Source organism: Streptomyces sp. NPDC020192 (assembly GCF_044388685.1).
Classification (GTDB): Bacteria; Actinomycetota; Actinomycetes; order Streptomycetales; family Streptomycetaceae; genus Streptomyces.
The window spans coordinates 1-54,744 of the sequence record NZ_JBIRXG010000001.1 but is presented as its reverse complement, the minus strand read 5'-3'; the positions used below and the strand labels follow the sequence as shown (position 1 = coordinate 54,744).

Sequence of the window (54,744 nt, the reverse complement as noted above, 5' to 3'; positions counted from 1 at the left end):
CCTGCACACCGTGGCACGAGCCCCGCACGGCGCGATGTGGAACGCCGACCCGCAGGAGTACCAGGAGCGCCTACGCCGCTTCATGACCCCCCTGGTGTGAAACACCCCCTGACCCCCGACCCGAGGGGCCACCACCACAAGCCCACCCCGGCCCCCGGCGACCCTGACATCTGGGCAACCCCCCCCGCCCCCGGAGCGGCAGCCACCGATCCCCCCGGCCTCCGGCCACCCTCATCCCGGCCACCCCTGGCCTCTGGCCATCCCCGCCCCCGGCGACCCCTGACCGTCTGGCCACCCCCGGCCCCCGGAGCGGTAGCCACCGATCTCCCCGGCCTCCGGCCACCCTCACCCTCTGGTCGCCCCCTCCCGGTCCTCGGTCGCCCCGGGTCCTCGGCCGCCCCTGGCCCCCGGCCATCCCCGGCCCCCGATCACCCCGTCCTCCGGCCACCCCCGGCACCCAGCCCCCCGAGCCCCGGCGTGGCAGGGCCACCCCCGGCCCCAGCTACCCCCGCCTCCACCATGGCGCCCGACCCATCACCCCGGTCCCAGTCATTCCGTTTAAGGCCGTACGACTGGCCTGATCGGTACTCCTCGCCCCGTGCCTGACCCCGTGTGTTGGCCAGCCCCGTCGCCCGCCGTGACATTCCGTTTGGGTTTTCGGACCGTCAACCGGAAGACTGCACCCGTGACGTCCCGTATCCCGCGCGACTCCAGGCTTCGACTCGTCCGACCGCGACCCCTGGCCGCCGCCCCCAGAGCTGTGAACCAGCGGCGCCCGCAGCGCCCCTCACCCCGGCCGCCGGAGGGCACCCCCGCCCCGGCCGAACTGGCCAGAATGGCGCGCACCGGCCTCGCGGGCGCGGTCCGCGTCGCCCGCTGGGCCGACGCCGTCCTCGGCCCCGGCAGCGCCGGCGCCACCGCCGACGGCAAGGCCACCCTCTCCGACCCGACCGCCGAACGCGCCGCCGCCGACCTCGGCCTGAGCGCCGCTCAGGTCCGCGCCGACTGGGACACCGCCCGCCTCGCCGGACTCGTCGAGGTGCACGGCGACAGCGCGCGCCCCGGCTGGCGGCTGCGCGCCTGGGACCGCGACGACAGCGCCGTACTGCGCGGCTGGGTCGCCCTCTTCGACGCCTGGTCGCTCGCCTCCCCCGAACCGGAGGAGCACGAGGCGGCCGCGGTCGCCGAGGTCGTCTCGGCCATGCCCCAGGTGCTCTCCTTCCTCCAGCTGTCCGCCGGGCCCGTCCCCGTCGAGCAGCTCCTCGACCTGCTCCAGCAGCGGGTCACCGAACTGCGCACCGAGCGCTGCGAGATCTCCTACGAGCCCGGCACCGAGCTAGCCGCCGGCGCCCCGGGAGATCCCGCCCCGGCCGGAGACACCCCGCTCGAACCCCTCCTCGACTGGGCGCTGCGGGCCCTCGCCGCCGTCGGCGCCCTGACCTACGGCGACGCTCAGGCCACCCTCACCCCGCTGGGCAGCTGGGCGGTGTGGGTCAAGCTGGAGCAGATCTGTGTGGCCGCGCAGAGCCCCGCCGGCAACATCGAGCAGTCCGCCGAGGACATGCTCCGCGGCTGCGCCCAGCTCCGCCCCAACGCGGCCCGCGCCGAGTACCGCGCCTGGCTCGCCGCCCGGCCCGTCGGCGTCGCCGTCACCCGGCTGATCGACGCCGCCCGGGGCGAGGACGCCCTGCTGCGCGGCCTGGCCTTCGAGGCGCTGCGCGTCGTCGGTGCCCCCGCCGAGCCCGACGTACGGGCCGTCGCGGACGAGTCGGCGCTACGGCCGTACGCCCTGCTGTGGCTCGCCGAGCACGACGGAGTCGACCCGGAGGACGCCCACGAGGTCCTCACCCGTCAGGAGGCGACCTGGCTCTGGGTGGACACCGCCGCCGCCGTCGCCGACCACGGCGAGGCGCCGATGCTGGTCCGGCATCTGGAATCCGCGGTGCAGCCCACCGTCCCCCAGCTGCTCGACGAGGTCCGCGCCGTCGGCCACCCGCGCACCGTGCAGGTCCTGGTCGCGCTCGCCGCCGCACACCCCGACCCGGCCCTCGCCAAGGCCGTGCGCCGGGCCGCCTTCCAGGTGCACACCGGCGGCTGACGGCTGCCCGCCGGCAGCCGAGCGGCGCGTGGCGGGCTCAGATGCCGGTCTCGCCGATCTCGGGGGCGTACGTCCCGAAGCTCCAGATGTTGCCCTCGAGGTCCCGGGCCATGTAGTCCCGCCCGCCGTAGTCCTGGTCCGTCGGGGGCATCAGGATCTCCACGCCGTGCTCCAGGGCCCGCTCGTGGTGGGCGTCCACGTCGTCCACGACGACGTACACCCCGGCGGGTCCGGCGTCCTTCATCGCCGCGTCGAAACGGCCGCCGCGGCCCTTGGAGCCGATCATCACCGCGCCGTGGCCCTGGACCAGCTCGGCGTGCATCACCGTGCCGTCCTCCGTCTCGTACAGCGACAGCTCCGTGAAGCCGAGGGCCTCCGTCAGCTGTCTGATCGCCGCCTGCGCGTCCGCGTACAGCAGCGAGGGATAGATGCTCGGCCGTCCACCACCCATGCCTGCCATGCCGATCACTCCTTCGTACGCCGGTTCTGTGACGCCTTGCCCAGTCTGGCAGCCACCACTGACAACGCCCCGGACAACGCCTCGGTGGCGGGTCCGAACGCGCGGGCGTGGGACGGATGTGACATAGGACGGATGTAGTACGGACGCAGGAAAACCGCTTGCACGGTCCCGTTAGACTTCTTCCATGGCCATTCTCCTCGCGCATTAGACGGCGGGAACGCCCTCAGCCGACCACCCGCCCCTTCCTGTACGTCCTGGAGTCTGTCCGTGATCTCCGCCTCCGGTATCGAGCTGCGCGCCGGTGCGCGCGTCCTCATCGAGAACGCCACCTTCCGTGTCGCCAAGGGTGACCGCATCGGCCTGGTCGGCCGTAACGGCGCCGGCAAGACCACCCTCACCAAGTGCCTGGCCGGCGAGGGCATCCCGGCCGCCGGCCAGATCGCCCGCTCCGGCGAGGTCGGCTACCTCCCGCAGGACCCCCGTACCGGCGACCTCGACGTCCTCGCCCGCGACCGGATCCTGTCCGCGCGCGGCCTCGACGTCCTGATCCGCAAGATGCGCGAGAACGAGCAGCGCATCGCCACCGGCCAGGGCGGCACCCGCGAGAAGGCCCTCAAGCAGTACGAGCGCCAGGAGACCGAGTTCCTCACCAAGGGCGGGTACGCCGCCGAGGCCGAGGCCGCCACCATCGCCGCCGCGCTCAACCTGCCCGACCGCGTCCTCGGCCAGCCGCTGCACACCCTCTCCGGTGGTCAGCGCCGCCGTATCGAGCTGGCCCGGATCCTGTTCTCCGACGCGGACACGCTGCTCCTCGACGAGCCGACCAACCACCTCGACGCGGACTCGATCGTCTGGCTGCGCGACTACCTGAAGACCTACCGCGGCGGCTTCATCGTCATCAGCCACGACGTCGACCTGGTCGAGACGGTCGTCAACAAGGTCTTCTACCTGGACGCGAACCGCTCCCAGATCGACGTCTACAACATGGGCTGGAAGCTCTACCAGCAGCAGCGCGAGGCCGACGAGAAGCGCCGCAAGCGCGAGCGCGCCAACGCCGAGAAGAAGGCCGCCGCCCTCAACGCCCAGGCCGACAAGATGCGCGCCAAGGCCACCAAGACGGTCGCCGCGCAGAACATGGCCCGCCGGGCCGACAAGCTCCTCTCCGGTCTCGAGGCCGTCCGCCAGTCCGACAAGGTCGCCAAGCTCCGCTTCCCCGAGCCCGCGCCCTGTGGCAGGACCCCGCTGACGGCCGAGGGCCTGTCGAAGTCGTACGGCTCGCTGGAGATCTTCACCGACGTCGACCTCGCCATCGACAAGGGCTCCCGGGTCGTCATCCTCGGCCTCAACGGCGCCGGCAAGACGACTCTGCTGCGCCTCCTCGGCGGCGTCGAGAAGCCCGACACCGGCGAGGTCGTCCCGGGCCACGGCCTCAAGCTCGGCTACTACGCCCAGGAGCACGAGACCCTGGACCCCGACCGCACGGTCCTGGAGAACATGCGCTCGGCCGCCCCCGACATGGACCTCGTCGAGGTCCGCAAGGTGCTCGGCTCGTTCCTGTTCTCCGGCGACGACGTCGACAAGCCCGCCGGCGTCCTCTCCGGCGGCGAGAAGACCCGTCTCGCCCTGGCGACCCTGGTGGTCTCCTCGGCGAACGTGCTCCTGCTCGACGAGCCGACCAACAACCTCGACCCCGCGAGCCGCGAGGAGATCCTCGGCGCGCTGCGCACCTACAAGGGCGCGGTCGTCCTCGTCACGCACGACGAGGGAGCCGTCGAGGCGCTCCAGCCGGAGCGGATCATCCTGCTGCCGGACGGCGTCGAGGACCTCTGGGGCTCCGACTACGCGGACCTCGTCGCCCTGGCGTGATCCACTGCGTATGGATCATTCGGCCGATCCGTGATCCATCATCTGTGTGAGATCTCCTCGTATCGACGTGTGTCGTACACCGATTTCGCGGCCGATCCCTTCGCTGCCAAGGGATCGGCCGTCTCGTGTCTCTGACCTGGCACTTCGCGAATCCACCCGTTCGGCCCCATGGACACCGCCCGGTGGAATACCGAATTCCGCTTGTGGGGGTGCGCTCCTGTCGTCACAACGATGTCTCACCGACCTTGCCGAATGGGTGGCCATCACGCCCGAGAGGGGTGATCATGAGGAGACCAGAGCGCACTTCCCATGAGGAGGCACGGGTGGCCGAGACTCTGAAGAAGGGCAGCCGGGTGACCGGCGCCGCGCGCGACAAGCTCGCGGCAGACCTGAAGAAGAAGTACGACTCCGGTGCGAGCATCCGGGCGCTGGCCGAGGAGACCGGCCGCTCGTATGGCTTCGTACACCGGATGCTCAGCGAGTCGGGCGTCACGCTTCGTGGGCGTGGCGGAGCGACCCGGGGCAAGAAGGCCGCATCGTCCTGACCCCGGGCGGCCCATCGGCTTCGATGGTGGCCACCCGGTCGGCGGACTGATCGGCCGGGTGGTTACTGTGCAGTCACTTAAGCGTGCCCAGCATGCCTGACTGACCGCACACATCGGAGGCGCCCCATGGCTTCGCCCGACCAGGACCTCGCTCCTGTTCTCGACAAGGACGGCGTACGGCTCACCGTCGACGACGCGCTCGCCACGGTGACGCTGGCCAACCCGGCCAAGCGCAACGCGCAGAGCCCCGCTCTGTGGCGGGCGCTCACCGAGGCCGGCCGGCTGCTGCCGGGCTCCGTCCGTGTCGTCGTGCTGCGCGGCGAGGGCAGGTCCTTCTCCGCGGGGCTGGACCGGCAGATGTTCACCCCGGAGGGGATCCCGGGCGAGCCGACCTTCATCGATCTCGCGCGCCGGGACGACGCAGGGCTCGACGCGAGCATCGCCGAGTTCCAGGAGGCGTTCACCTGGTGGCGGCGCAATGACATCGTGTCCATCGCCGCCGTCCAGGGGCATGCCATCGGGGCCGGCTTCCAGCTCGCGCTCGCGTGCGACCTGCGAGTCGTCGCGGACGACGTGCAGTTCGCCATGCGCGAGACCAGCCTCGGCCTCGTCCCCGACCTGACCGGCACGCACCCGCTGGTCGGTCTCGTCGGGTACGCCCGCGCGCTGGAGATCTGCGCCACCGGACGGTTCGTCGGCGCGCAGGAGGCGGTGGCGTCCGGGCTGGCCAACCTCGCCGTGCCCGGCGACCAACTGGACGAGGCGGCACGGGACTTGGCCGCGGCGCTGGTGGCTGCGCCGCGGGATGCGGTGGTGGAGACGAAGGCGTTGCTGCGCGGTGCGGTGGATCGTACGTACGACGAGCAGCGGGCCGCCGAGCGTGCTGCGCAGACTCGGCGACTTCGGGACCTGGCCGGCGTGGGCGAATGAGCCGTTAGCCGGCCACAGCGACGAGAACGTCAACCGACCGCCGTCACCAGCACCGCCACCGTCGGCCTGTCCTCCAGCGCCTCTCGTACGGTCGTGCGGACCCGCCGGGCCACCTCGACGGTCCGGTGGTCCGCGCTGGTCGTCAGCTCCACGCGCGCGTGCCGGTGCGGCAGTGCCGTCGTACCGGCCGTGCGCTCCTCCAGGCGTACCCCGCGCCCGAGGGAGGCGGTCAGCCCCGTCACCCCCGGCACGGACAGCGCGGCCTCGGCGGCCCGCGTCTCGTCCGGGTCCGTGGGGTCCTGAGCCGGTGCCGGTCGTGGCGTACGTACCTCTCGGGGCGGTTCCGCCGTGTCCAGCAGGTCGGTCACCCGGAGGTCCACCTCCGTGACCGCGAGGCCGAGTTGGCGCGTCGCGGCCGTGGCCAGCGCGTGCCGCAGGCGGGACGCCACGGTCGGCAGGGGTTCGGCGGCCGTCGCCGCGAAGTCGGCCGTCAGACGGAGCGCGCCCGCAGGGAGGGCGCCCGGCGGGGGCGGTACGACGGGCTCGTGCACGTCCTCCGGGTCGGCGAGCCCGATCCGCAGCGCGCCCAGCCGCACCCCGGGCACCCCGTCCGCCGCCGCGCGCTCCAGTACGGCCGCGGCCGCCTCCTCCGTGATCCACGCGCCGTCGCGCGGGCCGCCGAGCGGCAGCAGCCGGCCGAGCCCCAGTTGATGCCGCACGGCCCACCCGTCGCCCACCACCGCCCTATGCGAAGGCGCTGCGCGCCGCCCCCTTTTCCCAGTCCACCGGTCCGCCGTCATTCCACCAGCCTGCCGTATCCCCGGTGTGCGGGCGGGGAACCATGCGTACGGTGGTCGGGAGACGACGACCGAAAGGGACGTACGGCGATGACCGACATGACGACGACCCCAGAGGGCGAGCACGAGCCGCAGGTGGCGACCCGCAAGGCCACCCGGCGTGGCGGCGGCGACCCGGCGGCCCGCGGGCGGACGACCATCGCCGACGGTGTCGTGGAGAAGATCGCCGGACTCGCGGCCCGGGACGTGGTCGGCGTGCACACCATGGGCAGCGGGCTGGCCCGTACCTTCGGCGCCGTGCGCGACCGGGTGCCGGGCGGCTCCAAGTCGGTGACGCGGGGCGTCAAGGCCGAGGTCGGCGAGGTGCAGACCGCGCTCGACCTGGAGATCGTCGTGGACTACGGCGTCTCGATCGCCGACGTCGCCCGCGCCGTGCGCGAGAACGTGATCGCCGCCGTGGAACGCATGACCAGCCTCGAGGTCGTGGAGGTCAACATCGCGGTGAGCGACGTCAAGCTGCCCGACGAAGAGGACGAGGAGCCCGAGCCCCGCATCCAGTGATCCGCACGCTGAGGAGTTGAGGAGCGTCGCATGAGCATGGCCGTGGTCGGCATGATCGCCGGGATGGCGCTGGGCTTCGCCGGGTACTTCGGCGGGTTCGGCGCGTTCCTGCTGGTGGCGGCGCTGGGGGCGATCGGGTTCGTCGTCGGCCGCCTCGCGGAGGGCGACCTGGAACTGGGGGACTTCTTCCACACCCGCGACGACCGGCGAGACCGGCGGAGGTGACCGGCGGTGAGCGCCGAGCCCGGCGTGGTGCGCCCGCGCCCACTCCTCGCGCCGCCCGGTGAGCGCGGCGCCCTGCGGATCGCCGACCGGGTCGTGGCGAAGATCGCCGCACAGGCCGCCCGCGAGGCGCTGCCGCCCCTGCCCGCCGACGCGGCCGCCCCCCACGCCACGGTCGTCGTCCTCTCCCACTCTCGGCTTCGCTCGAGCGGGGGGACCCCCGCTGAAGCAGCCCGCATCCGTGTGTACCTCGAACTCGGCTACCCCTGCGACATCGGCGCCCACAGCGCGGCCGTGCGTCGTCAAGTCGCCGAGCGGGTAAGCGCGTTGGTGGACATGGCGGTGCCCGAGGTCGCCGTACAGATCGAACGGCTGCATCCGGCATCCGCACCGGCACCCGGCACGGTCCACGGGAGAGCGTGATGAGCGAGCCGCCGACGACCACCCCGACCCTCGACAAGCCCCCGCCCGCCGCCCCGGCCGCACCCAGGGGCAGCCGCCGCTTCTGGTCGCCGCGCCGCGTCCCGGCCGCCGTCGTCGCCGTCCTGCTCGTGGCCGGCGCCGGCCTGCTGCTGTACGACATCGCCGCCGTCCGCGCCCACCGCCCGGCGATGCACTGGCGCCGCGCGCTGGCCCGGCAACTGGCCGAACGGCAGCTGGACGACACCTGGGTGCTGGCCGGCGCGGCTGTCGCCGTCGCCCTCGGCCTGTGGCTGATCGTCCTCGCGGTCACCCCCGGCCAGCGGGCTCTGCTGCCCATGCGGCGCCCGCACCCCGACGTCCGGGCCGCGCTGCGGCGCGAGGCGGCGGCACTGCTGCTGCGCGACCGGGCCCTGGACGTGTCCGGGGTCCGCTCGGTACGGGTGCGGATGCGCCGGACGAAGGCCGACGTCCGCGCCGTCTCGCACTTCCGTGACCTGGACGACGTACGCGCCGATCTGGCCCTCACGCTGAACGACGCGATCCGGGGCCTCGGCCTGGACCGGCCGCCCACGCTGTCGCTGCGGGTCGCGCGGCCCGGACGGAAGGGGTGAGGGCGATGCGCGCGGGCCGTCTCAACCGTGTCCTGCTGGCCCTCGTCGGCCTGCTCCTGCTCGTGCTCGGCGGTGCGGTGCTGGCCGTCGGCCTGGGCGCGCCGGTGCCCTCCTGGTGGCCCCACACGAGCCCGCACGACGCCCTGCTCAGCCGGGCCGAGCGCACTCGCTGGCGGCACGCCGACTGGTGGTGGCCGGCCGTCCTGGCCACCTTGGCGGTCGTCGTCCTGGTGGCGCTGTGGTGGCTGACGGCGGACCTGCGCCGCCGCCGGCTCGGCGAGATCCTCGTCGACACCGGCGACGGCGGGTCCGCCCTCCTGCGCGGCAGGGCCCTGGAACTGGCGCTGGCCCAGGACGCCGTCCAGCAGGAGGGCGTGGCTCACACCGAGGTCCTCCTCCGCGGCCGCCGCACAGCACCCACGGCGAGGATCTGGCTCCAACTGGAGCCCCACGTGGACCCGGCGCGGGCCCTGGACGACTTCACCGCCCAGGCGCTGACCCGGGCACGCGAGTCGGCGAGGCTGGAGTCCCTTCCGGCGGAGGTACGCCTACGGGCGGTCAAGCACCATGCGGAAAGGGTCACTTGACGACCGTCAGAACCCGTGCCGCATCCCGCCGTCCACCGGCACCATGATCCCCGTCAGATAGGAAGCCGCCGGGGACAGCAGGAACGCCGCGACCCGACCGAACTCCTCCGGCGACCCGTACCTCCGCAACGGAATCCGGGACTCGTTCGCAGCCCGGGTGGCCTCAGGATCGGCGGACAGCCCGTCCAGCTCGCGCACGCGATCCGTGTCGATACGCGACGGCAGCAGCCCGAGCACCCGGATCCCCCGCGGCCCCAGCTCGTCGGCGAGCGACTTGGCGAACCCGGCCAGCCCCGGCCGCAGCCCGTTGGAAACGGTCAGCCCGGGGATCGGCTCGTGCACCGACGCCGACAGCACGAACCCGATGACGCCGCCCGGCTCCAGCTCCGCCGCTGCCGCCCGCGCGAGCCGCACCGCGCCGAGGAACACCGACTCGAACGCGTTCCGCCACTGCTCGTCGGTGTTGTCCGCGACGAACCCGGGCGGCGGCCCGCCCACGCTCACCAGCACGCCGTGGAAGCCGCCGAAGTGCTCACGAGCGGCCGCGATCAGCCGCTCGGGAGCCCCGGCGTCGGAGTTGTCCACGGCCACGCCCAGCGCGTTCGGGCCCAGTTCGGCCGCGGCGTCGGCGACCCGCTTCTCGTCCCGGCCGCTGATCACGACCTTCGCCCCGTCCGCGACGAGCTCCCGCGCGGCGGCGTTGCCCAGCCCGCGCGTCGCCCCGGTGACGACGTACACCCGGTCCTTCAGTGCAAGATCCATGCCCCCTATCCTGCCCGGTCGCTCCCGAAGAGCGTGAGGGCGGTGTTCACCAGGGCGATATGGCTGAAGGCCTGCGGGTAGTTCCCCACCTGGCGGCCCAGCCCGGGGTCGTACTCCTCCGCCAGCAGCCCCACGTCGTTGACCAGACCCACCAGCCGCTCGAACAGCTCCCGGGCCGCCTTCTCCCGGCCCGTCAGATGCAGGGCGTCCGCGAGCCAGAACGAGCAGGCGAGGAAGGTGCCCTCGCCGCCCGGCATGCCGTCGACGCCGACCGCGTCGGTGTCGTAACGGCGTACGAAGCCGCCGTGGCCCAGGTCCTCGCGGATCGCGTCGACCGTGCCGATGACGCGCGGGTCGTCGGGCGGCAGGAAGCCGACCCGGGGGATCAGCAGCAGGGCGGCGTCCAGTTCGCGCGAGCCGTAGTACTGGGTGAAGGTCCTGCGCCGGGGGTCGTAGCCCTGCTCGCACACCTCCTGGTGCACCTCGTCGCGCATCGCCCGCCAGGCGTCCTCGTCGCCCTCCAGCTCAGGGTGCTCCTCCAGCGTCCGTACGGCGCGGTCGGCGGCCACCCACACCATCACCTTCGAGTGCACGAACTGGCGCCGGCCGCCGCGCACCTCCCACAGGCCCTCGTCGGGCTGCCGCCAGGACGACTGCAGGAACGTCATCAGCGAGCGCTGGATGGCCCACATGTGCGGCTTGGTGGGCAGGCCCGCGCCGCGCGCGACGTACAGCGAGTCCAGGACCTCGCCGTACACGTCCAGCTGGAGCTGGCCGACGGCGCCGTTGCCGATGCGTACGGGCGCGGAGTCCGCGTAGCCGGGCAGCCAGGGCAGCTCCCACTCCGGCAGCCGGCGCTCACCGGCCAGGCCGTACATGATCTGCAGGTCCGCCGGATCGCCGGCGACCGCGCGCAGCAGCCAGTCGCGCCAGGCCTCGGCCTCCTTGTGGTAGCCGGCGTGCAGCAGGGCGCCGAGGGTGAGGGTGGAGTCGCGCAGCCAGCAGTAGCGGTAGTCCCAGTTGCGCACCCCGCCCAGCTCCTCGGGCAGCGAGGTGGTGGCCGCGGCGACGATCCCGCCCGTCGGGGCGTAGGTGAGGGCCTTGAGCGTGATCAGGGAGCGTACGACGGTGTCCCGGTACGGCCCGTCGTAGCGGCAGCGGGAGGCCCAGCGCCGCCAGTCCCGGACGCTGGTGCTCAGCGCCTCGTAGGGGTCGACGAGAGGGGGGCGCGGCTCGTGCGAGGGGTGCCAGGTCAGCACGAACGCGACCCGCTGGCCCTCGGTGACGGTGAACTCGGAGTGGGTGCCGAGGTCCTTGCCCCACATGTCCACGTGCGGCTCGGTGCGCAGCCACACCGAGTCGGGTCCGGCGACGGCGACCCGGTGGCCGTCGGAGCGGCGCATCCAGGGAACGATCGAGCCGTAGTCGAAGCGCAGCCGCAGGGTGCTGCGGACGGTGACGCGCCCGCTGACGCCCTCCACGATGCGTACGACGTCGGGGGCGCGGTCGCGCTGCGGCATCAGGTCGGTGACGCGCAGCGTGCCCTCGTCGGTCTCCCACTCGGTGTCGAGGACGAGGGTGCCGGGCCGGTAGGCGCGACGGGTGCACCCACCGGCCCCCTTCGGCCCGATCCGCCAGTAGCCGTGGTCCTCGTCGCCCAGCAGCTTCGCGAAGCAGGCGCCGGAGTCGAAGCGGGGCAGGCACAGCCAGTCGATCGAGCCGTCGCGGCCGACCAGGGCCGCCGTCTGTTCGTCCCCGATGAGGGCGTAGTCCTCGATGCGCGCGTTCACGGGATGCGGCTTCCCGGCGGGCCGGGGGGCCAATCAGGTGGTGCGCCGGGGGAGTGACGTGCCCCTCCCGCACGCCCCGGATCACACGGTGGCCGGTTCCGTCTCCTCGGGCTTCTCCGGCGTCTCCGGGCTGTCCGGCTTCTCCGGCGTCGCCGTTGCGGCCTCGGCCGCCGCGGCCTCCTCGCGGTCGCGGATCTCGCGCCGGACCAGGAACCACCAGCCGACCGGGACGGCCGCGGCGAACAGCCACCACTGGATCATGTACGCGTAGTTCAGCGGGGCGTCCTCGCTGCCCGGGTCGGAGATCTGCTCCGGGGAGTCGGTCTGGGGCCCCGTCTGCTCGATGTAACCGCCGAGCACCCGGGCGCCGAGCCGGTGCGCCTCCTCCGTGCTGTTGATCAGCATGATCTGCCGGTCGGGGAGGCCCTTGACGTTCTTGATGCCGCTCGCCGCGGTCGTCTCGTCGGTCATCAGGCGCCCGGTGACGGTGGTCCGGCCGGACGGCGGGGCGGGGATCTTCGGGAAGGCGGTCTGGACGCCGTTCGCGGGGATCCAGCCGCGGTTGACCAGCAGCACCCTGCCGTCGCTGAGGACGAACGGGGTGAGCACGTGGAAGCCGACCTCGCCGTCGGAGTTGGTCCGGCGCCGGACCACGACCTCCCTGGCGGTGTCGAAGGTGCCGGTCGCGGTGACCGTGCGGTACCTCTCCGTGCGGGTCACCGCGTGGCCGGGGGAGGACAGCCGCTCGACCGGGACCGGCTTGGCGTGCAGCGCGGAGGAGACCAGGTTGTTGCGCGCGGTGCGCTCGTCGTACCGGTGCTGCTGCCAGAAGCCGAGCCGGATCATCGTCGGGATCATCGCGATCGCGACGAGCGTGAGGATCACCCACTGGACGGACAAAAGGAAGCGGTAGCGGCGCACCCCACGACGGTACCTCCGCGTCGTGGGGTGCGTTCAGGCGGGTACGGGTACCGGGTCACACCCGGTCGACGATGCCCACCTTCCCCGCTTCGCGGGCGCAGTGGGCGCCACAGTAGAACTTGCCGTCGGCCTCCGCGCCCTGGCCGATGATCGAGACCTTGCAGTGCTCGCAGACCGGTGCCATGCGGTGGATCGCACAGGAGAAGCAGTCGAAGACGTGCACCGCACCCTGGGCGTGGACCTCGAAGGTCATTCCGTAGTCATTGCCGCAAACTTCGCATTTCGCCATGCGCCACAGGGTGAGCCGTCGCCCGGGTGCGGGCGAGCGGCCGCCGGGTGAGTCGTACGGCAATCACCCGTTCGTACGGCCGCGCGTCCCCCTCCGCCCGTACGGTCACTCGTCGGCGGGCTCGACATCGCGCAGCAACTGCCCGAACGCGGCCTCGTCGACCACCGGGGTGCCGAACTGGCGCGCCTTGGCCACCTTGGACGTGCCCGAGTCGGGGTCGTTGGTCACCAGCAGGCTGGTCAGCCGGGAGATGCTGGACGCCACGTGCAGCCCGGCCTCGGTCGCCCGGTCCTCCAGCAGCTCACGGTCGGTGGAGGTGTCCCCGGAGAACGCCACCCGCATGCCCTGTTTGAGGCGTTTGCCGTCTTCGTAGCGGCCGGGGTTGGGATGGGGGCAGGCGGGCCGCTTCCGGGACGGACGCCAACTGCTCGGCCGGTAACCGCCGTACCCACCGGAGGGCTGCCGGGGCACGGGCCGGTCCGACCACTCCGTCAGCGGCCGGCACTCCAGCAGCGGCAGCCGTACGCCGCCGGCCGCCGCGGCCCGCAGGCTCGGCCGGAACGCCTCCGCCAGCACGCGCGCGTCGTCCAGCGCGTGGTGCGCCCGCTGCTGTACCACGCCGTAGTGCGCCGCCAGCGACTCCAGCTTGAAGTTGGGCAGCGGCAGGCCCAGCTCCTTCGACAGCGCGATGGTGCACAGCCGCTGACGCACCGGCGCCTCGCGCTGCGCGCGCGCGTACTCCCGCGCGATCATCTGCCAGTCGAAGACGGCGTTGTGCGCGACGAGCACCCGGCCGTCGAGCCGGGCCGCGAACTCCTCGGCGATGTCGGCGAACAGGGGCGCCCCTTCGAGCACCTCGCTCGTCAGACCGTGTATCCACACGGGTCCCGGATCCCGCTCGGGGTTGACCAGCGTGTACCAGTGGTCCTCGACCTCGCCGCGCTCGTCCAGCCGGTACACGGCCGCCGAGATGATCCGGTCGTCCCGGGCCAGGCCGGTGGTCTCCACGTCAACGACCGCGTATCCCTTCGGATACGCGGTCGGCCACTGGGTGGGGGAGGACACTGCGGTCGCACGGTCTTCGAGCATGGTCACTGAGGATACGGGCCACGACTGACACCACACCCCATCGCCCACCGGTCCACCCGCCCCGGTCGGCCGAGAGGCGAGGGTGCGCGAGGCGCGCAGCGGCGACTGTCACGCACGCGCGCGTGCGTACTTGCCCGGTGCTCCTCGGCCGATCGAGTGGCGGCGGGACGCGCCGGTTGACCCGTGCCGTGAAAGCTGGTGTCCGAGCACCCCGAACGGCACTGCGCGGTCACCCTGTTGGAGGAGGCGTCGCCGTGGGTGTGGTGATGTCGGGGTGGCGGCCCCGGGGGTGCGATCCTCCCTGCTGTGACGGAACCAACCCACGACGAGGCCCACGGGGGCGCGCTCGGCTTGCGGCTGAACTGGCTGCGGGCCGCCGTGCTCGGCGCGAACGACGGCATCGTCTCCACCGCGGGCATCGTCGTCGGCGTGGCCGGTGCGACCCAGAGCCGGTCCACCCTGCTCACCGCCGGGCTGGCCGGCCTGCTCGCCGGGTCGATGTCCATGGCGGCCGGCGAGTACGTCTCCGTCTCCACCCAGCGCGACTCCGAGAAGGCCGCGCTGGCCGTGGAGAAACGGGAACTGCGGGAGCAGCCTGAGGCCGAACTGCGGGAGCTGGCCGGTCTGTTGGAGGAGCGCGGGCTGTCCCCCGAGGTGGCCCGGGAGGCCGCCGGACAGCTCACCGCGCGGGACGCGCTGCGGGCGCACGCGCGCGTGGAGCTCGGGATCAACCCGGACGAACTGACCAACCCATGGCACGCGGCCTGGGCCAGCTTCGTGGCCTTCACCGTGGGCGCGCTGCTGCCGCTGCTGGCCATCGTGCTGCCCCCGGCCGCGTGGCGGCTCCCCGTCACCGTCGTCTCCGTCCTCGCCGCCCTCGTCCTCACCGGCTGGACCAGCGCCCGCCTCGGCGCGGCGGACCCCAAGCGCGCGGTTCTGCGCAACGTGGTGGGCGGGGCCCTGGCGATGGCGGTCACCTACGCGGCCGGCCGACTGCTGGGCGCGGCGGGGGCGTGAGGGCGGTCGATCCAGGCGGTCGTCACGTCCAGCGGATCGGCAGCGGCAGCGCCGTGAGCAGGCCCGAGACCGCCACGGCCGCGCCCAGGGCGATCACCTCGGCCCGCGCGGGCACGGCCGCGGTCAGCGGGTCCGGTGCGCGCCGCAGCCGGATCCGGGCCCACAGGGCGAGCAGGGCGACGACGGCGACCAGGACGACCTTGGCCAGCAGGGTGCGTCCGTACGCCGTCGTCGTCAGCTGGTTTAGGATCGTGGCCGCCGGCATCCGCCGCAGCGCACTGCACACGCCCGTCGCGGTGACGGCCGCGAGCAGGACGAGCGCCACGCGCGCGTAACGGCCGAGCAGCGCGGCCCCCGCCGGGTCGCCGCGCCACAGCCGGAGCGTGCGCAGGGCGTACGGCAGACCGCCGGTCCACAGCGCCGCGCACGTCAGGTGCACCAGGGTCAGCGCCGAGCCGGTCAGCGGGCCGTGCTCGGTCGTGGGGTGCGCGCGCAGCGCCTCCGCGACCACCACCGCGGCCAGTGGCCACCCTTGCGCCGCCGGGCGCCGCGAGAGCGCGCACAGGCCCGCCAGCAGAAAGGCGTTGACCTCCAGCAGGGCCAACCTGCCGTCGCGGGAGCCGTACAGGCCGCCGACGTCGATCTGGCCCAGGCTGTGCGGGACCAGATCGCCGGCGGACACCACCGAGGCGAGCGCCAGGGCGGCGACGAAACCGGCCGGGGCGGCGAACGGCGCCCAGCTGCGGGGCCGTTCGGGTGGGGCGCCGGGCAGCCGCCGGGCGAGCCGCCGTACGAACAGCTCGCCCAGCGGCACGCTCAGCGCGGCGAACAGCACCGCGCGCAGCAGCCCGATGCCGCCCACCCCCGGCGCGGCGGCCTCCCCGGTGCCATGCAGTGCCGCCGACGGCCCGAGGAGCGGGATCAGGGCGCCCAGTGCCGTCAGGACGAGGAGGGCAGCGGTCCGGCCGGTGCCGGGCCGGCGGCCGGTGCCGTCCTCGTCGGTCGTCTCGGCGGCCGGTCGTGTCGCGCTCACCCCGCGATCTTCGCCAGTCACCGCAGAACCGGGCAAGTCCTGGAAAACAACTAGCTGTTCGGCATTCCCCGCATACGTACGTTTCCGGCCGCCCGCGCGCTCACCGCCAGCGGGCCGGTGACGACCCCCAGGGCACCGGAGGCGCCGCCCAGCCCTCGGGGCCGCCCGCGAAGGCCACCGGTGGCAGGGCGTGCCGCAGCCGGCCGAGCGGGCCGTCGGTCTCGGCCAGCCAGGCGTCCGGGCCCTCGTACGGCGTGCCGTCGGCCGGAGTCGGCCGGATCCCGTCCGTCAGCCAGTGCGCGGTCCTTGCCAGCGCCAGCCGCACCGACCGGCCGCCACCGTCGTACGACCGCTCGGTCAGCGCCCGCAGGACGGCCGCCGCCAGCAGAAAGCCGGTGCCGTGGTCCAGGGCCTGCGCGGGCAGCGCGCCGGGCTCCTCGGTCGAGCCCTCGGTCACCGCGATGCCGGTCGCGACCTGCACCAGGCTGTCGAAGCCGCGCCGCGCGCCCCAGGGCCCGTACGCGCCCCACGCCGAGACCTGCGCCACGACCAGCCCGGGCCGGCGCGCGATCAGGGCCTCGGGGGAGAGCCCGAACCGGTCCAGGGCGCCCGGCCGGTACCCGGTGACGACGACGTCCGCCGACGCCAGCAGCTCCTCGAAGGTGTCGCGATCGCCGGTGAGGTCGAGCGTCGTCGACCGCTTGCCGAAGCCCGTGTCGGCGTGCTGGTCGGGGAGTTCGGGGAGCCAGGGGGCGTCCACGCGCAGGACGTCCGCGCCCAGCAGGGCGAGGGTGCGGGTGGCCACGGGGCCGGCGAGGACTCTCGTCAGGTCCAGCACGCGCAGCCCGGCGGCGGGCAGCAGGGGGGCGGCGCCGGGGGCGAGCGGGGGGAGCACGCGCGTGTGCGAGGCGTCCAGGCGCTCGCGCTCGACCAGTGGGCGTGCGGTCACCTCGGCGGCCTGCTCGGTGGCCGCCCACTCCTTCGGGGTGCGCAGGGCCACGGCGAGGCCGCCGGCGCCGTAGACCGCCTCCTCGACCGCCAGTGCGGGCCGTTCGGCGAGCAGCGCGGCCGCCTTCGCCGCCGACGCGTCCTGCGGCAGGTCGAGTGCGCCGAGCAACCGGGCGCGGTGGTGCGGGTAGTTGGCGTGGGTGCGCACCCAGCCGTCGGCCGTCCGCCACCACCGCGACAGCGGTGCGAAGACGACCGGGGCCCGCCCGTCGACCAACAGCTGCCGCTCGCTCTGGAAAGCGGCCGCCACGGCGCCGTCGTCGACCCGGACGGCGGGCACCTCGGCGAGCCCGGCCCGGCGGGCCGCCAGCTCGGCGGCGGCCAGCGCGCAGGCGCCGACGCACGCGCGCGCCAGCTGCCGTACGGGAAGGCGTGCCGGAAGCGCGCCCGGCCGCTCGTCCGTCGTCATCCGGGAGAGGAGGGCGGGATCGCCGCCCAGTGTGGTCCACGCGGACGCGATGTCTGTCATGACTACACTATGCATTATTGATTGATCAATATTGATTGAATCAACCTGCGTGGGCAGCCGGGTGGGGCCAGTAGAGGCTCACCTCCTTGCGGACGTCGGACGGCCGCAGCTGCCAGCCCTGCGCCTGCGCCCGCTCGGCGACGTACCGGGCCCCCGCGCCCCGGTAGTCGCGCAGCGGTACCGTCCACTCGCGCGGTACCTCCGGCTTCGGCTTCGCGACCTGCTCGGTCCGGCGGGTGACGGCCTTGTCGACCAGCTGCCGGTAGTAGGCGACGTCTCCCTCATGCCGGACCTCCCGCCAGCCGACGCACCAGCGGGGCAGCGCTGCCCGGGCCGTCAGCCGGTCGAGGAATCGGCCGGCGGCGTTCTCGGCCCGCGTGCTGAACGTCGTGACGATCTCCGCCAGCGACGCGAAGCCCAGAACGAAGCCCCAGATGAACAGGGCCAGCAGCCAGTGCACCGGTCGGTAGGCGACGCTCACCGCGAAGCGCACGACCAGCCATCCGCGGTGCCGCGCCGGCACGGGCTCCCAGGCCGCCGGATCTTCGTACATGTTCATGACCGGATCATGCCGTACGGGTGGGCCCTACCGGGTCACCGCGGCCAGCGCGTCCGCCGTGCCGAAGCCGTAGAAACCGTTGTAGTTCCTCGGCCCCTCGCACACCGCGTCGACCTTGCCGTCACCGTTGATGTCGTACGGGTCCGTGCACGGCGTGGCGTCGGCCTCCGCGTACAGCAGCGCCTTCACCAGGCTTGCCGGAGCATGCGGATGGGTTGACTTGATCAATGCGGCAACGCCCGCGACATGCGGGGTCGCCATCGACGTCCCGGCCATGTAGCCCCACTTGCCGCCCGGCAGCGGACCCAGGATGAGACCGCTCGTCGCCGGGGGCTCCGGCTTCTGGTAGGCGGTCGAGTCGCCGCCCGGCGCGGCGAGGTCGATCACACCGAGGCCGTAGTTGGAGAACGACGACTTCAGGCCCTTCGCACCGGTCGCCGCGACCGTGACGACACCCGGCAACTGGGTCGGTATGTCGTAGCACTTGTGCGGGTCGATCACGCGGCGCGACGGGGTGCCGTCGTCCGGGGAGGACGGGTCGGTGATCGAGCCGGATGCGAGGTCGTAGTGCTCGTTGCCCGCCGCCGCGACGTTGACCGTGCCCTTCTTCTCCGCGTACCGCGAGGCCCGGGTGATGGCGTCCACCAGCGCCTTCTGGTCCGGGTCGTCGGTGCAGTTGAAGTACCACGGGTCGGTGTAATAGCTGTTGTTCGTCACGTCGACGTGGTGCTCGGCCGCCCACACGAAGCCGCAGACCACGGCCTCGGTGTAGAAGAACCCCTGCGGGCCGTAGGCGGCCTTGATGCCGGCCACCTTGACGCCGGGTGCCACGCCCGTGACGCCGACCCCGTTCTTCGCGGCCGCGATCTCGCCCGCCACGTGCGTGCCGTGCGGGCTCTCCGACGCACTCGGCCGCCAGGCGCCGTCCGTCGTGTCGGGCTTGCCGGACACGCAGCTGACGGAGTCCGCGCGGTTGAAGTTGGGCGCGATGTCCGGGTGGGTGTCGTCCACGCCGGTGTCGATGACCGCGACCGTGACGTCCGGGCTGCCCAGTGTCTTCTCGTGCGCCTTGTCCGCCTTGATGGCCGGCAGGTCCCACTGCAGCGGCTCCAGCGGGTCCTGCCCGGCCGTCGCCTTCGCCTCGGCCGCGGCGATCTCCTCGGCGCCGAGCGCCTTCGGGGCGCCCTCGTCGGTGGTGGACCGGGCGGGCAGCGGCGCGTTGCGGGTGGCGCCGGCCGAGTCCACGCCGGGCACCTCGCGGATCTCCTTGGCGAAGTCCGGGTCGGCGGAGTGGACGACGATCACGCCGATCCGGTCGTACGCGATCACCACCGAGCCGCCGGCCTCGGCGATCGCCTGCCGCACATGCGCCGAAACGCCGTGTCCCGGGCGGACGTTGACGACATAGCTCAGGTCGGGGCCGTCGGAGGCCGCGGCCGCCGGCGTACTCTCCACCGCGGACGCGGTGACGTTCGGCAGGAACGCGAGTGCCGTGGCCAGGGCCATCCCGGCCGGGATCGCGAGGGCGCGGCGCAGGCGCGGCTTGGGCGCTGTCATGGGTCGGTTCTCTCCAGTTCGTTCGCGGTACGAGCGTGCCGTGCGGGAAGACCGGGAAGAGGAAAACGCCTGCTCGGGCGCCTACTCCACGGCACGCAGCGCGTTGACGACGCCGAATCCGTAGAAACCGTTGACGCGCTGGCCGCCGACGCAGGTCGCGTCCACGACCCCGTCGCCGTTCCCGTCGTAGGGCTCGCTCGGGCAGCCCGGGTTGTCCGCCTGGGCCTTGAGGAGGGCCATCAGCTGCGCCGGAGTGGCGTGCGGATGCGCCGACTTCAGCAGCGCGGCCACGGCGGCCACGTGCGGCGAGGCCATCGACGTGCCCTGGAGGAAGCCGTACTGGTCGTTCGGCAGGGTGGACAGGATGCGGCCGTTCTTCGACGGGGTGTCCGGGATCTGGTACTTGTCGCCGCCCGGCCCCGCCACGTCGATCACGCCCAGGCCGTAGCTGGAGTAGTACGACTTGGCGCCCTTCACGCCCACCGCGCTCACGGTGACCACACCGGGCAACTGGGTCGGCACGTCGAAGCACTCGTGTGGGTCGACCGTGCGGGTCGTGGCCGTCGAGTCGTCGGGGCTGGAGGTGTCCGTGAGCGCGTCCGCGTCGAGATCGTGGTTGGAGTTGCCCGCCGAGGCCACGTTGAGCGTGCCCTTGCGCTGTGCATACAACTGGGCCCTGTTGACCGCGTCGACGATGGCACGTTGATCGGGATCGTCCATGCAGTTGTACATCCATGGATCAACGTAGTAGCTGTTGTTGGTGATCTGGATGCCGTGGTCCGCGGCGAACACGAACGCGCACACCACGCTCTCCGGGTAGAACAGCGACTTCGCGTCCGGCTGCGCCACCGTGATGCTCGCGACCTTCACCCCCGGCGCCACCCCGGCCACGCCGACGCCGTTGCGGGCCGCGGCTATCTCACCGGCCACATGCGTACCGTGGTAGTGGTCGGCGTCCACCGGGCGCCACGCGCCGTACGTCGTGTCCGCCTTGCCGCTCACGCAGTTCGCCGACTGGGAGGCCGAGAAGTTGGGCGCGATGTCCGGGTGGGTGTCGTCCACGCCCGTGTCGATGACGCCGACGGTCACGTCCGGGCTGCCCGGGTCGATCCGCGCGGCCTTGTCGGCGCCGATCGCCCGCAGGTCCCACTGGTCCGCCTCCAGCGGCTCCTCGCCCGGCGCCGCGCTCTTCGCGAGCCGCGCGGCCTCCGCCTTCGACAGGACCTGCACCGCGCCCTCGTCCGTCGTCCCCGCGGCACTCAGCGGCGCGGTCCGCGTGGCGCCCGCCGAGTCCACCCCGCGCACCGCACGCATCAGCGCACCGAAGTCAGGGTTCGCGGAGTGGACGACGAACACCCCGATCGCGTCGTAACCGGCCACGAGGGAACCGCCGTTGCGGGTGATCTCCCGCCGTACCGACGCGAGCGTGCGGCGGTCGGTCCGGGTGTTGACCACGTACGCGAGGCTCGGGCCGTTCTCCGCCGCCCGCGCCGCCGGTGCCGTGGCGGGCGCTGCCGAGGCCGCCGCCGGCAGGAAACCGAGCGAGGCGGTCAGGGACAGCACGACGGGCACGGCGAGCGCGAGCCGGCGTCTGGAACGCAGATGAACCATGGGATCTCCACATCATCCGGATACGAAACCGCCCGAGACACAGGTGGTGGCGCTCGGGCAGGTACATGACGAGTGGTGCAGGGTGAAGCTATCCCCTTGGCTCACCGATCATCAATGACTTGGCAATGACTCGACAAGACCGCTTGCGGATCAACTCATAGGACTTGAACCGGTCCTCGCGTGGCGCCGTGGACCTTGGGCAGGGAGCACGAGCACGATCGAGCCCCCCGTCGTCATTGGCATCCGCGAACGCGAGGAGACCTTCGTGGCCACCGAGACACCGCCCCCCGCATCGTCGGGGATCCCCCTTCCCTCGACCGAGGAGTTCGCAGAGGTACAGCAGAGCGCGGAGTTCGGTGAACTGCGCCGCGCCCACCGCTCGTTCGCCTTCCCGCTCACCGTCGCCTTCATCGCCTGGTACCTGCTGTACGTCCTGCTCTCCAACTACGCGGACGGCTTCATGGGCACCAAGATCGCCGGCAACATCAACGTCGCCCTCGTCCTGGGCCTCGCCCAGTTCCTCACCACGTTCCTCATCGCCTGGTGGTACGCGCGGCACGCCGCCGCCGAGCTCGACCCCAAGGCGGAGGCCATCAAGTCCCGGATGGAGGGCGGCGCATGAGCCCCGCGATCACGGTGGCCGCCGGTGAGGCGAGCCAGCACCGGCCGCTGATCATCACCCTGTTCGCGGTGTTCGTCGCCGCGACCCTCGCCATCACCGTCTGGGCCGGCCGCCAGACCAAGGACGCCGCCGACTTCTACGCGGGCGGACGCCAGTTCACCGGGTTCCAGAACGGACTCGCCGTCTCCGGCGACTACATGTCCGCCGCGTCCTTCCTCGGCATCGCCGGCGCCATCGCCCTCTTCGGCTACGACGGCTTCCTGTACTCCGTCGGCTTCCTGGTCGCCTGGCTCGTCGCCCTGCTCCTGGTCGCCGAGCCGCTGCGCAACTCCGGCCGCTACACCATGGGCGACGTACTGGCCTACCGCATGCGCCAGCGCCCCGTGCGCACGGCCGCCGGCGTCTCCACGATCGTGGTCTCGATCTTCTACCTGCTGGCCCAGATGGCGGGCGCCGGCGTCCTGGTCTCCCTCCTCCTGGGCATCACCAGCGACGGCGGCAAGATCGGCATCGTCGCCCTGGTCGGCGTCCTGATGATCGTGTACGTCACCATCGGCGGCATGAAGGGCACCACCTGGGTCCAGATGGTCAAAGCGGTCCTGCTGATCCTCGGCGCCCTGCTGCTCACCTTCCTCGTCCTGCTGAAGTTCCACTTCAACATCTCCGATCTGCTCGGCAAGGCAGCCGACAACAGCGCCAAGGGCTCCGCCTTCCTGGAGCCCGGCCTGAAGTACGGCGCCACCGGCACCACCAAGCTGGACTTCCTCTCCCTCGGCCTCGCCCTGGTCCTCGGCACCGCGGGCCTGCCGCACATCCTGATCCGCTTCTACACGGTGCCCACGGCGAAGGCCGCCCGGAAGTCGGTCATCTGGGCCATCGGCCTGATCGGCGCCTTCTACCTGATGACCCTCGCCCTCGGCTTCGGCGCCGCCGCGCTGATCAAGCCGGCCGAGATCATCGCCTCCAACAAGGCGGGCAACACCGCGGCCCCTCTGCTCGCCCTGCACCTGGGCGGCGTCGACTCCAACTGGGGCGCCGTCCTGCTCGCCACGATCTCCGCGGTCGCCTTCGCCACGATCCTCGCGGTCGTCGCGGGCCTGACCCTGGCCTCCTCGTCGTCCTTCGCGCACGACATCTACGCCAACGTCATCAGGAAGGGACAGGCCACCGAGAAGCAGGAGATCGGCGCGGCCCGCTGGGCGACCGTCGGCATCGGCGCGGTGTCGATCGTCCTGGGCGCGCTGGCCCGCGACCTGAACGTGGCCGGCCTGGTCGCCCTGGCCTTCGCGGTCGCCGCCTCCGCGAACCTGCCGACCCTCCTCTACAGCCTGTTCTGGAAGCGGTTCACCACCACCGGCGCCCTGTGGTCGATCTACGGCGGCCTGGTCACCGCGGTCGGCCTGGTGCTGTTCTCGCCGGTGGTCTCCGGCAGCCCGGCCTCGATGTTCCCCGGCGTCGACTTCCACTGGTTCCCGCTGGAGAACCCCGGCATCATCTCCATCCCCGTCGGCTTCCTGCTCGGCGCCGTGGGCACCCTGCTGTCGAAGGAGGTCCCGGACGCGGGCAAGTACGCCGAACTGGAGGTGCGGTCCCTGACCGGCACCGGAGCACACTGACACCAGCGCCGGCACCTTCGTACGACGGCCGCGTCGGCCAGGACTGTAGGGTCCTACGACGCGGCCGCGTCGTACCTCGTCGGATCGGGCCGCTGTCGTTGTCAGTGACGTCACGTAGGCTCGCAGGTAACGGAAGACGAATGCTCCGGGACGAGGGAGGGGGCCCACGTGCTCATCGACACCTACGGCCGAGTGGCCACCGACCTGAGGGTCTCACTGACCGACCGGTGCAATCTGCGTTGCACCTACTGCATGCCCGAGGAAGGCCTGCAGTGGCTGGCCAAGCCCGACCTGCTCACGGACGACGAGATCGTCCGCCTCATCGACATCGCGGTGCGGACGCTCGGCATCGAGGAGGTCCGCTTCACCGGCGGTGAACCCCTGCTGCGCCCGGGCCTGGTCGGCATCGTCGAGCGCGTCGCGGCGCTGACCCCCCGCCCCCAGATGTCGCTGACGACCAACGGCATCGGCCTCAAGCGCACCGCGGCGGCCCTGAAGGCGGCGGGCCTGGACCGGGTCAACGTCTCCCTGGACACCCTCCGCCCGGACATCTTCAAGGTCCTCACCCGCCGCGACCGGCACAAGGACGTCATCGAGGGACTGGAGGCCGCCCACGCGGCGGGCCTCACCCCCGTCAAGATCAACTCGGTGCTGATGCCGGGTCTGAACGACGACGAGGCCCCCGACCTGCTGGCCTGGGCGATCGAGCACGGCTACGAGCAGCGCTTCATCGAGCAGATGCCGCTCGACGCCCAGCACGGCTGGAAGCGTGAGGGCATGGTCACCGCCGGGGACATCCTCGCCTCCCTGGGCACCCGCTTCGACCTCACCCCCGAGGGCGCCGACGAGCGCGGCGCGGCCCCGGCGGAGCGCTGGCTGGTCGACGGCGGCCCGCACCGGGTCGGCGTCATCGCCTCGGTGACCCGCCCGTTCTGCGCGGCCTGCGACCGCACCCGCCTCACGGCCGACGGCCAGATACGCACGTGTCTGTTCGCCACGGAGGAGACGGACCTGCGGGCGGCTCTGCGCTCCGGCGCCCCCGACGAGGAGATCGCCCGCATCTGGAAGCTGGCGATGTGGGGGAAGAAGGCCGGGGCGGGACTGGACGACCCGTCGTTCGTGCAGCCGGACAGGCCGATGTCGGCGATCGGTGGTTAGGCCCCTTCGGGCGCTTCCCAGTCCTCGAACTTCACCACGTCCTTGAGGAACCCCCGCACCCCGAGAAACTGCGAGAGATGCTCGCGGTGCTCCTCGCACGCGAGCCAGGTCTTGCGCCGCTCCGGCGTGTGGACCTTCGGATTGTTCCAGGCCAGCACCCATACGGCGGCGGCACGGCAGCCCTTGGCGGAGCAGATGGGAGTCTCGTCAGTCACGGGTTCGTCTCGCAGAAAGGGACCGGAGGAAAGGGCCGGAAACAAGGCGACGCCGAGCAGCCACGGGGGGAGCTGCCCGGCGTCGGTCCGTCGCTCCGACGGGGGATGCGGAGCGCGTACGCAGTATGTCACGGGTACCCCGTCGCCCGGCACCGGAACTGCACGATTGATCTGAGCTTTTCTTGAGCTTCAGGAGTGGCTCGCATTCCGCTTCTCCTCGGCCTCGGCATCCCCCGGCGCGGACTGCGCCCGCACGTCCTCGGCCCGCGTCTGTGTGATCATCGGCGGCGTGGGCACGCTGACGAACGTCGACGGAAGGGACGGCGGCCGCTCACGGCCCGCGTTGGCGATCACCACGGCGACATAGGGGAGCAGCGCACCGAACACCAGCGCCACGACGGCGACGTACCGCTCGACGTTCCACAGGGCGACCGCGAGGATCACCGACATCGTGCGGACCGTCATCGAGATGACGTACCGCCGCTGCCGGCCCCGCACGTCCTCGGCGAGACCCGTCCGGGCTCCGGTGATCCGGAACACCTGGACGCTGCCGCCGTGCTGCTTCCGCATCCCAATCCCCCATTCGCCCGCATCGGACACTCCCCGGCCCGCACCGTCGTCCCGGCCCGGCGGGGAGCCGGGCGGGGACACGTCCCACGTTACGCCGCGGCCGTGCCACCGACGAGACCGGGTCACCCACTGCCTGCGACAACGCTCCCGAACCGCCCCGCACGGGCGAACCCGACATGCGCTGTACGGCCCATCCGATCACACTGGCCCTAATGCTCACGTCGAGCCGTACCAGGGAGGCAGCCATGGGCTGGTTGTGGGCGATCATCGTGGGATTCGTACTCGGCATCATCGCCAAGGCCGTCATCCCGGGGAAACAGCACAGCCCCCTGTGGCTGACCACCATCTGCGGCATGCTCGGCGCCATCGTGGGCAACGCCGTCGCCCGCGCCGCAGGCGTCGCGGCGACCCGGGGCATCGACTGGACCCGGCACATCTTCCAGCTCGTGGCGGCGATCATCATCGTGGGAGCCGTGGACGCCCTGTACATGGCGACGCTGGGAAAGAAGAAGGCTCAGCGAGCCTGACAACTCGCTGAGCCGTGAAGGGGCGGCGCTACGCCGTAACAACCTCCACCGCGGCAAGGTTCTTCTTCCCTCGCCGCAGCACCAGCCACCGCCCGTCCAGCAGATCCTCGGACGAGGGAACCGCATCCTCGGACGCGACCTTGACGTTGTTCACGTACGCCCCGCCCTCCTTCACCGTCCGCCGCGCAGCGGACTTGCTGGCGACGAGACCGACCTCCGCGAACAGGTCGACCACCGGACCCAGCTCGGTGACCCGCACGTGCGGCACCTCGGACAGCGCCGCGGCCAGCGTCGAACCGTCCAGCTCCGCCAGCTCCCCCTGCCCGAAGAGGGCACGGCTCGCGGCGATCACCGCGGCCGTCTGGCCGGCGCCGTGCACCAGCGTCGTCAACTCCTCGGCGAGCGCCCGCTGCGCCGCGCGGGCCTGCGGCCGCTCCTCGGTCTCCCGCTCCAGCTCCTCGATCTCCTCGCGGGACCTGAAGCTGAAGATGCGCAGGAACTTGGACACGTCCCGGTCGTCGGCGTTGACCCAGAACTGGTAGAACGCGTACGGCGTCGTCATCTCGGGGTCGAGCCACACCGTGCCCGACTCGGTCTTGCCGAACTTGGTGCCGTCCGCCTTGGTGATCAGCGGCGTGCCCAGCGCGTGCACCACGGCGCCCGGCTCGACCCGGTGGATCAGGTCGGTGCCCGAGGTGAGGTTGCCCCACTGGTCGCTGCCGCCGGTCTGCAGCGTGCAGCCGTAGCGCCGGTACAGCTCCAGGAAGTCCATGCCCTGCAGGATCTGGTAGCTGAACTCGGTGTAGCTGATGCCCGCGTCGGAGTTGAGCCGCCGGGAGACGGCCTCCTTGGCGATCATCTTGTTGACCCGGAAGTGCTTGCCGATGTCCCGCAGGAACTCGATGGCCGACAGGCCCTGGGTCCAGTCCAGGTTGTTGACCATCACCGCGGCGTGCGGACCCTCGAAGTCCAGCAGCGGCTCGATCTGCGCGCGCAGCCGCTCCACCCACTGGGCCACGATCTCGGGCGCGTTGAGGGTGCGCTCCGCGGTGGGCTTCGGGTCACCGATCAGACCGGTGGCACCCCCGACCAGGCCCAGCGGGCGGTGGCCCGCCTGCTGGATGCGGCGCATCGTGAGGATCTGCACCAGGTTGCCCAGGTGCAGACTGGGCGCGGTCGGGTCGAAGCCGCAATAGAACGTGACGGGACCGTCCGCGAACGCCTTGCGCAATGCGTCCTCGTCCGTGGAGAGGGCGATGAGCCCACGCCACTTCAGCTCGTCGACGATGTCCGTCACGGTTCTCGTGTCTCCTAGATGATCTTCGGGCAGTCGAGCGACTACCGCCTACGAGGTTATACGCCCTGACTGACAGAGCTCATATTGAAATCGGGGATCCGCAGCGCGGGCATCGCGGCCCGGGTGAAGTAGTCGCTCCACTCCCTGGGCAGCGTCTTCTCGGTGCGCCCGGCCTCCGCGGCCCGCCCCAGCAGGTCCACCGGCGACTCGTTGAACCGGAAGTTGTTCACCTGCCCGATCACCTCGCCGTTCTCCACGAGGTACACGCCGTCCCGGGTCAGACCGGTCAGCAGCAGCGTCGCCGGGTCGACCTCGCGGATGTACCACAGGCAGGTCAGCAGCAGCCCGCGCTCCGTGTCCGCGACCATCTCCTCCAGCGACCGGTCGCCCCCGCCGTCCAGGATCAGATTGCCGAGCGCGGGGGCGACCGGCAGCCCGGTGAGGCCGGCGCTGTGCCGGGTCGTCGTCAGACGCCGCAGCACACCCGCGCCGATCCACTCCGTGGCGTGCGCCGGCAGCCCGTTGTCGAACACCGACTGGTCGCCGCCGGAGGAGTGGGCGACCACGAACGGCGCGCACTCCAGGCCCGGCTCGTTCGGGTCGCTGCGCAGCGACAGCGGCAGCTCGGACAGCTTGTCGCCCACGCGCGTGCCGCCGCCCGGCCTGGAGAACACCGTCCGGCCCTCGGCCGCGTCCCGGCCCGACGCCGACCACAGCTGGTAGATCAGCAGGTCCGCGACCGCAGTCGGCGGCAGCAGCGTCTCGTAGCGGCCCGCGGGCAGCTCCACGCGCCGCTCCGCCCAGCCGAGCCGTACGGCCAGCTCGGCGTCCAGGGCGCCCGGGTCGACGTCCTTGAAGTCCCGCGTGGAACGGCCGGTCCAGGCCGAGCGCAGCCGGTCGGGCGACTTGGCGTTCAGCTCCAGCGTGCCGGTGGGCTGGTCGTGGCGCAGGCGCAGACCCGTGGACGTACCCACATACGTCGACACCAGCTCATGGTTGGCGAAGCCATAAAGCTCCCGCCCGCCCGCACGCGCGCGTGCGAACGCCTCGCCGAGCGCCGGGGCGAAGTCGGCGAACACCGCGGAGGAGGTCTCGGCGGGCCCGTCCACGAAGTCGGGTGACTCCGGCACCCCGCTGACCAGGGGCTGGGCGTCCTCGGCGGGCCCGGCACCGCGCGCGGCCGCCTCGGCGGCCCGCACCAGCGGCTCCAGCTCGTCCGCCGTGACGGCCGACCGGGACACGACACCGGACGCCGTGCCCTCCCTGCCGTCCACGGTCGCGATCACGGTGAGCGTACGGCCGCGCGTCACACCGTTCGTCGTGAGCGCGTTGCCCGCCCAGCGCAGGTTGGCGGTCGAGTGCTCGTCGGCGATGACGACACAGCCGTCGGCCCGCGACAGCGCGAGCGCCTGCTCCACGACCTCGTGCGGCTTGTTGCTACGGGCGCTCATCGACCGGCCTCCTGCGTGGTGTTCAGAATGTTGACGCCCTTGAAGAGGGCCGAGGGGCACCCGTGCGACACGGAGGCCACCTGTCCCGGCTGGGCCTTGCCGCAGTTGAAGGCGCCGCCGAGGACGTAGGTCTGCGGACCGCCCACGGCGGCCATCGACCCCCAGAAGTCGGTCGTGTTCGCCTGGTACGCCACGTCCTTCAGCTGCCCGGTGATCCGCCCGTTCTCGATCCTGAAGAAGCGCTGCCCGGTGAACTGGAAGTTGTACCGCTGCATGTCGATCGACCACGACCGGTCGCCGACCACGTAGATGCCCCGGTCGACGCCCCCGATCAGATCCTCGGTGGACAGCCCCGCGGGATCCGGCCGCAAGGACACATTGGCCATGCGCTGCACCGGCACATGCTCGGGGGAGTCGGCGAACGCGCAGCCGTTGGAGCGGTCGAACCCGGTCAGCCTCGCGATCCTGCGGTCCAGCTGGTAGCCGACCAGCGTGCCGTCCTTCACCAGGTCCCAGGACTGCGCCTCGACGCCCTCGTCGTCGTACCCGATGGTCGCGAGGCCGTGCTCGGCGGTGCGGTCGCCGGTGACGTTCATCAGCTCGGAGCCGTACCGCAGCTTGCCCAGCTGGTCGAAGGTGGCGAAGGAGGTGCCGGCGTACGCGGCCTCGTACCCGAGCGCCCGGTCCAGCTCCGTCGCGTGCCCGATGGACTCGTGGATGGTCAGCCACAGGTTGGACGGGTCGACCACCAGGTCGTACAGGCCCGGCTCCACGCTCGGCGCCCGCATCTTCTCGGCGAGCAGCTCCGGGATCCGCTCCAGTTCGCCGTCCCAGTCCCAGCCGGTGCCCCTCAGATACTCCCAGCCTCGGCCGACGGGCGGCGCGATGGTCCGCATCGAGTCGAACTCGCCGCTCGACTCGTCGACCGACACGGCGGTGAGCTGGGGGTGCAGCCGTACACGCTGTTGCGTCGTCACGGTCCCGGCGGTGTCGGCGTAGAACTTGTTCTCGTGCACGGTGAGCAGCGAGGCGTCCACATGGTCGACACCCTGCGCGGCCAGCAGCCGCGCGCTCCAGTCGGCCAGCAGCCCCGCCTTCTCCTCGTCGGGCACCGAGAAGGGATCGATCTCGTACGACGACACCCACGTCTTGTCGGCGTGCACGGGCTCGTCCGCCAGCTCCACCCGCTCATCGGACCCGGCGGCCTTGATCACCTGGGCGGACAGCTTCGCCATCGCCACCGCCTGCGAGGCGACCTTGGCCGCCGCGTCCAGGGACAGGTCCACCCCGGACGCGAAGCCCCACGTACCGCCGTGCACGACCCGGACCGCGTACCCGAGGTCGGTGGTGTCCGACGATCCGGCGGGCCTGGCGTCCCGCAACCGCCAGGAGGCGCTGCGCACCCGCTCGAACCGGAAGTCCGCGTGCTCGGCCCCCAGCGCACGCGCGCGTGCGAGCGCGGCGTCGGCGAGGGCCCTCAGCGGCAGTGCCAGGAACGACTGATCGATTTCATGAGGCACGGGTGGGATTCCCTTCGCTGCTACCACCTGGTCCGTCCTGCGTGGACCGTCCGAATCGCCGATACGGAAGTCAAACATGTCCCGCACGCTCCGTACATGCGGGTTTTCCCTCGGGCCCTGGCGACATCCGGCCGGGGCCGTCGAGGTACCGCCCGGTTGGTGATCACCGGGGTTCCCCAAGCGCGGTGCGGCTCTTAAGACGGGGCGGACAGGACCCCCACAGGTCCGCTGAAGGCACCTCGGCCGATCTGGACCGCATGGTCACGGACTCACCGAGGAGGTGCGGGACCTCGCGACCAGGGTTCCAGGCGTCCTCCGCTCCCTCGACTGTCCGACGGCCGACTGTAGAAACCCGACAGCGACTCGCATGAGCCACTGTCGGTGCCCACTTCCCCGAGCGCGCGGCGCTACCGATAGGTTTTCGATGAAGCCGCCTGTCATCGACGTGTTCGGGCGGGTCGTACGACGCTTCAGACCGCTATCGAAAGGGTGATCCGTTGAGCCGCTCGGTTCTCGTCACCGGAGGAAACCGGGGCATCGGCCTCGCCATCGCCCGCGCATTCGCCGATGCAGGGGACAAGGTCGCGATCACGTACCGGTCGGGTGAGCCGCCGGCCGGCTTCCTCGCCGTCAAGTGCGACATCACCGACCCGGAGCAGGTGGAGCAGGCCTACAAGGAGATCGAGGACCAGCACGGTCCGGTCGAGATACTGATCGCCAACGCCGGCGTGACCAAGGACCAGCTCCTGATGCGCATGTCCGAGGAGGACTTCACCTCGGTCATCGACACCAACCTCACCGGCACCTTCCGGGTCGTCAAGCGCGCCAACCGCGGCATGCTCCGCGCCAAGAAGGGCCGCGTCGTCCTGATCTCGTCCGTCGTCGGCCTGCTCGGCTCGGCGGGCCAGGCGAACTACGCCGCCTCCAAGGCCGCCCTGGTCGGATTCGCCCGGTCCCTCGCCCGTGAGCTGGGCTCGCGCAACATCACCTTCAACGTCGTCGCGCCCGGCTTCGTCGACACCGACATGACCAAGGTGCTCACCGACGAGCAGCGCGAGAACATCGTGTCTCAGGTGCCGCTCGGCCGTTACGCGCAGCCCGAGGAGATCGCCGCGGCGGTGCGGTTCCTCGCCTCGGACGACGCCTCGTACATCACTGGAGCCGTCATCCCCGTTGACGGCGGACTGGGAATGGGTCACTGATCACCATGAGCGGAATCCTCGAGGGCAAGCGCGTCCTGATCACCGGCGTGCTGATGGAGTCCTCCATCGCCTTCCACGCGGCCAAGCTGGCCCAGGAGCAGGGCGCGGAGATCATCCTGACCGCGTTCCCGCGGCCCACGCTGACCGAGCGCATCGCCAAGAAGCTGCCGAAGCCCACCAAGGTCATCGAGCTGGACGTCACCAACGACGAGCACCTCGGCCGGCTGGCCGACATCGTCGGTGAGGAGCTGGGCGGCCTGGACGGCGTCGTGCACTCCATCGGCTTCGCGCCGCAGGACGCGCTCGGCGGCAACTTCCTCAACACCCCGTTCGAGTCCGTCGCCACCGCCATGCACGTCTCGGCGTACTCCCTGAAGTCGCTGACCATGGCCTGCCTGCCGCTGATGCAGAACGGCGGCTCCGTCGTCGGCCTCACCTTCGACGCGCAGTACGCGTGGCCGCAGTACGACTGGATGGGCCCGGCCAAGGCCGCGCTGGAGGCCACCAGCCGCTACATCGCCCGCGACCTGGGCAAGCAGAACATCCGCTGCAACCTCATCTCCGCGGGCCCGATCGGTTCCATGGCCGCCAAGTCCATCCCGGGCTTCACCGAGCTGGCCGCCGTCTGGGACACCCGCTCCCCGCTGGAGTGGGACCTGAAGGACCCGGAGCCGGCCGGCCGCGGCATCGTCGCCCTGCTGAGCGACTGGTTCCCGAAGACCACCGGCGAGATCATCCACGTCGACGGCGGCCTGCACGCGATCGGCGCGTGACGCTGCCGCTGAGGCACAGCCGACGGCCGAGGCCCGCACCCCTCCGGGGGCGCGGGCCTCGGCCGTGTCGGGGGCGTGCCGGAGGTCGGAGGGGCGCACTAAGGGGGACGGGAGGTGCGGGCCCGGCCTGGGGTCGGCGTGTGTCTGACGTCGGTGCGGAGAGCCCGCGGTCGGCGCCCCCCGCGCCAGCCGCAGCCGGCCGGGGCTGGGCATCGGCGGGTAGCGGGACGGTGGCAGGTACGGGCGGTCGGTGGTGTGCCGTCCGGTGCCGGTCGTTCGTGCTCGGGTGGTGGCGGGGTGAGCGGGCCGGCCGATGTGCCTCTCGCCGTTCCGGGTGTCACCCGTTCGGCTCACCCGCCGGGCGGGCACCCGTTCCAACGGCGCACCCTGGAGTACGCGTTCACCTCACGCGATCCTCCCCAGCCCGGCCGAGGAGGTCCCCTTGTGCGCCTGTCCAGAAGCCTGGTCCCGGTGACCGTGGCCGTGGCCCTCGTGCTCTCCCTGCCGTACGACGCGATGCCCCACGCGCGCGTGGCCGACGGAAAACCGCCCGCGCCCAGCCTCTTCGGCGCCGCCTGCCGGACGACGGTGCACGGCTCCCACGTGGTGGCCTACTGCCACAACCCCTATGTCGACACCGATCGCGTACGCCTGCACATCAAGTGCGCCCGCTGGTGGGACATCGGCACCGACAGCGCACCGGTGGACACCGCGCCCGCCCTGACCGTACGGCTCACGGGCCGGTGCTGGAAGGAGGTCCGCTCGGTCTGGATCAGCCACCAGAAGGTGCGCTGAACCGGCCCGGGCGGCACAGGAACGGATAGCTCGCGGCCTCGGCCGCGGCCGCCTCCGCGTCCCCGGTGCGGATCGCGTCCATCAGCCCTGTGTGATCCATGTACGTCTCCGGGGTCAGCTCCGCCCCGACGTCCGCGCGCAGCCAGTCCCGCAGCACCTCGCCCAGGTCGGCGTACAGCGCCGTCATCACGTCGTTGTGGGAGGCGGCCACGACGGCCAGGTGGAAGGTGGCGTCGGCGGTCACGAAGGCCTCCGCCTCGCCCGTCTCCCAGGCCTCCTCGCGCCGCTCCATGAGCGTGTCCAGCTGCTTGAGGTCCTTCTCGGTGCGCCGCTCGGCGGCCAGCTTCGCCGCGGCCGACTCCAGCGCGGCGCGCAGCTCGGCGATGTGCCGCGGGTCGGCGTCGGCGAACCGGCGGTGCATCACGCCGGCCAGCTCGCTCGTCGCCACCACATAGGTGCCGGAGCCCTGCCGGATGTCCAGCAGACCGTTGTGCGCGAGCGCGCGGACGGCCTCGCGGACCGTGTTGCGGGCGACGCCGAGCTGCTCGACCAGCTCCGGTTCCGTCGGGATACGTGAGCCGACCGGCCACTCGCCGGAGGTGATCTGGTGGCGCAGTGCGGCGATGACCTGCTCGGACAGCGCCGAACGGCGCGGGTGGCTCAGGGGCATGGCACACCTTCGCACGACAGGCCCGGGTCCGGACGTCCCGGGAATGGACAGCCAATCATCCCATCATTCTATGATGGATCGCATGGCCAGTGAGGAGAACCGGACCGCGACCCGGAGCACGCAGACCCGTACGGCTGAGACAGGTACGGCTGAGACCCGTACGGCGCCGACCCGTACGGCGACGTCGGCGACCGAACGCGGCACCGCAGCCGTGGCGGGCACCACGGAGACGACCACCCCCGGCGCGGCCCGCACGCGCGCGTGGGCGACCCGTCTGGTCGTCGTCGGCATCGTGCTGTCCGCACTGAACCTCCGCCCGGCCATCACGAGCCTTGGCGCCCTCCTGGAGGAGGTCCGCGACGGGCTCGGCATGAGCGGCAGCGTGGCCGGTCTGCTCACGTCCGTGCCCCCGCTCTGTTTCGCCGTCTTCGGCGTCACCGCCCCGCGCCTGGCCCGCCGCTTCGGCCCGGCCGCCGTGGTGTGTGCCGGCATGGCCGCCATCACCGCGGGCCTGCTGATACGGCCGTACGTCGGGAGTACGGCGGGCTTCCTGGCCGCCAGCGCCCTCGCCCTCATGGGCATCGCGGTCAGCAACGTGCTCATGCCGGTCATCGTCAAGCGTTGGTTCCCCGACCGTGTCGGCTCCATGACCGGCCTGTACTCGATGGCCCTCGCCATGGGCACCTCGCTGGCCGCCGCGATCACCGTGCCGCTGACCGACGCCCTGGGCGGTGGCTGGCAGCCCGGCCTCGCCGTGTGGGCCGCCCTCGCGGCCGTCGCCGTCCTGCCCTGGCTGCCGCTCGTCCGCGACCGCGGCACCGCGCCCGCCGAGCGGCCGGAGCCGGTCCGCGCGGCCGGGGAACAGCCCGCGCCCCTGCGCATCACCCGCAGCCGTACCGCCTGGGCGCTCGCCGTCTTCTTCGGCCTCCAGGCCACCGCCGCCTACATCACCATGGGCTGGATGGCACAGATCTTCCGGGACGCCGGCGTCCCGGCCGGCACCGCGGGCGTGCTGCTCGCCGTCACCATGGTGATGGGCGTGCCGCTGGCCTTCGTCATCCCGCGCGTCGCCACCCGGCTGCCCCAGCAGGGCCCGATCGCGCTGGTCCTCGGCGTGTGCGGGCTGGCCGGTTACGCCGGCCTGTACCTGGCGCCGGCCGGCGGCGCCTGGGCCTGGGCCGTGCTGCTCGGCATCTCCAACTGCGCCTTCCCGCTGGCCCTGACGATGGTCGGCATGCGTGCCCGCAGCGGTGCGGGTGTGGCCCAGCTGTCCGCGTTCGCGCAGAGCACCGGCTACCTCATCTCCATCCCCGGCCCGCTGCTGGTCGGCGTGCTCTACCAGCAGAGCGGCGGCTGGGGTCTGCCCATCGCCCTCATGGCGGGCCTGATGGTGCCGCAGATCCTGGTCGGCTTCCTGGCGGGCCGCAACCGCATCGTGGAGGACGAGGCGACGGCGCGCTGAGCGGGTCACCCCGACGGCACGCGCGCGGGGGGCGGGTGCGACACTGACGGCATGCAGCCTGTGCTCGACCCGAACCCGCAGAACGGCCAGAGGAAGATGCTGATCGTCTTCGGCTCGTTCTTCGCCATCTTCGCCGTTATCGCCGTCATCGCGATCATCGCCTCCCCCTGAGGGCGGCTCCAGCCGGAGGTCACCTCCCCTGAGGGTCGCCTTCCGGCCACCGACGGGCTCTCTGCCGGCCGTCCCGCCCGGCCGCTGGTGGGGCTAGCCCCCCATCCCTTAGGGGGTAAGGGTCAGGGTCAACTGGGTGGAAGTCCGGATGGGTTGGCGGCCCCCGATTCCGTAGCTTCGAGATGTGACCGCGCACGGCGGTCACGGACCCGCTCGAAGTCCCACGGAGGCGATCATGTCGGCCCGTACCCACTCCCGGCCCCACCCGGCGACCACGGGCGGTGTGGACATCCGGCTGCCCTGGTGGGCCCTCGCCCTGCCGGCGCTCGCGTTCGTCGCGCTGCTGTTGCTGATACTGAACCCGTCGGACGCGCACGCGGCGAGCGGCGACCCCGCGATCACCCAGCTCTTCGAGCGCGCCCGGCAGCTTTTCGCGCGCTGACCCGGAGCCCCCGCGCGCGGTGAATCCGCGTATCAACTCCCTGCGCCACATGGCCTGTTTCATGCGAAGCTGGGGCTCATGAGCACCGCAGAACCTCACAGGATCGTCCTCTTCCGGCATGCGAAAGCCGACTGGCCCCAGGTGTCCGACCACGAGCGTCCCCTCGCCGAGCGCGGACGCATGGACGCCGCCGTCGCCGGACGCAAGCTGGCCGACACCGGTATCGCCTTCGATCTCGCCCTGTGCTCCACCGCGGTCCGGACCCGCGAGACCTGGAAGCTCGCCGTCCACGAACTGACGGAGCGCCCGAGGACCGTCTACGAGGAGCGGATCTACGAGGCCTCGCCCGGCGAGCTGATCGCCGTGCTCAACGAGACCCCGGACGACGTGCGCAACGTGATCCTGATCGGCCACAACCCCGGTGCGCACGGCCTGGCCGGCATCCTCTCCGGAGCGGCCGAGGGCGATGCCCGCGAGCGGATGGAGCGCCGCGGCCTCCCGCCCGCCGGATTCGCCCTGCTGTCCTTCGACGGCCCCTGGAAGAGCCTCGAGCCGGGCGTGGCCACGCTCACGGACTACTGGGCACCCGCCGACTGACCCACCCATACGCGGAAGGGCCCGGCACCTCGCGGCACCGGGCCCTTTTCCGTCCGGGCGGCCGCTGCGTCCGGGCGCGGCCGGAGCGCCTCAGTCCTCGTCGTGCGTGTCGGCCGCCTCGACCTCTTCGCGCGTGATGCCCAGCAGATAGAGCACGGTGTCGAGGAAGGGGAAGTTCACCGCCGTGTGCGCCGCCTTGCGCACCACCGGCTTGGCGTTGAAGGCGACCCCCAGACCGGCCGCGTTCAGCATGTCCAGGTCGTTGGCGCCGTCGCCGATCGCCACCGTCTGCACCAGCGGCACCCCGGCCTCCGCGGCGAACCGGCGCAGCAGCCGCGCCTTGCCCGCCCGGTCCACGATCTCGCCCGTGACCCGGCCGGTGAGCTTGCCGTCGACGATCTCCAGCGTGTTGGCCTGCGCGAAGTCCAGGCCCAACCGCTCCTTCAGATCGTCCGTGACCTGGGTGAAGCCGCCGGAGACGACGCCGACCTGGTAGCCGAGTCGTTTCAGCGTACGGATCAAGGTGCGCGCGCCCGGCGTCAGCCGGACCTCGTTGCGCACCTTCTCCACCACGGAGGCGTCCAGCCCCTTCAGCAGTGCCACGCGCGCGTGCAGCGACTGCTCGAAGTCCAGCTCCCCACGCATCGCCGCCGCCGTCACCTCGGCGACCTGGTCCTCGCAGCCGGCGTGCGCGGCGAAGAGCTCGATGACCTCGTCCTGGATCAGGGTGGAGTCCACGTCCATGACCACCAGCCGCTGGGCGCGCCGGTGCAGACCCGCCGAGACGACCGCGATGTCGACACCCAGTGCCGCCGCGTCGGAGGCCAGGGCGGTGCGCAGCGGCTCGGTCTCCACGCCGGAGATGGCGAACTCCACCGCCGTCACCGGGTACTTGGCGAGCCGGAAGATGCGGTCGATGTTGCCGCCGGTCTTTGCGATCCGGGCGGCCACGGCGGCCGTCGACTCGGCGGTGAGCGGATGGCCGAGCACGGTCACCAGCGAGCGCCCGAGACCGCGCGGACGGTTGTCGCCGTGCCCGGAGATGATCTCCGCCTGCATCTTCATCGACTCGGCCCAGCTGTGCACGGTGGCCCGCAGGTCGCCCTCCAGGCCGGCCGGCGGCTGGGTCACCAGCGCGCACAGCACCAGTCGGCCCCGGGTGACGACCTGCTCGATGTCGACCACGTCGACGAGGTAGGCGGCCAGGGTGTCGAACAGGCCCGCCGTGATGCCCGGCCTGTCCTTGCCGAAGATCTTGACGAGGAGAGTGGGGACCTCGGGGGTCTGTGAAGCGGAGGTCTGCGAAGCGCTCATGGTGTCACCACCGTATCCGGCACCCCGTGCCCTGCGCCGCCGAGGTCCGCCTGACGGACACGGAACAATGGATGTCCGGCCGGTGTCGGGGATCTTGCCATCGGGAGACGGCCTGTTCACCCGGGATCGTGCCCCCGTACAAGGAGCGCAACCAAGGGCGACGGAGTCACCCGTGCCGCTTCGGCTTCCCCGGCGGTGCCGGTGGCGGGGGTGGCGGGGGCGGCGGTGGCCACTCGGTGCCGTCCGGCCGCTGCGCACGCTCACCGGGCCGCGGCGTGGGACGGCGTCGAGGACGCGGGGGAGCGGGGTCGAGCGGCCCGGCGACGGTCGGAGCGCCGTACAGGTCGTGCCCGGCGGCCCTCGACCTGTCGTCCGTCGGCTCCTGGAGGTCTTCCGGTACCCGGAGATAGGGGTTGGTGTCCGGGTTCGGCGGTCGGTACGGCGTACCCGGCGCGTACGGCCCGATGCCGTCGCCGTGTCCGGGGCGCCCGGAGTCCCCGGCACCAGCGCCGCCGTACCCCGAAGCCTCGGCCCCGCCCCCGCGCCCGGGGCCGTACACCTCCTCCTCGCCCCCGGTCCGGTCGGCCGCCACCGCTGCCGACGCTCCGCGAGCCGCCCACACGGCCCCCCACCCCGCCGCCCCCGTGACCCAGGCCAGCAGCGCCCCCGCCGCTCCGGCGCCCGCACCCCACACCGCCCCCAGCAGCAGCCCGGCGCCGAGGTGGCCGTGCAGGACGACACCCGCGCCGAAGGCGTCGAAGCCGAGGACGGACAGGGACGCGGTCACGGAGACGTCGGTCAACCAGGCGAGGAACGGGAGGGCGAGGGCGGTCACGACGCCAAGACGCAGGGCACAGCGAGCGGCCAGGCCGAGGGCGGTGTCGGACGGCCGCGCCTCACGACCGGGTGGGCTGCCGGACGGCGGTACCCCATGGCCGAGGGCGGTGTCGCCCGGCCACCTCACACGGTCGAGGGCGCTGTCAGCCGGCCGTGCCCCCGGCGTGCGTACCGGGCGCCCCTCGCTGCCCAGGCCGCCGTCGGACCGTCGTACCACCGGCGTGCGGACCGCCGTGAGCACGCCCGCCAGCAGCATCGCCAGCGCGGCCGCCACCGCCAGCAGCCACACCCGGCCGTCCAGGCCGGCCAGTCGGCTCAGGGTCACCGGCCGGTCGGAGTTCGTGCCGATGAGCTGATCCAGGGGGTGGGGGAGGACCGTGCGCAGGAGGCCCGTCGCGTGGCCGTCCCAGGGGACGAACAGCCCGAGGGGCAGACCGAGCCAGACGCCGTTCGGAGCGCCGAGCAGGGCCGCGCCGGCGATCCGGCGGGGATGGTCGTCGCCGATCGCCGCGTACGCCGCCGCGGCGAGCCCAGCCGCGACGGCCAGCAGGAGGACGGCGACGAGCGCCGAGACCGCCGGCCGTACCACCCGGTGCACCGCGGACCAGCCCGGCGGCAGCGGGGCGCGACGGGCCGCCAGCAGGGCGATCAGCAGGACCCCGGCGCACCAGCCGAGGCCGCCCAGCAGCGTGGCCGGGGTGTCCACGGTGAAGCCGACGCCGGCCTTGGCGTGGATCAGGCCGCCGATCCGGTGCGGTAAGAGCCCGCTCACGTCCCCGAGGCCGGGCAGGGTCAGTCCGCCGCCTCCCTTGCCGCCCGCGCCCGGCAGTTTGTCCGTGTCGAGCGAGCCGCCGTCGATGGTGACGACGTCGTGCCCGGCCCAGGCGAGACCGCCCAGCATCGCCACGAAGAGCACGACCATCGTGCCCACGCGCGCGAGGAGTTCGGCGGGCGCGATGACAACTCCGGCCGTGCGCAAGGACCGTAGGAAGAACCACGACAACAGCAGGGCGCCGACCAGACTCACCCCGAGTGGCGTGATCTCGATGGCCGTGTGCGCCTCGGCGCCTTTCAGTCCGAAAGCGGACACATCGCCAGACGGTGAGACCGAACCACCCGCCCCGAGCGCCACAACGGCCGCCGTCATGGGGCCCAGTGAGCCCGCCGTGTCCGCCTGGAGCAGATGCAGACCGAGCGCGGCCGTGCCGGCCATCCCGATCAACGCCCAGCTCACCGCCGCGACCGCGGACAACATGGCGTCGACCCACGGCACTTTTCCGGTGCGCCGTGCCGTCCCCGCACGCGTGGCTGAGCTCATGGCAGACCCCCCGATCCCCTCATGGCACCTCATGGCAGATCCCGCCGAACCGCGGCGCGACGGCACGGCAGAGTGTGTCCCCCTCGCCGGGATTACCACTCTCCGGACGGATTTCAACCCCGTCAACGGCGCGAGTTGGAGCGCACAGGTGCATCGGTGACAAGGCCCGGGTTTCGGTCAGGGGGCGGAGCCTGAAATAGTTCCCCCCGATGTTCGACATCCCTAGACTCCCTGTGATGGGGGTAATTCGGGGGACAACTCAGTGGGGCATGGAGTGCCTGAACTCGTTCTGGAATCAAACGGACGGACCTGGACGCTGGATCCGTCCAGGCCGTACACCCTCGGCCGCGATCCGCAGGGTGACATCGTCTTCGACGACGCCAGGGTGTCCTGGCGGCACGCAACGGTCAGCTTCAACGGCCGTAGTTGGGTCATCGAGGACCACGGCAGCACCAACGGCACGTTCGTGCAGGGCCAACGGATCCAGCACATGGAGATCGGCCCGGGCTCGGCGCTGCACCTCGGCAACGCGACCGACGGACCGCGGCTGAATCTGTCCGGTGCCGCGGCCGCGCAGCAGCAGCCCGCGCCGTACGCCGCGCAGGGCGCCGGTGCGCAGGCCGCCGCTCCGGGCTGGGCCCAGCAGGCGCCGCAGCAGGCAGCGGCGGCCCCGCAGGGCGCCGTACCGCAGCAGGCGTCGGCACCGCAACAGGGCGGTTGGCAGCAGCCGCAGGCATCGGCGTTCCCGCAGCAGCAGGCGGGTCCCGCCGAGCAGTACGCGCAGAAGGCGCCCGGTGGTGGTGCGGGGGCGCCGCCGGTCTACGGCGACCGGAGCCCGACCACGTTCCACCAGTTCTCCATCGGCCGTGTGATGCGCATCGGCCGTGCCCTGGAGAACGAGCTGGTCGTCTCCGACCTCCAGGTCTCCCGGCACCACGCCGAGTTCCACTCGACGCCCGACGGGCGCTTCGAGATCCGCGACCTGGGCTCGCACAACGGCACGTACGTCAACGGTCATCCGGTGCCCAAGGGCGGCTCGGTCCAGCTCGGCCCGAACGACATCGTCGGCGTCGGCCACTCCACCTTCCGGATCGTCGGTGACCGGCTCGAGGAGTTCGTCGACACCGGTGAGGTCTCCTTCTCCGCGCGCCATCTGACCGTCACGGTCGACGGCGGCAAGCAGATCCTGAAGGACGTCTCCTTCGGTGTCCCGGAGAAGTCCCTGATCGCGGTCATCGGCCCGTCCGGCTCCGGCAAGTCGACCCTGCTCAAGGCGCTGACCGGCTACCGGCCCGCCAACCAGGGCGAGGTGCTGTACGACAACCGGAACCTGTACAAGCAGTTCGCCGAGCTGCGCCAGCGCATCGGTCTGGTCCCGCAGGACGACATCCTGCACAAGGAGCTGACGGTCAAGAAGGCCCTGAAGTACGCGGCCAAGCTGCGCTTCCCGGCCGACACCACCGCGGCCGAGCGCGACGCCCGCATCGAGGAGGTGCTGCGCGAGCTGAAGCTGGACGTCCACAAGGACAAGAAGGTCACCTCCCTGTCCGGCGGCCAGCGCAAGCGTGTCTCGGTGGCCCTGGAGCTGCTCACCAAGCCGTCGCTGATCTTCCTGGACGAGCCGACCTCCGGCCTCGACCCGGGCATGGACCGCGATGTCATGCAGCTGCTGCGCGGCCTCGCCGACGACGGCCGTACGGTCCTCGTCGTCACCCACTCGGTGGCCGAGCTGGCGATCTGCGACAAGCTCCTGGTGATGGCGCCGGGCGGCTCGGTCGCCTACTTCGGCCCGCCGGAGGAGGCGCTGAACTTCTTCGGCTACGACAGCTGGGCCGACGTCTTCTCCGCCTTCGAGAACTACCGCGACTACGACTGGGCGGGCCGCTGGAAGGGCTCGCAGCACTACCAGATGTACGCGGCGGACATCGACGCGGCCGCTCCGCAGTCCGTACCCGCGCACATGCCTCCGCCGCAGGCCATCAAGCCGCCCAAGCCGCAGGCGTGGGGCTCGCAGCTGATGACCCTGATCCGGCGCTATGTGTCGGTGATCGTCTCCGACAAGGGCTTCCTGGCGCTGACGGTGATCCTGCCGGCGGTGCTCGGCTCGGTCAGCCTCCTGATCGACCACAAGCGGGGCCTGCTGGTCAACGCCGCGATCAACCCGCGCACCGGCGCGCACATCCCGAACGGCACGGCCACCACGGTGCTGCTGATCCTCGCCGTCGGCGCGTGCTTCGCGGGCGCCGCGAACTCGGTCCGTGAGCTGATCAAGGAACGGGTCATCTACGAGCGGGAGCGTGCGACCGGTCTGTCCCGGTCGGCCTACCTGATGTCGAAGGTGGTCGTGCTCGGCGCCGTCACGGTGCTGCAGGGCCTGCTGGTCGGCGTGATCGGCTTCTCCAGCCGCGAGATCCCGGACCAGGGCGTCGTACTCGGCGGCTCGACGCTGTTCGAGCTGTGTGTGCCGATCATGGCGCTCGGCTTCACCTCGATGATGTTCGGCCTGGTGATCTCCTCGCTGGTGAAGACCGCCGAGAAGACCATGCCGCTGCTGGTGATGTTCGCGATCATCCAGGTCGTCTTCACCGGCTGCCTGTTCACCCTGCACGGCACGCTCGGCGTCAACGAGTTCTCGTACCTGATGCCGTCGCGCTGGGCGGTGGCCGCGGCTGGCGCCACGCTGGACTTCAACAACATCGCGCCGAACACCGACAACCCGAGCAGCACCGACCCGCTGTGGAACCACACGGGCGGGGCCTGGACCCTGGACATGGTCGCGCTGATCGCACTCGGTGTGATCTGCGGCTTCTTCGTGGCCCGCTTCCTGCGCCGCCACGAGCCGGAGGTCATGCGCAAGTAGGCACGCGCGCGTGCAGCGAGAACGCCGAAGGGCGGCACTCCCGTGACGGGGTGCCGCCCTTCGGCGTTACGTCGTTACGTCGGAGAGGTCCGCGCCAGGCCTCAGTACGCGCTGTTGACGTTGTCCATCGAGCCGTAGCGGTGCGCCGCGTAGTTGGCGGCGGCGGTGATGTTGGCGACCGGGTCGTAGATGTTCCACGACGTGCCCGCCACGTGGTAGGCGTTGAAGGTGGGCTGGATCACCTGCAGCAGGCCCTTGGACGGGATGCCGTTGACGGCGTTGATGTCCCAGTTGTTGATGGCCATCGGGTTGCCCGAGGACTCCCGGATGATGTTGCGGTGCAGGCCGCTGTAGGAGCCGGGGATGCCCTTGGCCCTCATGATGTCCAGGGACTCGCGGATCCAGCCGTCGAGGTTGTTCGCGTACGTCTTGGTGGCGGCGACCATCTCCATCTGCGGGCGCTGCGCCGAGCGGCTCGCGGCCTCGGCGGCGGCACGGTCCTGGGCGGCCTTCTTCGCGGCGGCCTCGGCGGCGGCCTTCTTCGCGGCCTCGTCGGCGGCCTTCTTCGCCGCGGCCTCGTCGGCGGCCTTCTTCTTCGCGGCGAGGGAGTCGAGCTTGACCGTCTCGGTGGCGAGCTGGTCGGTGACCGTGCCCTTGACGTTCTTCAGCGCCGCGCTGCTCGCGACCTGGGCGGCGGCGGCCGGGGCACCGGTGGTGACGGTCTCGGCGTGGCCCGGGACGGCCGAGAAGGCCAGGGCGGCGGTGCCGAGTGCGACGACGCCGGCGGCGGCGATCTTGCCCTGCTTGGTCAGGGCGCGACTATGAACTCGGGTGAGAACGTGCTTGGGCATATGGACCTCTCGTGAGCGCGGAGGTCGCTCCTGCGTCCGCCGGGAGAATCGGCTCCTCCCGCACGAACGCCGCGGGCCGGTGACCCACGGCGCTGAGCGACGGGAGCAATTCTTAGCTGGCGCAAAATTCCCAGGCAAAGATGTGACGTACGATCCCGGGTAGTGGATCAGGGAAGGGCAAAACGGGACAGACTAGACCGTCTGTCCCGTTCATGTGGGGATGCTTTATCTCCTATGCCCGTTCGTACGTGACGTGGGCCCTATGTGCGGCCTCACATCGGAGACGTAACGGTTTCACCATGAGTTGCCATCGCAACGCTCTGCGTGAGACCCCTCCTCCGGGAGGATGAGATGGACGTCGCCGAACTCGTGCCACAGATAGAGCCCGCGCAGCGCCTCGTCGTAGGCACGGTCGACCGCGGCCCGCCCCGCGACCGCCTCCAGCATCAGCAGATGCGAGGCCTCCGGCTCGTGCAGCCCGGTCAGCAGCCCGTCCACCACCCGCACCCCGCGCTCCGGCGTGACCACCAGATCCGTCCACCCCTCGGCCGCCCGCACCACCCCGTCCGCCCCGGCCGCCGACTCCACGGCCCGCACGGCCGTCGTCCCCACGGCGACCACCCGCCGGTCCCCGGCCCGCACGGCGTTGATCAGCCGAGCCGATGCCTCCGGCACCTGGAACCGCTCCGGATACGGCGGCTCGTGCGCCTCCGCCGACGCCACCCCCGTGTGCAGCGTGACGGGCGCGAACTGCACACCCCGGCTCACCAGCTCCGCCACCAGCGGCGCCGTGAACGGCCGCGCCGCACTCGGCATCTCCGCACTGCCCTGCCCGTCCGCGGACGGCAGCGCGAAGACCGTCTGGTACGCCGACAGTGGCTGGTCCCGCTGCGTATAGGAGTAACGAATCGGCCGCCCGTGCCCCCTCAGTACGTCCCCTACGTCCGCCCCGGCGGCCCGCGCCCACCACAGCCGCTCCCCGCGCGCGCTCAGCGGCTCCTCCAGTACCAGCCGCGCCCCGCCCGGCAGCGACACCGTTGTCCCCGCACACGTGCCCGTACGCGCGCGCGTGGTGCCCCGGCCGTCCGGTTCCCGCAGCTCGACCGCCCACCGTCCGTCGTCGCCGCGCGTGGAGAAATGGACCACCACGCGCGCGTACCCGATCCGCCCGCTCACCGCGGCGGCCCGCGTGGGCGAGGTGTTCACCACCAGCAGATCCCCGGCCCGCAGCAGCCCCGGCAGCTCACGGAACCCGTGATGCGTCACCTCCGTACCGCGCGACACCAGCAGCCGTACGCAGTCCCGGTCCAGTCCCGGCCCCCGCTGCTCGGCCGGCACCCGCGCGGACAGCTCCTCGGGGACCCGGAAGGCGGTCCTCATGGGCGCTCCAGCAGAGCCGAAGCCGCATACCGCCCGCTGACCGGCCGCTCGTCCAGCAGCCGCAGAAACGCCGGTACGACGGCGGCCGGCGCCGGACGCGGGTCGGGGTCGTCGGGTACGGCCGCCGCGTACAGGTCGGTCGCCATGTCCCCGGGGTCCACCGCCCACACCCGCACGGCCGGCTCCTCCACGCCCAGCACCGCCGCGAGCTGGTCCAGGGCCGCCTTCGAGGCGCCGTAGCCGCCCCACGTCCCGTACGCCTCGGCCGCCGCGTCCGAGCTGACCGCGATCACCGTCCCGGCCGACGCCCCACGCAACAGCGGCAGCGCCTCCTGGACCAGCCCCAGCGCTGCCACCACATTCACCTCCAGCGCCCGCCGCAGCCCCTCCACCGGCAGCTCGGCCAGCGGCACCAGCGGCTCGGCGCCCAGCGCGCTCGCATTGCTCACCAGCAGATCGACCCCGCCCAGCCGGCGCGCGGCGGCCACCAGCGCGGCCCGGTGCCCGGCGTCCGTGACATCACCGGGCAGCACCTCCACGCGCGTGCCGTGCCCCGCGAGCGCCTCCGCGGCCTCCTTCAGCGCGGTCGCACCCCGCGCGTCCAGCACCAGATCCCAGCCCCGCGCGGCCAGCCCCTCGGCCAGCGCCCGCCCCAGCCCCTTCGAGGCCCCCGTGATGATCGCCACCGGCATGACTACCGTCCCCTCGTCGTCCACCGCCCGCCGCCGGGCCGTGACCACAACGTAGGAACGGCACCACCCGGGCCGCCTCGGACGCGGGCCGCAAACCGCAGGGGCCCTTCGGCGTACACCGCACGTCCGGGGCCCGGGGACCTACACCGGCGGTCCTACGACCAGCGGACCGGACCCGGGCCGTCACAGGTCCGATCCCCGCTGTCACACCCCGCCGGTACCGTGAGGACATGAGTCAAGGCCCCCGGTCCGGCCTCGCCGCGGTCAGTTCCGCGCTGTTGGCCATGAGCAGGCATCTGGAGGTGCGCGACGTCCTCAAGACGATCGTCGCCTCCGCCCGCGAGCTGCTCGACGCGCAGTACGCCGCCCTCGGTGTCCCCGACGACCACGGCGGCTTCGCCCAGTTCGTGGTCGACGGCGTCAGCGACGCCGAGTGGAAGGCCATCGGCCCGCTGCCCCGCCAGCACGGCATCCTCGCCGCGATGCTGCGCGAAGCCCGCCCCGAGCGCCTCGCCGACGTACGCAAGGACCCCCGCTTCGAGGGCTGGCCCTCCGCCCACCCCGACCTGGTCGACTTCCTCGGCCTGCCCATCCGTGACGGCGACGAGGTCATCGGCGCCCTGTTCCTCGCCAACAAGCTGCATTCTGTGGGGGGACACCCCCCACACCCCCCACACCCCCCGCGCCCCAAGCCGGAGGGAAGTTGCGGCTTCACGGAAGAGGACCAGGAGCTGCTCTCCATCCTCGCCCAGCACGCCGCCATCGCCCTCACCAACGCCCGGCTCTACGAACGCAGCCGCGAGCTGACCATCGCCGAGGAACGCTCCCGCCTCGCCCACGAACTGCACGACGCGGTCAGCCAGAAGCTCTTCTCCCTGCGTCTGACCGCCCAGGCCGCCGCGGCCCTCGTCGACCGCGACCCCGCCCGCGCCAAGGGCGAACTCCACCAGGTCGCCACGCTCGCCGCCGAGGCCGCCGACGAACTGCGCGCCGCCGTCGTGGAGTTGCGCCCCGCCGCCCTCGACGAGGACGGCCTCATCGCCACCCTGCGCACCCAGACCCAGGTCCTCGACCGCGCCCACACCGCGCGCGTGACCTTCACCAGCAACGGCTTCCGCGCCCTGCCCGCCGCCCAGGAGGAAGCCCTGCTCCGGGTCGCCCAGGAGGCCCTGCACAACGCGCTGCGCCACTCCGGCGCCGAACACGTCGCGGTGAGCGTCGACCGGCGCGGCGGCGGAGCCGTGCTGCGCGTCGGCGACGACGGCAGCGGCTTCGACCCGCAGGCCGTCCGCCGCGCGGGACGGCATCTGGGCCTGGTCTCGATGCGGGACCGGGCGAGCGGGGTCGGCGGCACACTGACCGTGGAATCGGTGCCCGGCAAGGGCACCACGATCGAGATGGAGGTCCCCGGTGGCTGACCCGATCAAGGTGCTGCTCGTCGACGACCACCAGGTAGTCCGCCGGGGCCTGCGGACCTTCCTGGAGGTGCAGGACGACATCGAGGTCGTCGGCGAGGCGGCCGACGGCGCCGAGGGAGTCGCCCGCGCCGAGGAACTGCGCCCGGACGTCGTCCTGATGGACGTCAAGATGCCGGGCATGGACGGTATCGACGCCCTGCGCAAGCTCCGCGAACTCGCCAACCCCGCGCGCGTGCTGATCGTCACCAGCTTCACCGAACAGCGCACGGTCGTCCCCGCCCTGCGCGCGGGCGCCGCCGGATACGTCTACAAGGACGTGGACCCCGACGCCCTCGCCGGTGCCATCCGCTCCGTGCACGCCGGCCACATCCTGCTCCAGCCCGAGGTCGCCGACGCCCTGCTCTCCCAGGAGGAGGCAAACTCCGGCCAGGGCAGGGGCGGTTCACTGACCGAGCGGGAGACCGAGGTGCTCGGCCTGATCGCGGACGGCCGCTCCAACCGCGAGATAGCCCGCGCCCTCGTCCTGTCCGAGAAGACCGTCAAGACGCATGTCTCCAACATCCTGATGAAACTCGACCTCGCCGACCGTACCCAGGCCGCGCTGTGGGCCGTACGCCACGGCGTGACCAGCTGAAAGCGCTCCCCGACGCCCTCCCCGCCGCTCACCGCGACCGTCACGTACGGCAACCCTGAGGGTCAGGCTCCGGACTGAGATTCATACCGTCGTGGGAATGTCACCCGGACGGCGCATCCTTCGGCCGGCCCGCCCGTTCTCCAGTGCGTGCCGCGGCGAACCGCCGTGGTGAACGCTTAGGAGGGGTTGGAAAGTGAAGAACCTGAAGAAGGCAGCGGCCGTGACGATGGTGGCCGGTGGCCTCGTGGCCGCCGGTGCGGGCCTGGCCTCCGCCCACGGTGGCGCCCAGGCCGCCGGCGAGGCCCAGGGCTCCCCGGGCGTCGTCTCGGGCAATGTCGCTCAGGTGCCGGTGCACATCCCGGTGAACGTGGTCGGCAACAGCGCGAGCGTCATCGGCGCACTGAACCCGGCCTTCGGCAACCTCGGCGTCAACCAGTGACGTCCCGCCGACACTGACCACAGGCCTCCCGAGTGCACCGGGAGGCCTGTCACGTGTCCGGCGCACGGTACGCGCACCGGCGCCGGGCGCCCGAGCGACCTACCGAGCCCCCCGCTCCCGCTCCTCCACAACGGAGTTGTACGCCGCCACCTGCGCCCGCCGCGCCGTACGCTCGACGGGCCGCAACGCCTCCGCCCGGGCCGCCATCTCGCTGGAACTGACCGCACCCCCGTGCCCGTTCCCGTACGCCAGCGACACCAGCAGCGCCACCCGCCGTGCCAGCTTCAACACCCGCACCGCTCGCGGCGGATATCCCGGCGCCAGCACCTCACGCCCGCGCTCGGCCCGCGCCCGGTACGCGTCGATCGCCGCCTCCGCCACCGGACCCGACCCGGCGACGTCCAGCTTCGACAGCACCTCGGTCGCCTCGCGCAGCGCCTCCGCCAGCTCCCGCTCGGCCTCGCCCAGCGACGGCACGTCGGCGGGTGGCGCCTCCCGTACCGGCAGTACGTGCCAGACCACCTCGGCATGCACATCACCCGCGGGCCCGGCCTCGTGGACCTCCGGCACCAGCCCGAACGCGGCCCCGAAGCAGATCACCGCCTCCTCGGACTCCAGCGCCCGCGCGTTGAACTCCGGCGGGCCGCTCAGCCCCAGCGGATGCCCGGGCGCGGGCAGCGCCACCCGCAGCCCCGTCACCCCCAGCGTGCGCAGCCGCCCCAGCGCGAGCGTGAGCCCGACCGGCGCGGACTCCCCGGGCAGCCCCTCCACCCGGTGCACCGCGTCCTCGCCCACGATGGCGAGTGCGGCGTCATCCGGAGAGACAAGTCCGGCCAAAAGGGCATTTCCCCAAGCGGCGAGGCGTCCTGAACGCGGTTCCGAGAGCATGCCCCCACCCTAAGGACCGGACCGATGGAATGGAGCGGGGCACTCGTGGCGTAGATTTCATAAGGGCCGCGCCCACCGGCACTGCGGCCCGAGCCACAGGCGTACGCGACAGCCGAGACCGGCCACACTGCAAGGGGAGACAACGCGCTCATGAGCGATGTTCTGGAGCTTCAGGACGTATCCGTGATCCGTGAGGGCCGGGCTCTGGTGGACCAGGTCTCCTGGTCGGTGAAGGAGGGCGAGCGCTGGGTCATCCTCGGCCCCAACGGCGCCGGCAAGACCACCCTCCTGAACGTCGCCTCCAGCTACCTCTACCCCAGCAAGGGCACCGCCACCATCCTCGGCGACACCCTCGGCAAGGTCGACGTCTTCGACCTGCGCCCCCGTATCGGCATGGCCGGCATCGCCATGGCCGAGAAGCTGCCCAAGCGCCAGACCGTCCTGGAGACCGTCCTGACCGCCGCCTACGGCATGACGGCCCACTGGCAGGAGGAGTACGACGAGGTCGACGAGCAGCGCGCCCGCGCCTTCCTCGACCGCCTCGGCATGACCGACTACGTGGACCGCCGCTTCGGCACCCTCTCCGAGGGCGAGCGCAAGCGCACCCTCATCGCCCGTGCCCTGATGACCGACCCCGAGCTGCTCCTGCTGGACGAGCCCGCCGCCGGCCTCGACCTCGGCGGCCGTGAGGACCTGGTCCGCCGCCTGGGCCGGCTCGCCCGCGACCCGATCGCCCCCTCGATGATCATGGTGACGCACCACGTCGAGGAGATCGCGCCCGGCTTCACCCACGTCCTCATGATCCGCCAGGGCAAGGTCCTCGCCGCGGGCCCCATCGAGCTGGAGCTCACCTCCCGCAACCTCTCCCTCTGCTTCGGCCTCCCGCTCGTCGTGGAGCAGGTCGGCGACCGCTGGACCGCGCAGGGCCTGCCCCTGTCCTGAGCCCTCCGCGCTTCCCGTTCGCGCCCTGTCCGCCGCCCGACCCCGGCCCTACCATGACCATGTGAACGACATCGACGCATGGGTGTGGTGGCTCGTCGGCGCGGCGGCGCTCGGCATTCCGCTTGTCGTCACCGCGATGCCGGAGTTCGGCATGCTGGCGGTGGGAGCCATCGCGGCCGCCGTCGTCGCCGCACTCGGCTTCAACGGCGTGGTCCAGGTCCTCGCGTTCGTCGCCGTCTCCGTCGCCCTCATCGCCGTCGTCCGGCCCATCGCCGCCCGGCACACCAGACAACGCCCTCAACTCGCCACCGGTATCGACGCGTTGAAGGGCAAGCAGGCCGTCGTACTGGAACGGGTCGACGGCTCCGGCGGCCGCATCAAACTCGCCGGCGAAGTCTGGTCGGCACGCGCCCTGGACACCGGGCGCGTCTACGAAGCAGGCCAGGAGGTGGACGTCGTGGAGATCGAGGGGGCCACCGCCATCGTCATCTGAGCCATCCGGCCCGCGAGTTGGGCGGCAGTCTGTCAGACTCGACCAGCAAGATCTTCAACAGCCATAAGATCTGCCGAAGAGGCGAGGCGGAGAGGGGCACGGGGAGCACGATGGACGCGGTCATCATCGTCCTGGTCATTCTGGTGGTGTTGGTCTTCATCGCCCTGATCAAGACCATCCAGGTCATCCCACAGGCAAGCGCCGCCATCGTCGAGCGCTTCGGCCGCTACACGCGGACCCTGAACGCGGGCCTCAACATCGTGGTCCCGTTCATCGACACCATCCGCAACCGCATCGACCTGCGCGAACAGGTCGTACCGTTCCCGCCCCAGCCGGTGATCACCCAGGACAACCTGGTCGTGAACATCGACACGGTCATCTACTACCAGGTCACGGACGCGCGGGCGGCCACCTACGAGGTCGCCAGCTACATCCAGGCGATCGAGCAGCTCACGGTCACCACGCTCCGGAACATCATCGGCGGCATGGACCTCGAACGCACCCTCACCTCCCGCGAGGAGATCAACGCGGCCCTGCGCGGCGTCCTCGACGAGGCGACGGGCAAGTGGGGCATCCGCGTCAACCGCGTGGAACTCAAGGCCATCGAACCGCCCACCTCCATCCAGGACTCGATGGAGAAGCAGATGCGCGCCGACCGTGACAAGCGCGCCGCGATCCTCACCGCCGAAGGTACGCGCCAGGCCGCCATCCTCACCGCCGAAGGTGAGAAGCAGTCCCAGATCCTGCGCGCCGAAGGCGAGGCCAAGGCCGCCGCCCTGCGCGCCGAGGGCGAGGCCCAGGCCGTCCGCACCGTCTTCGAGGCGATCCACGCCGGCGACCCCGACCAGAAGCTCCTCTCCTACCAGTACCTCCAGATGCTCCCGAAGATCGCCGAGGGCGACGCCAACAAGCTCTGGATCGTCCCCAGCGAAATCGGCGACGCCCTCAAGGGCCTCTCCGGCGCGATGGGCAACTTCGGCACCCTGGGCGGTGGTTCGGGCAACGGTGGCAACTCGATCCCGCCCCAGAACAACGGCACGGACCGCAGGGAGAAGCCGAGCATCGACTGACCCCCATCGGACATGGAGAGGGGCTCACCTTCCTCGGACCGGAAGGTGAGCCCCTCTCCATTGAGCTACGCGGCGGGCTGTGACAGCCACTCCGGAAGCGCCTCGAACTCATCGGCCCCGAGCGCCAGCAACATCGCGTCCTGCGGAGTGGGCTCGAACGGTTGGCGAAGCAACGGCATACCCGCCTGCTCCGGAGTCCGGGCCGCCTTGCGGTGATTGTCCTCCGCGCACGAGGCCACCGTGTTCAGCCACGAGTCGGTGCCACCCTGCGCCCGGGGCACCACGTGGTCCACCGTCGTGGCCCTGCGCCCGCAGTAGGCGCACCGGTGCCGGTCCCGGACCAGCACCCCCCGCCTCGACCACGGAGCTTGTCTTCGGAACGGCACCCGTACGTACCTGCACAGCCTGATCACCCGAGGCGCCGGTATGTCCACATCGGCACCGCGCATCCGCAGCTCGGGATGGGCCTGCTCGACCACGGCCTTGTCCTGCAGCACCAGAACGACGGCTCGGTTCAAGGTCACCGTCGACAGCGGCTCGAAGCTCGCGTTCAGAACCAGCGTGTCACGCATCCAGCCCACCTCCCGTGTGCACCTGCCCACCCCCGGCGGGCTTGGATCAACTCTGGACGGGCGCGCCGAGATGGACAACGCAATAAAAAATGCCCGCCTCCGATCACTTCCAAGACCGGAGGCGGACAAACGTTCAATGAACGCTTGGCTGAATCACGACGTCGCGCTCAGCCCTGCGCGGGGTTCTCGTACTCACCGATGAGCTGCGCACGCGCCAGGGCGTGGAACCGCAGATTGAAGCCGATGACGGCCGGCGAGACGTCGGCGTCCGGGCCGAGCTTCTCCTGGTCCACGGCGTACACCGTGAAGACGTACCGGTGCGGCCCGTCCCCGGGCGGCGGCGCGGCACCGCCGAAGTCCTTCGACCCGTAGTCGTTGCGCACATGCACCGCGCCCTCGGGCAGCCCCTCGAACGTGCCGCCGCCCGCACCCGCCGGCAGCTCCGTCACCGAGGCCGGGATGTCGAACAGGACCCAGTGCCAGAACCCGCTGCCGGTCGGCGCATCCGGGTCGTAGCAGGTCACGGCGAAGCTCTTGGTCTCCGGCGGGAAACCCTCCCAGCGCAGCTGCGGCGAGGTGTTGCCCTTCGCGTGGACCTGAGCGTCCTTGAGCGTCGCACCCTCCTCGATGTCCGCGCTCGTCACCGTGAACGACGGCACGGGCGGATGGAAATCGTGGGGGAGCGGCCGCCGCTTGAGCTCGGTCACCTCGGTACCTCCTGATCGAAGATCTGGAACCAGCAGTCCCCGAGCCTAGAACCAGTTGCGCTTGCTGCCGACCTCGGACAGCCACTGGTTCAGATAAGCCGCCCAGTCGGTCCCCTGCCAGTCGTTCAGACCCACCTGGAAGGACCGGTAGGTGTCCGATCCCTCGCTGAACAGACCCGGCTTCTTGTCCATCTCCAGCACGACGTCCATCGCGTGCGCGTCGGCCACGAAGCTCAGCTCGACCTGGTTCAGGCCCCGGTACTGCGACGGCGGGTGGAACTCGATCTCCTGGTAGAACGGCAGCGTCTGCCGCGTCCCCCGGATGTGCCCGCGCTCCATGTCCGCGTTCTTGAAGCGGAAGCCCAGCTGGATGAAGGCGTCCAGGATCGCCTTCTGCGCCGGCAGCGGGTGTACGTGGATCGGGTCCAGGTCGCCGGAATCCACGGCGCGTGCGATCGCCAGCTCGGTCGTCACCCCGATGTGCATCCCGCGCAGCGCCTGCCCGTCGATCATCGTGACCGGCGTCTCCCAGGGGATCTCGAGCCCGAACGGCACCGCGTGCGCCGCGCCGGCCTGCAGCTCGAAGGCCCCGCCGAGCCGTGCCTTGGTGAACTCGATGTCCTGCTTGTACTCCTGGTCGCCGCTCTCCACCTCGACCTTGGCCTGCAGCCCGACGGACAGCCCCTCGATGTTCTGGTTCACAGACCCGCCCTGGATTCGCACCTCACCCTGGACGACGCCGCCCGGCACCACGTTGACCTCGGTCAGCACGGTCTCCACCGAGGCCCCACCGGCACCGAGACTCGCGAGCAGCTTCTTGAACGCCATTGACTCTCCCTTTACGAACGGACCCTTGACCCCTACAAACGCGCCCCGCCCCTGACCGGTTCCGCCGGCGCCGCGCCCGGTCTCCATTACCCTCGGACGGCATGATCGCGCCCCCGGACCGTACGCCACTGCCCAGAGGGTTCTTCGACCGCCCGGTCCTGGAGGTGGCCCCGGACCTCCTCGGCCGCATCCTGGTCCGTACGACCCCCGACGGCCCGATCGCCGTCCGTCTCACGGAGGTCGAGGCGTACGACGGCCCGAACGACCCCGGCTCCCACGCCTACCGTGGCCGCACCGCCCGCAACGAGGTGATGTACGGCCCGCCCGGTCATGTGTACGTCTACTTCACCTACGGCATGTGGCACTGCATGAACCTCGTCTGCGGTCCCGAGGGCCGGGCGAGCGCCGTCCTGCTGCGCGCCGGCGAGGTCGTCGAGGGCACCGACCTCGCCCGTAAACGTCGACTTTCGGCCCGCAACGACAAGGAACTGGCCAAAGGCCCGGCCCGCCTGGCCACCGCCCTCGAGGTCGATCGCGCCCTGAACGGCACGGACGCGTGCGCGCGCGGCAAGACACCGTTGCGGATGCTGACCGGCACGAAAATCCCCGCTCACCAGGTACGGAACGGTCCTCGCACCGGAGTCGCCGGAGAGGGCGGCAACGGCGATGTCCATCCGTGGCGCTACTGGATCGCTGACGACCCGACAGTCAGCCCCTATCGGGCGCATGTACCGAGGCGTCGCTCAAGTTGACGCGTCCCTGGAAGGTGCGTAATGTATCCCAAGCCGCTGAACCGGGTACGGCAATCGCCAGCAGCCGGAGCGGCCACCCCACTACCTAGCTTCAACCCCTTCGCCGGGGTCGATTTCGGCGCGCCCGCGTGCCCGAAATTCGAACTCGCGAGACTCGATTATGAGTCGCCGAGGAAATGAGCTAACGTAGTGAATGTCGAAAGGCCGACGGGCGAAAGCCCAAAAGCCCGAAGACAACCCGCCGACCGGGAATCAGACGCCGAAAGGATCTGATAGAGTCGGAAACACCGAAGGGAAGCCCGGAGGAAAGCCCGAGAGGGTGAGTACAAAGGAAGCGACCGTTCCTTGAGAACTCAACAGTGTGCCAAAAATCAACGCCAGATATGTTGATACCCCGTCTCCAGCATCTGCTGGGACGAGGTTCCTTTGAAATAACACAGCGAGGACGCTGTGAAC

58 protein-coding genes (1 of these 58 only partly in view) are annotated in these 54,744 nt (G+C 71.7%); 30 read left to right on the top strand and 28 right to left on the bottom strand.

Features of this window, described 5'->3' with window-relative positions:
* Together ACH47Z_RS00290 and ACH47Z_RS00285 are read left to right on the top strand one after the other, a co-directional pair.
* A protein-coding gene (locus tag ACH47Z_RS00290) for an alpha/beta hydrolase (protein WP_399068853.1) crosses the window boundary here: on the top strand, positions 1-100 show its final stretch. 1,028 nt of this gene lie to the left of the window's left edge; the window shows 100 of its 1,128 coding nt (coding positions 1,029-1,128); its start codon lies beyond the left edge, outside the window; it ends in the stop codon at positions 98-100.
* A 585-nt stretch (positions 101-685) separates the two neighbouring features.
* Positions 686-2,098 (top strand): hypothetical protein, encoded by a 1,413-nt coding sequence (locus ACH47Z_RS00285; protein ID WP_399068851.1) that lies wholly within the window; start codon positions 686-688, stop codon positions 2,096-2,098.
* Between the two features lie 37 nt (positions 2,099-2,135).
* Here ACH47Z_RS00285 and ACH47Z_RS00280 read toward each other — a convergent pair whose 3' ends face one another.
* Positions 2,136-2,558: a VOC family protein gene (locus tag ACH47Z_RS00280; RefSeq protein ID WP_399068849.1), complete on the bottom strand. Its 423-nt coding sequence runs from the start codon at positions 2,556-2,558 to the stop codon at positions 2,136-2,138.
* A gap of 267 nt (positions 2,559-2,825) precedes the next feature.
* On the opposite strand from ACH47Z_RS00280, the gene abc-f reads away from it, so the two are divergent.
* The 3 genes from abc-f to ACH47Z_RS00265 all read left to right on the top strand — a co-directional run bounded on the left by abc-f (position 2,826) and on the right by ACH47Z_RS00265 (position 5,899).
* Complete coding sequence (abc-f, locus tag ACH47Z_RS00275; RefSeq protein ID WP_399068847.1) at positions 2,826-4,424, top strand: ribosomal protection-like ABC-F family protein; 1,599 nt, start codon at positions 2,826-2,828, stop codon at positions 4,422-4,424.
* Between the two features lie 323 nt (positions 4,425-4,747).
* Complete coding sequence (locus ACH47Z_RS00270; protein WP_004002281.1) at positions 4,748-4,969, top strand: helix-turn-helix domain-containing protein; 222 nt, start codon at positions 4,748-4,750, stop codon at positions 4,967-4,969.
* 126 nt (positions 4,970-5,095) lie between these two features.
* Positions 5,096-5,899, top strand: coding sequence for an enoyl-CoA hydratase/isomerase family protein (locus ACH47Z_RS00265; RefSeq protein WP_399068845.1), 804 nt, complete (start codon positions 5,096-5,098; stop codon positions 5,897-5,899).
* 29 nt (positions 5,900-5,928) lie between these two features.
* On the opposite strand, the gene ACH47Z_RS00260 is transcribed toward ACH47Z_RS00265, so the two are convergent.
* Complete coding sequence (locus ACH47Z_RS00260; protein ID WP_399068844.1) at positions 5,929-6,699, bottom strand: nucleopolyhedrovirus P10 family protein; 771 nt, start codon at positions 6,697-6,699, stop codon at positions 5,929-5,931.
* Positions 6,700-6,786: 87 nt separating this feature from the next.
* Here ACH47Z_RS00260 and ACH47Z_RS00255 point away from each other — a divergent pair, with 87 nt between their 5' ends.
* Genes ACH47Z_RS00255 through amaP form a run of 5 tightly spaced genes read left to right on the top strand, consistent with a single transcriptional unit; the run spans position 6,787 to position 9,100 of the window.
* Positions 6,787-7,257: an Asp23/Gls24 family envelope stress response protein gene (locus ACH47Z_RS00255; RefSeq protein ID WP_399068842.1), complete on the top strand. Its 471-nt coding sequence runs from the start codon at positions 6,787-6,789 to the stop codon at positions 7,255-7,257.
* A 30-nt stretch (positions 7,258-7,287) separates the two neighbouring features.
* Complete coding sequence (locus tag ACH47Z_RS00250; protein WP_399068841.1) at positions 7,288-7,482, top strand: hypothetical protein; 195 nt, start codon at positions 7,288-7,290, stop codon at positions 7,480-7,482.
* Between the two features lie 6 nt (positions 7,483-7,488).
* Positions 7,489-7,902, top strand: a complete 414-nt coding sequence (locus ACH47Z_RS00245; protein WP_399068839.1) for an Asp23/Gls24 family envelope stress response protein — start codon at positions 7,489-7,491, stop codon at positions 7,900-7,902.
* Positions 7,902-8,513: a DUF6286 domain-containing protein gene (locus ACH47Z_RS00240; protein WP_399068837.1), complete on the top strand. Its 612-nt coding sequence runs from the start codon at positions 7,902-7,904 to the stop codon at positions 8,511-8,513. Before ACH47Z_RS00245 ends, ACH47Z_RS00240 begins: the two co-directional genes overlap by 1 nt.
* Before the next feature lie 5 nt (positions 8,514-8,518).
* The gene (gene amaP / locus ACH47Z_RS00235; RefSeq protein WP_399068835.1) at positions 8,519-9,100 is read left to right on the top strand and encodes an alkaline shock response membrane anchor protein AmaP; all 582 of its coding nucleotides are present in this window, start codon (positions 8,519-8,521) and stop codon (positions 9,098-9,100) included.
* A gap of 6 nt (positions 9,101-9,106) precedes the next feature.
* On the opposite strand, the gene ACH47Z_RS00230 is transcribed toward amaP, so the two are convergent.
* The 5 genes from ACH47Z_RS00230 to ACH47Z_RS00210 form a co-directional block, all read right to left on the bottom strand.
* A complete protein-coding gene (locus ACH47Z_RS00230) occupies positions 9,107-9,862 on the bottom strand; it encodes an SDR family oxidoreductase (RefSeq protein WP_399068834.1) in 756 nt (251 codons plus the stop codon).
* 5 nt (positions 9,863-9,867) lie between these two features.
* A complete protein-coding gene (locus tag ACH47Z_RS00225) occupies positions 9,868-11,652 on the bottom strand; it encodes a glycoside hydrolase family 15 protein (RefSeq protein WP_399068832.1) in 1,785 nt (594 codons plus the stop codon).
* Between the two features lie 81 nt (positions 11,653-11,733).
* Positions 11,734-12,510 carry an SURF1 family protein gene (locus ACH47Z_RS00220; RefSeq protein ID WP_399070324.1) on the bottom strand — a complete coding sequence of 259 codons (777 nt, stop codon included), beginning with the start codon at positions 12,508-12,510 and terminating at the stop codon, positions 11,734-11,736.
* A 118-nt stretch (positions 12,511-12,628) separates the two neighbouring features.
* The gene (locus ACH47Z_RS00215) at positions 12,629-12,862 is read right to left on the bottom strand and encodes a hypothetical protein (protein WP_270084565.1); all 234 of its coding nucleotides are present in this window, start codon (positions 12,860-12,862) and stop codon (positions 12,629-12,631) included.
* A 105-nt stretch (positions 12,863-12,967) separates the two neighbouring features.
* Complete coding sequence (locus tag ACH47Z_RS00210) at positions 12,968-13,951, bottom strand: DEDDh family exonuclease (RefSeq protein ID WP_399068830.1); 984 nt, start codon at positions 13,949-13,951, stop codon at positions 12,968-12,970.
* 306 nt (positions 13,952-14,257) lie between these two features.
* On the opposite strand from ACH47Z_RS00210, the gene ACH47Z_RS00205 reads away from it, so the two are divergent.
* Complete coding sequence (locus tag ACH47Z_RS00205; RefSeq protein ID WP_399068828.1) at positions 14,258-14,968, top strand: VIT family protein; 711 nt, start codon at positions 14,258-14,260, stop codon at positions 14,966-14,968.
* Positions 14,969-14,990: 22 nt separating this feature from the next.
* Here the strand turns inward: ACH47Z_RS00205 and ACH47Z_RS00200 are convergent, their stop codons facing one another.
* The 5 genes from ACH47Z_RS00200 to ACH47Z_RS00180 all read right to left on the bottom strand — a co-directional run bounded on the left by ACH47Z_RS00200 (position 14,991) and on the right by ACH47Z_RS00180 (position 21,205).
* Complete coding sequence (locus tag ACH47Z_RS00200) at positions 14,991-16,001, bottom strand: CopD family protein (protein WP_399068826.1); 1,011 nt, start codon at positions 15,999-16,001, stop codon at positions 14,991-14,993.
* A 100-nt stretch (positions 16,002-16,101) separates the two neighbouring features.
* The gene (locus ACH47Z_RS00195; RefSeq protein WP_399068824.1) at positions 16,102-17,478 is read right to left on the bottom strand and encodes a CoA transferase; all 1,377 of its coding nucleotides are present in this window, start codon (positions 17,476-17,478) and stop codon (positions 16,102-16,104) included.
* 40 nt (positions 17,479-17,518) lie between these two features.
* A complete protein-coding gene (locus tag ACH47Z_RS00190; protein ID WP_399068822.1) occupies positions 17,519-18,037 on the bottom strand; it encodes a hypothetical protein in 519 nt (172 codons plus the stop codon).
* Between the two features lie 27 nt (positions 18,038-18,064).
* The gene (locus ACH47Z_RS00185; protein ID WP_399068820.1) at positions 18,065-19,594 is read right to left on the bottom strand and encodes a S8 family peptidase; all 1,530 of its coding nucleotides are present in this window, start codon (positions 19,592-19,594) and stop codon (positions 18,065-18,067) included.
* Positions 19,595-19,675: 81 nt separating this feature from the next.
* Positions 19,676-21,205, bottom strand: a complete 1,530-nt coding sequence (locus tag ACH47Z_RS00180) for a S8 family peptidase (protein WP_399068818.1) — start codon at positions 21,203-21,205, stop codon at positions 19,676-19,678.
* 265 nt (positions 21,206-21,470) lie between these two features.
* On the opposite strand from ACH47Z_RS00180, the gene ACH47Z_RS00175 reads away from it, so the two are divergent.
* The 3 genes from ACH47Z_RS00175 (at position 21,471) to moaA (ending at position 24,601) form a co-directional block, all read left to right on the top strand.
* Positions 21,471-21,827 (top strand): DUF485 domain-containing protein, encoded by a 357-nt coding sequence (locus ACH47Z_RS00175; protein WP_399068817.1) that lies wholly within the window; start codon positions 21,471-21,473, stop codon positions 21,825-21,827.
* Positions 21,824-23,443, top strand: coding sequence for a cation acetate symporter (locus ACH47Z_RS00170; RefSeq protein ID WP_399068815.1), 1,620 nt, complete (start codon positions 21,824-21,826; stop codon positions 23,441-23,443). Before ACH47Z_RS00175 ends, ACH47Z_RS00170 begins: the two co-directional genes overlap by 4 nt.
* Before the next feature lie 168 nt (positions 23,444-23,611).
* Positions 23,612-24,601, top strand: coding sequence for a GTP 3',8-cyclase MoaA (gene moaA, locus ACH47Z_RS00165; protein ID WP_399068813.1), 990 nt, complete (start codon positions 23,612-23,614; stop codon positions 24,599-24,601).
* On the opposite strand, the gene ACH47Z_RS00160 is transcribed toward moaA, so the two are convergent.
* On the bottom strand, positions 24,598-24,816 hold the full coding sequence (locus ACH47Z_RS00160) for a hypothetical protein (protein WP_399068812.1): 219 nt from the start codon (positions 24,814-24,816) through the stop codon (positions 24,598-24,600). The genes moaA and ACH47Z_RS00160 overlap by 4 nt on opposite strands.
* Before the next feature lie 189 nt (positions 24,817-25,005).
* Positions 25,006-25,386: a DUF3099 domain-containing protein gene (locus ACH47Z_RS00155; RefSeq protein WP_399068810.1), complete on the bottom strand. Its 381-nt coding sequence runs from the start codon at positions 25,384-25,386 to the stop codon at positions 25,006-25,008.
* Positions 25,387-25,631: 245 nt separating this feature from the next.
* Between ACH47Z_RS00155 and ACH47Z_RS00150 the strand changes: the two genes are divergently transcribed.
* Positions 25,632-25,913 (top strand): GlsB/YeaQ/YmgE family stress response membrane protein, encoded by a 282-nt coding sequence (locus ACH47Z_RS00150; RefSeq protein WP_399068808.1) that lies wholly within the window; start codon positions 25,632-25,634, stop codon positions 25,911-25,913.
* Positions 25,914-25,941: 28 nt separating this feature from the next.
* Here ACH47Z_RS00150 and tyrS read toward each other — a convergent pair whose 3' ends face one another.
* From tyrS to ACH47Z_RS00135, 3 genes are read right to left on the bottom strand one after another with little or no spacing between them, the layout of a single operon-like run.
* The gene (gene tyrS, locus ACH47Z_RS00145; RefSeq protein ID WP_399068806.1) at positions 25,942-27,210 is read right to left on the bottom strand and encodes a tyrosine--tRNA ligase; all 1,269 of its coding nucleotides are present in this window, start codon (positions 27,208-27,210) and stop codon (positions 25,942-25,944) included.
* 56 nt (positions 27,211-27,266) lie between these two features.
* Complete coding sequence (locus ACH47Z_RS00140) at positions 27,267-28,661, bottom strand: metallopeptidase TldD-related protein (RefSeq protein WP_399068804.1); 1,395 nt, start codon at positions 28,659-28,661, stop codon at positions 27,267-27,269.
* Positions 28,658-30,181: a TldD/PmbA family protein gene (locus ACH47Z_RS00135; RefSeq protein WP_399068802.1), complete on the bottom strand. Its 1,524-nt coding sequence runs from the start codon at positions 30,179-30,181 to the stop codon at positions 28,658-28,660. The genes ACH47Z_RS00140 and ACH47Z_RS00135 overlap by 4 nt, the downstream gene beginning before the upstream one ends.
* A gap of 497 nt (positions 30,182-30,678) precedes the next feature.
* On the opposite strand from ACH47Z_RS00135, the gene fabG reads away from it, so the two are divergent.
* The 3 genes from fabG to ACH47Z_RS00120 all read left to right on the top strand — a co-directional run bounded on the left by fabG (position 30,679) and on the right by ACH47Z_RS00120 (position 32,951).
* Positions 30,679-31,383, top strand: a complete 705-nt coding sequence (gene fabG, locus ACH47Z_RS00130) for a 3-oxoacyl-[acyl-carrier-protein] reductase (protein WP_399068800.1) — start codon at positions 30,679-30,681, stop codon at positions 31,381-31,383.
* A gap of 5 nt (positions 31,384-31,388) precedes the next feature.
* A complete protein-coding gene (gene fabI / locus ACH47Z_RS00125) occupies positions 31,389-32,156 on the top strand; it encodes an enoyl-ACP reductase FabI (protein ID WP_399068798.1) in 768 nt (255 codons plus the stop codon).
* 444 nt (positions 32,157-32,600) lie between these two features.
* A complete protein-coding gene (locus ACH47Z_RS00120; protein ID WP_399068796.1) occupies positions 32,601-32,951 on the top strand; it encodes a hypothetical protein in 351 nt (116 codons plus the stop codon).
* On the opposite strand, the gene ACH47Z_RS00115 is transcribed toward ACH47Z_RS00120, so the two are convergent.
* On the bottom strand, positions 32,929-33,621 hold the full coding sequence (locus ACH47Z_RS00115; protein WP_399068795.1) for a FadR/GntR family transcriptional regulator: 693 nt from the start codon (positions 33,619-33,621) through the stop codon (positions 32,929-32,931). The genes ACH47Z_RS00120 and ACH47Z_RS00115 overlap by 23 nt on opposite strands.
* A gap of 43 nt (positions 33,622-33,664) precedes the next feature.
* Here ACH47Z_RS00115 and ACH47Z_RS00110 point away from each other — a divergent pair, with 43 nt between their 5' ends.
* The 4 genes from ACH47Z_RS00110 (at position 33,665) to ACH47Z_RS00095 (ending at position 36,293) form a co-directional block, all read left to right on the top strand.
* Positions 33,665-35,083: a CynX/NimT family MFS transporter gene (locus tag ACH47Z_RS00110; RefSeq protein WP_399068793.1), complete on the top strand. Its 1,419-nt coding sequence runs from the start codon at positions 33,665-33,667 to the stop codon at positions 35,081-35,083.
* Between the two features lie 51 nt (positions 35,084-35,134).
* Entirely contained in the window at positions 35,135-35,254 is a 120-nt protein-coding gene (locus tag ACH47Z_RS00105; RefSeq protein ID WP_399068791.1) for an SGM_5486 family transporter-associated protein, read from the top strand.
* A gap of 235 nt (positions 35,255-35,489) precedes the next feature.
* Positions 35,490-35,696 (top strand): hypothetical protein, encoded by a 207-nt coding sequence (locus ACH47Z_RS00100; RefSeq protein ID WP_399068789.1) that lies wholly within the window; start codon positions 35,490-35,492, stop codon positions 35,694-35,696.
* A gap of 78 nt (positions 35,697-35,774) precedes the next feature.
* Positions 35,775-36,293, top strand: a complete 519-nt coding sequence (locus tag ACH47Z_RS00095; protein ID WP_399068787.1) for a SixA phosphatase family protein — start codon at positions 35,775-35,777, stop codon at positions 36,291-36,293.
* A 90-nt stretch (positions 36,294-36,383) separates the two neighbouring features.
* On the opposite strand, the gene serB is transcribed toward ACH47Z_RS00095, so the two are convergent.
* On the bottom strand, positions 36,384-37,607 hold the full coding sequence (serB, locus tag ACH47Z_RS00090; RefSeq protein WP_399068785.1) for a phosphoserine phosphatase SerB: 1,224 nt from the start codon (positions 37,605-37,607) through the stop codon (positions 36,384-36,386).
* Positions 37,608-37,773: 166 nt separating this feature from the next.
* Positions 37,774-39,762: a streptophobe family protein gene (locus ACH47Z_RS00085; protein ID WP_399068783.1), complete on the bottom strand. Its 1,989-nt coding sequence runs from the start codon at positions 39,760-39,762 to the stop codon at positions 37,774-37,776.
* 274 nt (positions 39,763-40,036) lie between these two features.
* Here ACH47Z_RS00085 and ACH47Z_RS00080 point away from each other — a divergent pair, with 274 nt between their 5' ends.
* On the top strand, positions 40,037-42,622 hold the full coding sequence (locus ACH47Z_RS00080; RefSeq protein WP_399068781.1) for an FHA domain-containing protein: 2,586 nt from the start codon (positions 40,037-40,039) through the stop codon (positions 42,620-42,622).
* 101 nt (positions 42,623-42,723) lie between these two features.
* Here the strand turns inward: ACH47Z_RS00080 and ACH47Z_RS00075 are convergent, their stop codons facing one another.
* The 3 genes from ACH47Z_RS00075 to ACH47Z_RS00065 all read right to left on the bottom strand — a co-directional run bounded on the left by ACH47Z_RS00075 (position 42,724) and on the right by ACH47Z_RS00065 (position 45,545).
* Complete coding sequence (locus tag ACH47Z_RS00075; protein WP_399068779.1) at positions 42,724-43,473, bottom strand: transglycosylase SLT domain-containing protein; 750 nt, start codon at positions 43,471-43,473, stop codon at positions 42,724-42,726.
* A gap of 294 nt (positions 43,474-43,767) precedes the next feature.
* A complete protein-coding gene (locus ACH47Z_RS00070; protein WP_399068777.1) occupies positions 43,768-44,853 on the bottom strand; it encodes an S-adenosylmethionine:tRNA ribosyltransferase-isomerase in 1,086 nt (361 codons plus the stop codon).
* Complete coding sequence (locus ACH47Z_RS00065; RefSeq protein WP_399068775.1) at positions 44,850-45,545, bottom strand: SDR family NAD(P)-dependent oxidoreductase; 696 nt, start codon at positions 45,543-45,545, stop codon at positions 44,850-44,852. Before ACH47Z_RS00065 ends, ACH47Z_RS00070 begins: the two co-directional genes overlap by 4 nt.
* Positions 45,546-45,775: 230 nt before the next feature.
* Here ACH47Z_RS00065 and ACH47Z_RS00060 point away from each other — a divergent pair, with 230 nt between their 5' ends.
* The 3 genes from ACH47Z_RS00060 to ACH47Z_RS00050 all read left to right on the top strand — a co-directional run bounded on the left by ACH47Z_RS00060 (position 45,776) and on the right by ACH47Z_RS00050 (position 48,036).
* On the top strand, positions 45,776-46,963 hold the full coding sequence (locus ACH47Z_RS00060; RefSeq protein WP_399068773.1) for a GAF domain-containing sensor histidine kinase: 1,188 nt from the start codon (positions 45,776-45,778) through the stop codon (positions 46,961-46,963).
* Complete coding sequence (locus ACH47Z_RS00055; RefSeq protein ID WP_399068771.1) at positions 46,956-47,597, top strand: response regulator; 642 nt, start codon at positions 46,956-46,958, stop codon at positions 47,595-47,597. Before ACH47Z_RS00060 ends, ACH47Z_RS00055 begins: the two co-directional genes overlap by 8 nt.
* Before the next feature lie 193 nt (positions 47,598-47,790).
* Positions 47,791-48,036 (top strand): chaplin, encoded by a 246-nt coding sequence (locus ACH47Z_RS00050; RefSeq protein ID WP_399068769.1) that lies wholly within the window; start codon positions 47,791-47,793, stop codon positions 48,034-48,036.
* A 99-nt stretch (positions 48,037-48,135) separates the two neighbouring features.
* On the opposite strand, the gene ACH47Z_RS00045 is transcribed toward ACH47Z_RS00050, so the two are convergent.
* On the bottom strand, positions 48,136-48,924 hold the full coding sequence (locus tag ACH47Z_RS00045; RefSeq protein WP_399068767.1) for a hypothetical protein: 789 nt from the start codon (positions 48,922-48,924) through the stop codon (positions 48,136-48,138).
* A gap of 150 nt (positions 48,925-49,074) precedes the next feature.
* Between ACH47Z_RS00045 and ACH47Z_RS00040 the strand changes: the two genes are divergently transcribed.
* From ACH47Z_RS00040 to ACH47Z_RS00030, 3 genes are all read left to right on the top strand, one after another.
* Complete coding sequence (locus tag ACH47Z_RS00040) at positions 49,075-49,866, top strand: ABC transporter ATP-binding protein (protein ID WP_399068765.1); 792 nt, start codon at positions 49,075-49,077, stop codon at positions 49,864-49,866.
* Between the two features lie 61 nt (positions 49,867-49,927).
* A complete protein-coding gene (locus ACH47Z_RS00035) occupies positions 49,928-50,359 on the top strand; it encodes an NfeD family protein (protein WP_399068763.1) in 432 nt (143 codons plus the stop codon).
* A 110-nt stretch (positions 50,360-50,469) separates the two neighbouring features.
* Entirely contained in the window at positions 50,470-51,429 is a 960-nt protein-coding gene (locus ACH47Z_RS00030; protein ID WP_399068761.1) for an SPFH domain-containing protein, read from the top strand.
* A gap of 65 nt (positions 51,430-51,494) precedes the next feature.
* Here the strand turns inward: ACH47Z_RS00030 and ACH47Z_RS00025 are convergent, their stop codons facing one another.
* The 3 genes from ACH47Z_RS00025 to ACH47Z_RS00015 form a co-directional block, all read right to left on the bottom strand.
* Complete coding sequence (locus ACH47Z_RS00025; protein WP_399068760.1) at positions 51,495-52,001, bottom strand: HNH endonuclease; 507 nt, start codon at positions 51,999-52,001, stop codon at positions 51,495-51,497.
* 167 nt (positions 52,002-52,168) lie between these two features.
* Positions 52,169-52,708, bottom strand: a complete 540-nt coding sequence (locus ACH47Z_RS00020) for a YbhB/YbcL family Raf kinase inhibitor-like protein (RefSeq protein ID WP_399068759.1) — start codon at positions 52,706-52,708, stop codon at positions 52,169-52,171.
* Between the two features lie 45 nt (positions 52,709-52,753).
* Positions 52,754-53,536 (bottom strand): sporulation protein, encoded by a 783-nt coding sequence (locus ACH47Z_RS00015; protein WP_399068757.1) that lies wholly within the window; start codon positions 53,534-53,536, stop codon positions 52,754-52,756.
* A 101-nt stretch (positions 53,537-53,637) separates the two neighbouring features.
* Here ACH47Z_RS00015 and ACH47Z_RS00010 point away from each other — a divergent pair, with 101 nt between their 5' ends.
* Positions 53,638-54,288, top strand: coding sequence for a DNA-3-methyladenine glycosylase (locus tag ACH47Z_RS00010; protein WP_399068755.1), 651 nt, complete (start codon positions 53,638-53,640; stop codon positions 54,286-54,288).
* 252 nt (positions 54,289-54,540) lie between these two features.
* Here the strand turns inward: ACH47Z_RS00010 and ACH47Z_RS00005 are convergent.
* Positions 54,541-54,744: hypothetical protein (locus ACH47Z_RS00005; RefSeq protein WP_399068753.1), on the bottom strand; the 204-nt coding region annotated here is incomplete at its 5' end.

Coding starts and splice junctions, on each gene's coding strand:
- ACH47Z_RS00280 (WP_399068849.1), bottom strand. CDS start 2,558: ATGGCAGGCATGGGTGGTGGACGGCCGAGCATCTATCCCTCGCTGCTG.
- ACH47Z_RS00265 (WP_399068845.1), top strand. CDS start 5,096: ATGGCTTCGCCCGACCAGGACCTCGCTCCTGTTCTCGACAAGGACGGC.
- ACH47Z_RS00260 (WP_399068844.1), bottom strand. CDS start 6,699: ATGACGGCGGACCGGTGGACTGGGAAAAGGGGGCGGCGCGCAGCGCCT.
- ACH47Z_RS00255 (WP_399068842.1), top strand. CDS start 6,787: ATGACCGACATGACGACGACCCCAGAGGGCGAGCACGAGCCGCAGGTG.
- ACH47Z_RS00250 (WP_399068841.1), top strand. CDS start 7,288: ATGAGCATGGCCGTGGTCGGCATGATCGCCGGGATGGCGCTGGGCTTC.
- ACH47Z_RS00240 (WP_399068837.1), top strand. CDS start 7,902: ATGAGCGAGCCGCCGACGACCACCCCGACCCTCGACAAGCCCCCGCCC.
- amaP (WP_399068835.1), top strand. CDS start 8,519: ATGCGCGCGGGCCGTCTCAACCGTGTCCTGCTGGCCCTCGTCGGCCTG.
- ACH47Z_RS00230 (WP_399068834.1), bottom strand. CDS start 9,862: ATGGATCTTGCACTGAAGGACCGGGTGTACGTCGTCACCGGGGCGACG.
- ACH47Z_RS00220 (WP_399070324.1), bottom strand. CDS start 12,510: ATGATCCCGACGATGATCCGGCTCGGCTTCTGGCAGCAGCACCGGTAC.
- ACH47Z_RS00215 (WP_270084565.1), bottom strand. CDS start 12,862: ATGGCGAAATGCGAAGTTTGCGGCAATGACTACGGAATGACCTTCGAG.
- ACH47Z_RS00210 (WP_399068830.1), bottom strand. CDS start 13,951: ATGCTCGAAGACCGTGCGACCGCAGTGTCCTCCCCCACCCAGTGGCCG.
- ACH47Z_RS00195 (WP_399068824.1), bottom strand. CDS start 17,478: ATGACAGACATCGCGTCCGCGTGGACCACACTGGGCGGCGATCCCGCC.
- ACH47Z_RS00190 (WP_399068822.1), bottom strand. CDS start 18,037: ATGAACATGTACGAAGATCCGGCGGCCTGGGAGCCCGTGCCGGCGCGG.
- ACH47Z_RS00185 (WP_399068820.1), bottom strand. CDS start 19,594: ATGACAGCGCCCAAGCCGCGCCTGCGCCGCGCCCTCGCGATCCCGGCC.
- ACH47Z_RS00180 (WP_399068818.1), bottom strand. CDS start 21,205: ATGGTTCATCTGCGTTCCAGACGCCGGCTCGCGCTCGCCGTGCCCGTC.
- ACH47Z_RS00170 (WP_399068815.1), top strand. CDS start 21,824: ATGAGCCCCGCGATCACGGTGGCCGCCGGTGAGGCGAGCCAGCACCGG.
- ACH47Z_RS00155 (WP_399068810.1), bottom strand. CDS start 25,386: ATGCGGAAGCAGCACGGCGGCAGCGTCCAGGTGTTCCGGATCACCGGA.
- ACH47Z_RS00150 (WP_399068808.1), top strand. CDS start 25,632: ATGGGCTGGTTGTGGGCGATCATCGTGGGATTCGTACTCGGCATCATC.
- ACH47Z_RS00140 (WP_399068804.1), bottom strand. CDS start 28,661: ATGAGCGCCCGTAGCAACAAGCCGCACGAGGTCGTGGAGCAGGCGCTC.
- fabI (WP_399068798.1), top strand. CDS start 31,389: ATGAGCGGAATCCTCGAGGGCAAGCGCGTCCTGATCACCGGCGTGCTG.
- ACH47Z_RS00115 (WP_399068795.1), bottom strand. CDS start 33,621: ATGCCCCTGAGCCACCCGCGCCGTTCGGCGCTGTCCGAGCAGGTCATC.
- ACH47Z_RS00110 (WP_399068793.1), top strand. CDS start 33,665: ATGGACAGCCAATCATCCCATCATTCTATGATGGATCGCATGGCCAGT.
- ACH47Z_RS00105 (WP_399068791.1), top strand. CDS start 35,135: ATGCAGCCTGTGCTCGACCCGAACCCGCAGAACGGCCAGAGGAAGATG.
- ACH47Z_RS00100 (WP_399068789.1), top strand. CDS start 35,490: ATGTCGGCCCGTACCCACTCCCGGCCCCACCCGGCGACCACGGGCGGT.
- ACH47Z_RS00095 (WP_399068787.1), top strand. CDS start 35,775: ATGAGCACCGCAGAACCTCACAGGATCGTCCTCTTCCGGCATGCGAAA.
- serB (WP_399068785.1), bottom strand. CDS start 37,607: ATGAGCGCTTCGCAGACCTCCGCTTCACAGACCCCCGAGGTCCCCACT.
- ACH47Z_RS00085 (WP_399068783.1), bottom strand. CDS start 39,762: ATGAGCTCAGCCACGCGTGCGGGGACGGCACGGCGCACCGGAAAAGTG.
- ACH47Z_RS00075 (WP_399068779.1), bottom strand. CDS start 43,473: ATGCCCAAGCACGTTCTCACCCGAGTTCATAGTCGCGCCCTGACCAAG.
- ACH47Z_RS00070 (WP_399068777.1), bottom strand. CDS start 44,853: ATGAGGACCGCCTTCCGGGTCCCCGAGGAGCTGTCCGCGCGGGTGCCG.
- ACH47Z_RS00065 (WP_399068775.1), bottom strand. CDS start 45,545: ATGCCGGTGGCGATCATCACGGGGGCCTCGAAGGGGCTGGGGCGGGCG.
- ACH47Z_RS00060 (WP_399068773.1), top strand. CDS start 45,776: ATGAGTCAAGGCCCCCGGTCCGGCCTCGCCGCGGTCAGTTCCGCGCTG.
- ACH47Z_RS00045 (WP_399068767.1), bottom strand. CDS start 48,924: ATGCTCTCGGAACCGCGTTCAGGACGCCTCGCCGCTTGGGGAAATGCC.
- ACH47Z_RS00040 (WP_399068765.1), top strand. CDS start 49,075: ATGAGCGATGTTCTGGAGCTTCAGGACGTATCCGTGATCCGTGAGGGC.
- ACH47Z_RS00030 (WP_399068761.1), top strand. CDS start 50,470: ATGGACGCGGTCATCATCGTCCTGGTCATTCTGGTGGTGTTGGTCTTC.
- ACH47Z_RS00025 (WP_399068760.1), bottom strand. CDS start 52,001: ATGCGTGACACGCTGGTTCTGAACGCGAGCTTCGAGCCGCTGTCGACG.
- ACH47Z_RS00015 (WP_399068757.1), bottom strand. CDS start 53,536: ATGGCGTTCAAGAAGCTGCTCGCGAGTCTCGGTGCCGGTGGGGCCTCG.
- ACH47Z_RS00010 (WP_399068755.1), top strand. CDS start 53,638: ATGATCGCGCCCCCGGACCGTACGCCACTGCCCAGAGGGTTCTTCGAC.